The following is a 57,671-nucleotide window of genomic DNA, read 5'->3' on the forward strand; positions in this document are numbered from 1 at the left end:
TGGAAAACTTAGGCCCGACGAACACGCTGCTTGTAATAGGTCTGCTATTGGCGTTTATGACCTTGCTCAAAACAGCGGCTTATTTTCTTTCGTCGGCCTCGATTATCCCCATCCGAACGGGTGTGGTGCGCGACATCCGTAATCAATTGTATGAGAAAATCACCTCGCTCTCGCTGGGTTTCTTTTCAGAAGAACGTAAGGGCGACCTCATTGCGCGTATGAGTGGCGATGTACAGGAGATTGAAGGCTCGATCATGTCGTCGCTCGACATGCTGTTTAAGAATCCTATTCTCATCATCGCCTACTTTGTCACGTTGCTGATCGTGTCGTGGCAACTGACGCTTTTCACTATCGTTTTTGTGCCCATCTTCGGTTGGTTCATGGGGTATGTGGGGCGAAAGCTGAAACAAAACTCCATCAAGGCGCAGGCTTTATGGAGCGACACGATGAGCCAGGTGGAAGAAACACTGGGCGGACTGCGCATTATCAAGGCCTTTTGTGCCGAAGAGAAGATGAATGCACGGTTCGACAAGGTGAACAGTGCTTATCGGAATGATATTATGCGGGTGAACATTCGCCAACAGATGGCGCACCCGATGAGCGAGTTTCTCGGTACGGTGATGATTGTTATTGTGCTGTGGTTTGGCGGAACTTTGGTGCTGAACAGTCAGGTGATGCAGGGTCCCACCTTTATTTATTATCTCGTGATGCTCTATTCTATTATCAATCCGCTGAAAGAGTTTTCGAAAGCAGGCTATAATATCCCCAAAGGATTGGCCTCGATGGAACGCGTAGACAAAATTTTGAAGGCTGAGATAGACATCAAAGAGAAGGAGAACCCTCGACATATCAGTAGTTTCGAACGGGAGATTGAATTCAGAAACGTATCGTTCAGATATGGCGAACAATGGGTGTTGCGCCATATCAACCTGACGATTAAGAAGGGACAAAGCGTGGCGTTGGTGGGACAAAGCGGTTCGGGGAAGTCTACTTTGGTGGACTTGATACCACGTTACTACGATGTGCAGGAGGGCGAAGTGCTGATTGATGGCATTAACGTGAAAGATTTGGGCGTGCACGACTTGCGCCAACTCATCGGCAACGTCAATCAAGAGGCTATCTTGTTCAACGATTCGTTCTACAACAATATCACTTTCGGTGTGGACAATGCCTCCAAGCACGAGGTGGAAGAGGCGGCACGCATTGCCAATGCCTATGATTTCATTATGGAAACAGAACGTGGTTTTGACACCAACATTGGCGATAGAGGCGGCAGACTCTCGGGCGGACAACGTCAACGTGTAAGTATTGCTCGCGCCGTGTTGAAGAATCCCCCTATACTCATCCTCGATGAAGCAACGAGTGCCTTGGATACGGAGAGCGAACGACTGGTGCAAGATGCTCTGGAACGACTGATGAAGACTCGTACCACCGTGGCTATTGCTCATCGATTGTCGACCATCAAGAATGCCGACGAGATATGCGTGATACACGAAGGGCGCATCGTGGAACGCGGAACTCACGAGGAACTCTTGGCCGTGGATGGTTATTATCGTAAGCTGAACGACATGCAGTCGCTCTCATAACACACCTATATCATAAAGGTATATCCTATGAAGAAACGTCCTATAGGCATTTTGCAAAGTCCGTTGGCCCCGTTTGTGGCTCTGCTCCTCAATCTGCTGCTAGCCTTTGGCTTGTATATCGTGGCACGGATCGAGTTCTTGTTCGAGAACTATAATTACTTTTGTGCCGTTCTTTCGCCTGCGCGTCTTTGGCGATTGTTCTACGGCGGCTATATGTTCGACCGTTCTGCGATCACCTACACCAATGCGTTGTACATCGTGATGATGCTTTTCCCGCTGTGGTTGAAAGAAACACGGTTGTATCATCAGCTATGTAAATGGGTGTTCGTGGTGGTTAATTCCGCTACGTTGATCATCAATTTGAGCGATTCTGTTTACTTCCCTTACACGCTTAGACGGACAACGACGAGCGTTTTCAGTGAGTTTAAGAACGAGAACAACCTGGGCGATGTCTTTTGGGGCGAACTTTTGGAGCATTGGTACTTGGTGTTGTTGGCCGCAGGACTGATTTTCTTGATGTGGAAGTTATATGTCACGCCCCAGACAAAGGCTTCACAATATGTATCGGCTAAGCAACGGATCGCTTATGGTGGGTTGCAACTGTTGCTGTTGGCTGCCATTACACCCTTGGGCGTTGGGGCCTGCCGAGGCGGATTGGGTTCGGGTATTCGTCCGATTACCATTAGTAATGCCAACGAATACGTAGAACGCCCCACCGAATGCGCACTGGTGCTGAATACACCGTTTGCCCTGATCCGCACCATCGGTAAGAGTGTGTTTGTCGTTCCCGAGTATTTCAAGACGCAGGAGGAGGCTGAAAAGGTGTTTTCTCCTATACATCAATTTACATTTCCGTTTGGATCTGAGAAGAAAAATGTCGTGGTACTGATTGTGGAAAGTTTTGGCAGAGAATACATCGGCGCATTGAACGAAGATCTGGAAGGCGGCCATTACAAAGGCTATACACCCAATGTGGACAAGCTCATAGCACAAAGTGCTACCTACCGATACTCTTATTGCAACGGACGCAAAAGCATCGACGGCATGCCTTCGGTGCTTTGTGGCATCCCGATGTTCATCGAGCCTTTTGTGCTTTCCCCCCAATCTATGAATACTTACACAGGTATGGCGGGCATCTTAGACAAGGAAGGCTATCACACAGCGTTCTTTCACGGAGCCAATCGAGGCAGCATGGGTTTCTTGGCCTTTGCAAAGAAGACGGGATTTAAAGAGTATTACGGACGTGAAGACTATGCCTCCGACCCGCGATTTGGCGGCGATGCCGACTTCGATGGTCATTGGGGAATCTGGGATGAACCGTTCCTGCAATACTACTGCGCGAAGATGAGCGAGATGAAACAGCCCTTCATGACAGCTGTTTTTACCGTTTCTTCGCACACACCATACGTCATTCCCGACAAATATAAAAAGGTGTATCCCGAGGAAGGGTTGATCATGCACAAGTGTATTCGGTATACAGATATGGCTATCGGCAAGTTTTTTGCGAGTGCACGCAAGCAACCTTGGTTTAAAAATACGATCTTTGTACTCACAAGCGACCACACCAACCTGAGCGATCACGCTCAATATCAGACTGACATAGGTGGCTTTTGCTCACCCATCATTATCTATGACCCCAGCGGTGAGATAGAACCTGGCATGCGTGACGGCATTGCTCAACAGATAGATATTCTGCCAACGGTGCTCAGTATCTTGGGATACGACAAACCCTTCCTCTCTTTTGGTTGCGACTTGATGACCACACCGATGGAGGAAACCTACGCCGTGAACTATCTTAATGGCATCTATCAATATGTGAAATACGGCTATGTATTGCAGTTTGACGGCAAGCAGACTAAGGCTATCTACGCCTTAGACGATCTCCTTATGAAGCATAACCTCAAAGGAAAGGCGAAACAACAAGCGCAAATGGAACGCGAGGTGAAGGCCATCATTCAACAGTATATGTATCGAATGGTGAACGACCGATTGATGCCTCAACCTAAAGAGAAGATACTTTCAGTGCTGTCACAAAATCTCCGTCGATGAATCTTCTCTCTTTTCTTCTTCATTTCTTATGGAAGCTCCTATCGTTGCTGCCCTTCCGTCTGCTCTATCTCATCGCTGATGGGCTTTATCTTGTGGTCTGTTACGTGTTGCGTTATCGCCATCGGGTGATCTGGAATAACCTGCGGGAGGCGTTTCCCGAGAAAACCGAGCAGGAATTACGGCAGATTGAAAAAGGATTCTACCGCTGGTTCTGCGACTATCTCGTAGAAACCGTCAAACTAATGACCATGACTCGGACACAATTGATGAAACGTATGGTGTTTACCGGGACAGAACTCATCGACCATTACGTGGATCAAGGACAATCTTGTGGCGTGTATCTCGGACATTACGGACAGTGGGAATGGATTACTTCGCTGCCCTATTGGCTTCACAGTAAAGGACTTTGCACACAAATCTACCATCCGTTGGAGAACAAATGCTTCGACTTACTTTTCCGAGAGGTGCGCGAAAGGCAAGGAGCCGTTTGCATTCCTATGGCTGAGACGCTGCGACGTATTGTGATGTATCAACAGCAAGGGCAGCCCATCGTGATGGGATATATCTCAGATCAAGTGCCGTTTTGGAACAATATCCATCACTGGCTCCCTTTTCTGAACCACGACACTCCCGTATTAACAGGAACAGAAAAGGTAATGAAAGCCACCCACCAAGTGGTTTTCTATTGTGATGTCTCTCGAGTGAAGCGCGGATATTACCGCTGTGAGATGCGATTAATAACCGATGAGCCTCAGCAACACCCCGATTATGCACTCACCGACCTCTATTTTCGCGAACTCGAACGCACCATTCGTCGCGATCCTTGCCTCTATCTTTGGAGCCACAACCGATGGAAACGTACCCGCGAAGAATTCAATCTGCGCTACAATAAAGCCACTGGGCGTGTGGACTTGAGGAGCCTCGATGCCATCATCGCCGACAAACACCAAACACAAACCCCATGATTTTAGTAAAAGGTTACGGACAGATGTGCAACAACATTCTGCAATTTGCCCATCTCTATGCCTTCGGGCGAGAAAAGGGTGTAAAGGTAGTCTCGCTTCGTTTCGCTTATAAATACCGCTATTTTGCCCTTTGTCGTCGGTGGTATCACAACCCGCTCACCTATCTTATTGGCAAACTGCTCATCGCTACCCGGCTGATTCCCTGTCTTACAGACGAAGATATCGCACAGGCCGACGTTCGATTGCAGAGTACAAGACTGATTGCCAGCGGAGCATGGACGATTCGTTATCCGGAGCTATTCCTGAAATATCGCGAAGAAATCCGACAGCTTTTCGAGATAAAACCCTCCATTTGCCGAAAGGTAGACCGTTGGTTGGAAGCCCATCCGCAGACAGATATCCGACTCGGACTGCATATTCGTCGTGGCGATTACATCCGTTGGCAGGGCGGAAAATACTTTTTCGCCGACGAAGTGTACCATCGACTTGTGCAAGAGTTCGTTGCCCTGCATCCGGGACAGAGCGTTGGCGTCTACATCTGCACCAACGACCCCACACTTTGCCTCGAAAGTTTCCGCGCCATCCATCCTGCCACCTACCTTTCGCAAGGCAGCGGCATCGAAGACCTTCAGTTGCTGGCCTCGTGCGATTATATCATCGGTGTGAAAAGCACCTTTTCGCTCTGGGCCTCGTTCTATCGTCACGTGCCCTTCTTTTGGGTAATGGATGAAAACGAACGACTCACAGCCCAATCGTTTATGCGTTTCGAAGACGCCTACACCACCGTTTAATTCCACACTTCTTTAGAAAAAGTTCCAAAAAAGATGAAACCTAAAGTTTCCGTCATCGTTCCCAACTACAACTATCATCGGTTTCTGCCAGAGCGTTTGAAAAGCATTCTGAGTCAAACTTTTCAAGACATGGAAATTATTCTGCTTGACGATTGCTCCACCGACGGCAGTCAAGCCCTCCTGTCTGCCTACAAAACGCATCCTAAAGTGACCCACATCGTTTTCAACCAGCAGAACAGTGGCAGTCCCTTTGCGCAATGGCAGAAAGGCATCGACCTGGCAGAAGGCGAATATATCTGGATAGCCGAAAGCGATGACAGCTGTTCTTACACCCTGCTCTCCACGTTAGTCGACGCGCTCGACCAACATCCCACTGCTGCTTACGCTTTTTCCGGAGCCCTTCGAATAGACGAACAAGGTGCACCATTAAGCGAAGAGTTCGATTATTGGCATCAACAGGAAGACGGGTCGGTGCATTGTTACGACTCGCAGACCTACCTTCAGCGTGTGTTGTTCTGGCGTTGCTCGGTGTATAATGCCAGCGGCGTGCTCTTCCGACGTAGCGTAGCCCTGCGCATACCTCCTGTTTATGCGCAACTTCGATACTGTGCCGACTGGTTGTTCTGGGTTGAAATGACCCTCCAGGGCGATGTGGTGGAAGTGCGGCAAAAGCTCAATCGCTTTCGCAAACATGCCGCCAGCGTCACCGTCTGTTCCGATAAAACTGAAGCCCGTTTCAAGGAATACGTCATCATTCACCGTCGTCTCTTCTCGCTACCCTTCCTTTCCTGCTTCTCCCGACGGCTTGCTCGTGGTGCATTCTATAAAGAAGTGAGTCGGATGTTCCCCGATCCGGACAGTCGCCAAGCCCATCTTACGCGTCTGCGAGAAGAACTCGGCGTGCAACGTGCGGACTATCTGCTGGAACGTTGCGTCAAAACCCTCTGCCAACTCTTCGGCGCCATGTATCATCGCTAAAAAACATATTCCGTTATATGAAAACAACCCTTCTCGTTTCTACCTACAATTGGCCTGCAGCCTTGGAGCTTTCTTTGGCCAGCATGTTCAAGCAAACAGTGCTTCCCGATGAAATTGTCATTGCCGACGACGGATCTACAGACGCCACTCGACAAGCAATAGAGCGCATACAGAGTACCAGTCCCGTGCCTATCACCCATGTTTGGCACGAAGATCAGGGCTTTCGCAGAACCATCATTCTCAACAAGGCCATCGCCAAAGCCACAGGCGACTACATCCTGCAAGTAGACGGCGACGTCATCCTCTCAAAACATTTTGTGAGCGACCATCTCGAACTGGCCGAACCGAATTGTTTTGTTTGTGGCAGTAGGGTGAAACTCACCCCCGAGATGACTCAATCCATTCTCACAGCCCACGAGTTCAGACTCCAACGCAGAGACCTACCGCTCACCTTTGTGCTTAACAGTTTCCGTTCGCGCCTGTTGCGTCGTTTTCTGGCCGAGCGTTACGCCCGCAAGATCGACCATCTGCGTGGATGCAACATGGCCTTTTGGCGTGCCGACCTCATCAAGGTGAACGGCTATAACGAAGACCTGATGCAATGGGGACACGAAGATGGCGAGATAGCTTTCCGTCTACACTTTGCCGGTGTGAAGAAAAAGGCCTTGAAAATGGGAGGGAACGTATATCATTTGTACCACAAGGAGGCTTCGCGCAGCAACGAACAGACCCATCTCGACGAACTGGAACGGGTGAAACGCGAACATCTCAGTTGGTGTAGCAATGGTTTGGACAAGTATCTCGGCACTTCAAACTCTTCTGCCTTGTAGCTTCCGACGGGTCGAAACAGAACGTTTCAAACGCGACGCTAAGGCCTTGAAGAACAATGATTTGTCAGATGCTTTTCAAAAGCTTAGCTTTTACGCGCCAAAAGCTAAGAAAACGCAAGGTAAAAGCTAAGAGAATGCAAGGTAAAAGCTAAGAGAATGAGAACGCAGGAGTCCACTTCCGAGATGCAGGAGCTGGGCAGCGTGCGAGAATCAAAAAAATAATGCTAACTTTGCAAGGAAGAAAAATGCAAACACAAAACCTCCTTTTGTAGTGAGAATCAAGGCAACTTGATAGAAATATAAGAAAGCAATGGGTATAAAAATCGTTTTGATTGGAGCCGGAAACCTGGCCATCAATTTGGGACTGGCTTTGCATGAGGCCGGTCATGAGATCGTACAGGTGTACAGCCGGACGGTGAGATCGGCCAAGGATGCAGCAAAATTGTTTCGTACAGTGTCGACAAACAAGCTCAAAAAATTGGCCGATGCCGACCTTTATATCGTCGCGCTGAAAGACAGTGTCCTGCAAGACGTGATACCGGCATTGTGTGAAGGCCGTAAAGACAAGCTCTTTGTACACACGTCTGGTTGTCTGCCGATGGACATCTTCAAAGACTATGCCTACAATTATGGCGTGCTTTATCCGTTGCAAACCTTTTCCAAGGAGAAGCGGGTAGACTTTTCGCACATTCCCTGCCTGGTGGAGGGTTGCAATCGCTGGGCAACCAATCTGCTGAAAGCCCTATGCCGCAGCATTTCGGACGATGTAAGGCCCATCACTTCGGAAGACAGGAGGTATATACATCTGGCTGCTGTTTTCTGTTCTAATTTCTCCAATCTGTGTTATTCCATGGCCAACGAAGTGCTGCAGCAACGTCATCTGCGGTTCAACATGCTGTTGCCGCTCATCGATGAAACAGCAGCAAAGGTGCATGTGCTCCCTCCTCGGCAGGCACAGACAGGACCGGCGGTGCGGTTTGACGAGAACGTGATGGATATGCACTTGGACTTGCTGGACGAGAATACCGACTTTCAAGAGATCTATTTAAAGATGAGCGAACAGATTCAGCGGCTTTTGCCCGATTGAATCATCAAAAAGAATGGTAGGAATGATTAATTACGACTTACAGAAAATCCGTGCTATCGTGCTCGATGTGGATGGGGTGCTGTCGGCTCAAACCATTACCTTGGCATCAGACGGCGAGCCTCTTCGCACCGTTAACATCAAAGATGGTTATGCCATTCAGTTGGCCTGCAAACAAGAACTTCGCATCGGTATTATCACCGGTGGCGATACGCAGGCCGTCAGACTGAGATACGAACGTCTTGGTGTGAAAGACCTCTACATGAAGACGGCTGTGAAGCTGACGGCCTACGAAGATTTCATTGAGAAATACGGGCTGCGTGATGAGGAAGTGATGTATATGGGCGACGATGTGCCCGACTTCGAGGTGATGACCCGTTGCGGATGCCCCTGCTGTCCCGCAGATGCCTGTGCCGATATCAAGAACGTTAGTCTTTACGTGAGCCACTATCCTGGCGGGCAGGGCTGCGTTCGAGACATCATCGAACAAACAATGAGGGCACAGAATAAATGGATGAATACCGCCAAAGCCTTTGGTTGGTAAGCCGCGACATAAAAAGAAAGAAACATGAAAAGCTATCAACTGATATTGGCAAGCCAATCGCCCCGGCGAAAAGAGCTGCTCGAGGGTTTGGGAATCCCGTTTTGTGTACGTGTGATTGAGGGTATCGACGAGAGTTTTCCCGAGGATTTGCCCATCGAAGACATCCCCGTTTATATTTCCAAGCAGAAAGCATCGGTCTATGCCAAGTGCATAGCCGAAGACGAAGTGGTGCTCACGGCCGACACGGTAGTGGTGTGTCAAGGACAGGTATTGGGCAAACCGAAAGACGAAGACGATGCCCGCCGCATGCTTAATCTGCTCAGCGGGAGAACACATGAGGTGATCACCGGCGTCACTGTCAAGACACGGGAAGAAGAAAAAAGTTTTTCGGTCGTCACAGAGGTGCAATTCAAGTCCCTCACACCGCAGGAAATCGATTTTTATATCCGTCGTTTCAAACCCTTCGATAAGGCCGGAGCCTACGGCATACAAGAGTGGATAGGCTACATCGGCGTGATCTCCATCCATGGGAGCTACTTCAACGTCATGGGATTGCCCGTGCAACGCATTTACGAAGAACTGAAAACGTTTTTCCCGATTTCGTAAATCCCTTATCAACAACGTTCTGTTACTGTTTTTTGACTGAAGATGTAAAAAAGTATTGCAATATTGTTGTGTTAACAAAATAATGAGTACATTTGCATACATCAGTAGGCATTTAGTTTTTTTAGTATGGCAAATTCAGTAGAGACACAAGGCAAAAAGAAGGATTCCCCGATATTCATTAATCCCCATTTGATGGGTAAATTAGCGAGGAATATCAATCAGGAGATTTCTGTTAATCAGAAGTACAAAGACAAACATTACTCGGCGAAACAGCTGGCAAAAGACTTGGGCACCAACACGAGGTATGTATCCACGGTCATCAACCGACAGTTTGGAATGAACTACACCTCCTTTGTCAACAAATTTCGCATTGAGGAAGCGATGCGATTGTTGAAAGACGACAGAATGTCGCACCTCAATATTGAGGAAGTTTCGGATGCGGTGGGCTTCTCCACTCGTCAGTCTTTCTACACGTCGTTTAAGAGAATTGTAGGGATGACTCCGCGGGAGTACCGGATTTCTCAGTACGATGTAGTTGAATAAATGGTATCTCCACAGGACGAAAGTCGTGTGGAGATTTTTTGATCTCTGCCGGATGGCATGAGAAAAGGGCCTTTTCGGCTTCCCAAAATTGGGAAAGACAGAAAACGAAAGAAAATAGACTTCCCAAAGTTGGGAAAGCTCCAAAATGAGAAAAAGGAGGGTTCTCAAGGTTGGGAAAGGCCCAAAACGAGAAAAAGAAAGTTTCCCAAAGTTGGGAAAGACTGAAAACGGGAAAAACAAGATGTCCCAAACTTGGGACGCTTCCCCAGACTTAAGACTCGGATGTCAACGCCCTACAACCCTCCTCACGGAAGAACTCGAGGCGCGAAACACAAAACAATGAAATTGAAACCGATGACAGATACATTCCATTATTCCGACGAGAAATTCGCAGACATTCAGATGTTGCGCTATCGACTGCCCGGATTCGAGCAGTTGCCCCTTCAGAAGAAACTCTACATTTATTATCTCTCACAAGCAACATTGTGCGGACGCGACATCACTACCGATCAGTTCGGCCGTTACAATCTGCGTATCCGGCAATCGCTCGAAGCCATTTATCGATATTATCGGGCAGAGACAACGGATGTTGGGGGCAGCGAAGAGGCGACGAATCGACTCAACGGGCAGGCGAAAAAGAATCTCGAGGCCCTGCGGGTGTATCTTAAACGCGTATGGTTTTCGAATGGTATCTACCACCATTACGGTTGCGAGAAGATGGAACCTGGGTTCGATGAGACGTTTTTCCGGGCTGCCCTCCATGCGGTTCCTACTTCCGAGTTGCCCATGCAGGGGTATAACACGGTGGACGAACTCTGCAACGAACTTTGCAACGTCATCTTCCGCCCCGACTTTCAGCCCAAACGGGTAAACAAAACCGACGGCGAAGATCTTGTTCAAACCTCGGCTTGCAATTATTATGAGGGCGTGAGCCAAGCAGAGGCCGAAGCTTTTTATGCAGATAAGAAAAAGCGGAGCGGTAGTTATTCACCGTCGTGGGGACTGAACTCGAAGTTGGTGAAGCGCAACGGTCGGCTCGAAGAAATTGCATGGACAGCCACGGGACTCTATGGTTCCGCCATCCGCCAAATCGTCTTTTGGTTGGAAAAGGCCAAAGACGTAGCAGAGAATCATCAACAGGAAGAGGTCATCGGGTTGCTCATCGACTATTATCGCACCGGATGTCTCGAAACGTTCGACACTTACAGTATCGCTTGGCTCAAGGAACAAGAGGGGCAGGTGGATTTCATCAACGGATTCATTGAAGTCTACGGCGACCCGTTGGGCCTCAAAGCCTCTTGGGAGGGCATTGTGCACTACAAAGATCTCGAGGCTACTCGCCGTACGCAACTCATCAGCAGTCATGCGCAATGGTTTGAAGACCATTCGCCCGTCGCTCCTCCATTTCGTAAGCGCGAGGTGCGTGGCGTAACGGCCAACGTTGTCTGTGCAGCTATGCTCGGCGGTGACGAATATCCTTCTACCGCCATTGGTATCAATCTGCCCAATGCCGACTGGATTCGTGCCCAGCACGGATCTAAGAGCGTTACCATCGGTAATCTTACCGAGGCCTATAACCGGGCGGCGAAAGGCAATGGATTTAAGGAGGAATTTGTGGTGGACGAAGATACGCTTCGTCTCATCGAACGCTATGGCGACCTCTGCGATGATCTGCACACCGATTTGCACGAGTGTCTCGGTCATGGTAGCGGACAACTCCTGCCCGGTGTCAGTCCCGATGCCCTCAAAGCCTATGGCAACACGATAGAGGAGGCCCGCGCCGATCTCTTCGGACTTTACTATCTGGCCGACGAAAAACTCGTTCAACTCGGCCTCGTTCCCGATGCTGAGACCTACCGCGCCCAGTATTACACCTACTTGATGAACGGACTCCTCACCCAACTCACCCGCATCGAACCGGGTAAGCAAATCGAAGAGGCTCATATGCGTAACCGTGCACTTATTGCCCGCTGGGTAATCGATCAGGGCAACGGGGCCGCAGAACTCATCCGTCGAGACGGAAAGATCTTCGTCCGCATCAACGACTATCCCCGTCTGCGAGAACTCTTCGCCCGTCTGCTGGCTGAGATACAACGCATCAAGAGCGAAGGCGACTTCGAAGCGGCACGTCACCTCGTCGAATCTTACTCCGTGAAGGTGGATGCAGGTCTGCATCGCGAAGTGCTCGACCGTTATGCCCGCCTCTGCCTCGCACCCTACAAAGGCTTTATCAATCCTCGCCTTACACCTGTTACGGACGAAAACGGTGCGATTGTCGACATTGCCATCGACTATACCGAGGCTTACGACGAACAGATGCTCCGCTATTCGACTCACTATTCTTTTCTTTCAACGGAAAACCTCGAAACGAAATGACAGAAGCAACCCACCAACGCCTCATGGCTATCAAACAGTCGTTCCGCTTTGTGATGGACGGAACTACCTCACGGTTGATGGCCAGCAAAGGGGCTACCTATAAAATCAATTGGGGCGTACCTTTCCATGAACTTCGAAAAATGGCTCAGGACTATGGGAAAGACTACGACCTGGCTGTGGAACTCTGGAAAGAGGACATCCGCGAGTGTAAAATTCTCGCTACCCTCATCATGCCTCCCGAACGTATGTCGACCGATCTTGTAGACGTATGGATGGAACAACCTCTCTCACAGGAGATGGCCGAGATGCTGGCTTTCAATCTTTATCAGTATCTTTCTTTCGCCCCAGCGTTGGCCTATCGCTGGATGGCCGCCGAAGATGTTTCGCGGCAAATTTGCGCTTACCATATTCTTGCTCGTCTTTTCATGCGTGGACAGGAGCCCAACGAACGTGGGGCCGACGAATATCTCGACCAAGTGGATGCGGCTCTGCACCACGATCACCTCGGCGTAAGGCGCGCTGCATCGGCCAGTTTGCAAAAGTTTTCTCTCTTGGGTGAGGAATACGCTAAGCGAGTTACTCCTTGGCTCCAATCGATCTAATTCTCCGTTCTCTTGGATCGCCAGGACATTGGAGGTCCAGTGTGTAGGGATGTTTTATATAATAATGTGTCTGCCCTTTGAAGATTTTGTTGTAATTTTGTGCGGCTGACAAAGAAAGCTCGCAAATGAAGACAGACATCAACAATAAAGCGCGTCGGATTCTCGACGCCTATCTCGAAGCCAACGGTCATCGCAAAACAACCGAGCGATATACCATTCTCAATGCAGCATGTCACATCAATGGGCATTTCTCGTTAGAAGATTTGTCTGATGCTATCACGGTAGCGGGACTGAAAGTGAGTCGGGCCACGCTCTACAATACGATGCGGCTCTTCGCAAGACTGCAATTGGTGGTGCGGCACAGACTGGCCGACGGAACTAAATATGAGATGAACTTAGGCGACGATTGTCACTGTCATCAAGTGTGTACGCTGTGCGGTGCGGTCTCGGAAGTGAGAATCCCCGAGGTGAGTAGAGTGCTTGAGGCGGCAACGTTCAACAACTTCCGGCAAGACGGATTCACCCTCTACCTCTACGGTGTCTGCTCGGAATGCCAAAATAGATTGGAGAGAACAAAGAAATCCGAGAAGAAAAGAAAACTTGTAAAAGAAAAAACAATATGAGCAAAGGAAAAGTGGACGTCCTATTGGGATTACAGTGGGGCGACGAAGGCAAAGGAAAGGTGGTAGACGTGCTCACCCCCGAATATGACGTGATAGCACGTTTCCAGGGCGGACCCAATGCCGGGCATACGCTCGAGTTCAACGGTGAGAAATATGTTTTGCGCAGCATCCCATCGGGTATCTTCCAAGGCGGGAAGGTGAATGTCATTGGTAACGGAGTGGTGTTAGCTCCCGACCTGTTTATGGCTGAAGCCCAGGAGTTGGAACGAAGCGGGCACGACTTGAAAAGTCGACTGTATATCTCGAGAAAAGCCCATCTGATCATGCCTACTCATCGTTTGCTTGATGCGGCCTACGAGTCGGCGAAAGGAGCGAGCAAGGTGGGAACGACTGGTAAGGGAATCGGTCCGGCCTACACCGACAAAGTGTCGCGAAACGGACTGCGCGTGGGTGACATTTTCGACGGCTTCGAAGAGAAATACACCCAGCATAAGACACAACACGAAGCCATTCTGCGTAGCCTGAACTACACCCACTACGACTTATCTCAGACAGAGCAAGCCTGGATGAAGGGCGTGAACTATTTGCGCGGATTTAATATCGTAGACAGCGAACACGAACTCAACCATCTATTACAAAACGGGAAATCCATTCTTTGCGAGGGTGCGCAAGGTACGATGCTCGATGTCGACTTCGGCAGCTATCCCTTTGTCACTTCGTCTAACACCATCACCGCCGGAGCGTGCTCGGGACTGGGCATCGGGCCCAATAAAATCGGCAACGTCTATGGCATCATGAAAGCCTATTGCACCCGCGTAGGCTCGGGACCGTTCCCCACCGAACTCTTCGACAAGACGGGCAAACAGCTCCGTGATCTCGGACATGAATATGGGGCCGTGACCGGTCGCGAACGTCGCTGCGGATGGATCGACCTCGTGGCTCTTCGTTATGCCATCATGATCAACGGTGTGACGCACCTCATTATGATGAAGAGCGACGTGCTTGACGGTTTCAGCACCATCAAGGCCTGCATAGCCTATCAACGCGATGGCAAAATATTGGACGATTTCCCCTACGACATCGAGCACAACATTCAACCGGTATACAAAGAACTGCCGGGTTGGCAAACCGATATGACGGGCCTCACCAGCGAGGATCAATTTCCCGCAGCTTTCAAGGCCTATATCGATTTCTTGGAAGAAGAGCTTAAGACGCCCATCAAAATCGTCTCCATCGGTCCGGACCGTAAGCAGACTATCGTGAGAAAAGGATGACTGAAAAAGGAAAGCAAATGACGAATAAACCCTCTATCCCCAAAGGAACGCGCGACTTCTCGCCCATCGAAATGGCGAAGCGCAATTACATCTTCAACACCATCAAGAGCGTTTATGCCCTGTACGGATTCGAGCCCATCGAAACGCCGGCTATGGAAACGCTGCAAACACTACTGGGCAAGTATGGCGAAGAGGGCGACAAACTGCTCTTCAAGGTGCTCAACTCGGGCGACTTTATGAGCAAAGTCGCTACAGAAGAACTTGTCGATGGAAATTCGCTGCGACTCTCGACCTGCATCTGCGAAAAAGGTCTGCGATACGATCTCACCGTTCCTTTCGCCCGCTACGTTGTGATGCACCGCGATGAATTGCAATTACCTTTCAAACGCTACCAAATTCAGCCTGTGTGGCGTGCCGACCGGCCACAGAAAGGCCGTTACCGCGAGTTCTATCAGTGCGATGCAGACGTGGTAGGTTCCGACTCGTTGCTCAACGAGGTGGAACTCCTCCAAATCATCGACACCGTCTTCACCCGTTTCGGCATCCGCGTGCAAATCAAACTGAATAATCGGAAGATACTTGCCGGCATCGCCGAATACATTGGTGCACCCGATCAAATCGTCGACATCACCGTGGCCATTGATAAACTTGATAAAATCGGTCTTGATGCCGTGAACGCCGAATTGTTGTCCAGCGGTATCCCTGCCGATGCCATAGAAAAGCTTCAGCCCATTCTCACGCTTTCGGGCAGCAACGCAGACAAGCTCGATACCATTTATCGCACCATTGCCACGTCGGAAACAGGGAAGAAAGGCATTGAAGAAACGCGATTCATCCTTGACAAATTGGACATGGTGGGACTGAACAATGAGCTCGAACTCGACCTCACCCTGGCCCGTGGACTCAACTATTACACCGGAGCCATCTTCGAAGTAAAGGCCTGCGACGTAGCCATTGGCAGCATTACAGGCGGCGGACGCTACGACAACCTCACGGGTATCTTTGGAATGCCGGGGTTGAGCGGGGTAGGGTTCAGCTTTGGTGCAGACCGAATTTACGACGTTCTCAACACGCTCGACCTTTATCCACGAGAACTGGTGGGTACCACACGCCTGCTTTTCATCAATTTCGGCGAGGCGGAGGCTGACTATTGTCTTCCGCTCATCTCCCAGATTCGTTCCGCCGGCATCACGGCCGAAATTTATCCCGATTCCGTCAAGATGAAAAAACAGATGAGCTATGCCAACGCCAAACACATCCCCTTTGTGGCACTGGCAGGCGAAACGGAGATGAAAGCCGGCAAAATTACCCTCAAGAACATGGAGACGGGCGAGCAGACGCTCGTCACAATCGACGAACTCATCACTGCCATCGGCTGAAAAGTTGAAAATCATCCATAATCTTACTGATGGCTCTGAACATTTCAGAAAGCTTCCCTGGCACCCAGCGGTGATTCTGAACATTTCAGAAAGCTTCCCTGGCACCCAGCGGCCGTTCTGAACATTTCAGAAAGCTTCCCTGGCACTCAGCGGCCGTTCTGAACATTTCAGAAAGCTTCCCTGACATCCAGCGGTGGTTCTGAAAAGTTCAGAAGAGAAAAAACAAAACACCATGTTCAACCTCAAGAGAGAAAATCGACTTCGCATTTATATGGGGTTGTAAAAAGATTGTCGTATTTTTGCAGCCAAAACGATAAAAACAAAAAAGTGATGATAAAAATAACGTTTCCAGACGGCTCTGTCCGTGAATATAAAAAAGGTATTACAGGTATAGAAATTGCACAGAGCATCTCGCCCGCCTTGGCACGAGAGGTATTGGCTTGCGGTGTCAACGGAAAGACCGTCGAACTAAACCGACCCATTAACGAAGATGCCACTCTCGCCCTCTATAAATGGGAAGACGCAGAGGGAAAGCACACCTTTTGGCACTCCTCGGCCCACCTGCTGGCCGAAGCCCTCAAAGAACTTTATCCGGGTATACAATTTGGATTCGGACCTGCTCTGGAAAACGGGTTCTTCTATGACGTGATGACCAAAGACGGAACCGCCATCAGTGAAAACGATTTTACCAGAATAGAAGACAAAATGCGCGAACTTGCCAAACGCGACGAACCCATCGTTCGGCGCGACGTGGCAAAAGCCGATGCCTTAAAAGAATTTAAAGCCGACGGACAGGAATACAAATGCGAACATATCGATCTCGATCTCGAAGATGGTACCATCTCCACCTATACGCAGGGAGCCTTTACCGATCTCTGTCGCGGGCCTCACCTCATGTCTACCGGAGCGATCAAAGCCATCAAAATTCTCAGTACAGCTGGTGCCTTTTGGCGTGGCGATGCTAAACGCGACCAACTCACCCGCATCTACGGTATCACGTTCCCCAAGAAAAAAATGCTCGACGAATATCTCGTCATGCTCGAAGAAGCAAAAAAACGCGATCACCGAAAGATAGGCAAGGAAATGGAACTTTTCATGTTCTCCGAACGAGTGGGGAAGGGCCTGCCTATCTGGCTCCCCAAAGGCACAGAACTGCGTCTGCGTCTGCAAGATATGTTACGCAAAATTCAGAAACGCTATGGCTACCAGGAAGTCATTACACCGCACATCGGCAGTAAAAACCTCTACGTCACCTCCGGTCATTATGCACACTACGGCAAAGACTCATTCCAACCCATTCACACACCCGAGGAAGACGAAGAATACATGCTCAAACCCATGAACTGCCCTCACCACTGCGAAGTGTTTGCTTGGAAACCACGTTCGTACAAAGATCTGCCCCTGCGCATCGCAGAATTCGGTACCGTCTATCGATATGAAAAAAGTGGCGAACTACACGGACTCACTCGCGTTCGCTCATTCACTCAGGACGATGCCCATATCTTCTGCCATCCCGAACAAGTGAAGAACGAATTCCTTCGTGTGATGGACATCATTCAGGCCGTGTTCACCATCTTCCAATTCAACGACTTTGAAGCGCAAATCAGTCTGCGAGATCCCAAGAATACCGAGAAATATATCGGCTCAGACGAAGTGTGGGAGGAAAGCGAACAAGCCATTATCGACGCCTGTCGGGAAAAAGGACTCGATGCAAAGATAGAATACGGCGAGGCCGCATTCTATGGCCCGAAACTCGATTTTATGGTAAAAGATGCTATTGGTCGGCGTTGGCAACTCGGCACAATTCAAGTAGACTATAATCTGCCTGAACGTTTTAAGTTGGAATATACTGCTGAAGATAATACTAAAAAGACACCTGTGATGATCCACCGCGCTCCATTCGGATCGCTTGAACGCTTCTGTGCCGTTCTCATCGAACACACTGCGGGACACTTTCCTCTATGGCTCATCCCCGATCAAGTGGCCATCCTACCCATTTCCGAGAAATACAACGACTATGCCCAACGCGTAGCCAAATATCTCGACAGCGTAGGAGTGCGCGCCACACTCGATGCTCGCAATGAAAAAATAGGTCGAAAGATTCGTGACAACGAAATCAAACGCGTTCCCTATATGATTGTCGTCGGTGAAAAAGAAGCAGTCGAAGGACTCGTCTCCATGCGTAAACAAGGTGGTGGCGAGCAAGCGACCATGACGATGGAAGATTTTGCCAAACGCGTCAATGATGAAGTTGCTGCATTGCTTCAAGCCACCGATATTCATCCGGAAGATTGATGCCATCCATATTCTTACTCGTTGTAAACGCCTGTATCACTGCAAATAATCAAAGAATAATTTTGCATGTCGGTTGAAAAGTCGTACTTTTGCAGCCGCTTATCATATTATAGTTGAATGAAGAATGACAAAATAAAGAATCAGTATCGCGTGAATGAACAAATTCGTGTGAAAGAAGTGCGCATCGTTAGCGATGGTGGCTCCACCGTTGTTCCAACACGTCAGGCAATGGATATGGCACGTAGCCAAGGAGTGGATCTCGTGGAGATTTCTCCTAATGCCCAACCGCCCGTTTGTCGTCTCATTGACTATTCGAAATTCCTTTACCAGCAGAAAAAGCATGCAAAGGAAATGAAAGCAAAACAGGTGAAAGTTGACGTGAAAGAGATTCGTTTTGGACCACAGACGGATGAACACGATTATCAGTTCAAACTGAAGCATGCCAAAGAATTCTTAGACAACGGTAACAAGGTTCGTGCATATGTCTTCTTCCGAGGTCGCTCCATTCTTTTCAAAGAACAAGGAGAAGTCCTTTTACTTCGATTTGCCAACGATTTGGAAGAATACGGAAAAGTAGAACAGATGCCTGCCCTTGAAGGAAAGAAAATGTTTCTCTACCTTGCTCCGAAGAAAACTGGAGCTGTGAAAAAGAGCCAGCAAAAGTTGGATCGCGAGAAACGCGAGGCCGAAGCCAAAGATCCGGAGGAGGACGCAGAAAACACAAATAACGGTTTATTTGCAAATGCCAAGAACGGTGAAGACGTTTTGAAAAAGCTACAGACCGAATAATAACAACAAGAATAAAGAAAGAAGGTGCGTAACGCCCGGTATTATGCGTTACCACATAAATAATAACAATTTAAACAACAAAAAAATGCCAAAAGTAAAGACTAATTCCGGTGCAAAGAAGAGATTTCGTTTTACCGGTACAGGTAAGATTAAGAGACATCATGCTTACCACAGTCACATCCTGACAAAGAAAACAAAGAAGCAAAAGAGAAATTTGGTTCACCAAACTCTCGTAGATCGTTCCAACATGAAACAGGTTCGCGATTTGCTCTGCTTGCGTTAAAATTCAGTCAAACATTTAAAAGTTAAGAAAGAACTATGCCAAGATCAGTTAATCACGTTGCTTCAAGAGCAAAGAGAAAGAGAATTCTGAAACTCACGAAAGGTTACTTCGGAGCAAGAAAGAATGTTTGGACTGTAGCAAAAAATACCTGGGAGAAAGGTCTCACCTATGCCTATCGTGATCGTAGAAATAAGAAACGCACTTTCCGTGCTTTATGGATTCAGCGTATCAACGCTGCTGCGCGTTTGGAGAATATGACCTATTCTACTTTGATGGGTGCACTGCATAAGGCCGGTATCGAAATCAACCGCAAGGTATTGGCTGACCTGGCTGTGAACAATCCCCAGGCCTTTAAAGCCATTGTGGATAAGGTGAAATAAACCATTCTTCTGGTTTAGTAAGATAGAGGAGTTTTAACTTTAAAAGTGAAATGTAATTGGCAGCATTGCCAACTCTATAACAAACAAAGAGGATGTATCATTCATTTAATGATACATCCTCTTTGTTTGTATATACGCTATTATTTTGAGTCGCGCTCTTCATCTGATCGGACTATTTTCTCGCAAATAACATTCTATTGAACTGTTTGATACTGCCAAGGGGCGCAAGGAACGACATGTATTCCAAAAGAAAGGGTAAGACCGTAAATCAGCGGACCTTTTAATGTTGCACGATGTAAGTAGAGAGGAGGAGCACAAGCAAAATAGTGCATCCAATGTATGAAATGAAGGAGAGGTAACGAAAACGTTTCTCATCCGCAAAACGATAATAATAGGTACAGGCCTTGTAGCAGAGAAAGGAAATGGAGGTCCCCACGATGGCTCCAACAAGCAGATCACCAGGATAGTGCACACCGAGATAGATTCGACTATAGGAATGCAGCACGGCCCATGCATAGAGAAAGAGGGAGAGTCTCCAGTTTTTGAAAATCAACATGCAGAGCGTAGCCAGCATAAACGAATTGGAGGCATGGCAGGAGGGAAAACCGTAGTTACCGCCTCGATATCCGTCTACGATATGCACCAAATGACTGATACCGCTGTGGAGGTTTGACGGACGTGGGCGATTGAAGAGGGGACGAATAAGTTCCGCGCAGGTGAAGTCACTCAAGGCAAAGGCCACGCCGAAGACTGCCAAAATCACCAAGAGTCGAGGTTTCAGTCCCGCATGGATAATGCTTATGACAAAGATAGTAAAGTACATCGGCGTCCAAACCCATTTGTTGGAGATGAGCGACATAAAGTAGTCGAAAAAAGAATTGTGAAATCCGTTCAGCCAGAGCAGTGTGGCGGCATCCCAGTTGTTGAGCGTTTCTATCATAAAAAGGAGGAGACTTAGCGACTGGCGATATCGTCGTAGAGTTTTTGCAAATAGACCTTACCATAGGGTAGATTTCGACCAGGGCAGCGACCTGTGTCCGAAATCACCGTCTTAGTATCACAATTAAAGACCACAGCATTCTCCTTCGTGATCATTATTAGTGCATTCGGGACGGTAGCGAATCCAAAATGAGGAACCCTGGGATTGAGCAGATCTTTACTAAAGGTGAAAGCTTTGTAAGACAAACCAAGTTGTGAAAGCAGCGTTGCGGCGATGTCAACCTGCGATCCGTAAGTACCAATCTTACCACCACCTTTGAGAGCCCCGCCGAGAAGGATGAGTGGAATATGGTAGCGGTCGACCGAATAGTTGTCGATATTTTCAGGATAACAGCCCAAGTGGTCGGGAACGAGAATTACGAGCGTATTCTTCCATTCTGGGAGTCGCTTGGCTTGAGCAATGAAACGTCCCAAACAATCGTCGGTATAGGCAAAAGCATTGAGAATTTTGTTTTCGAGCCGATGATAAGGAACGTCGAACGGTTCATGACTACTACTGGTTTGTATCACCTTAAGGTAAGGCATAGCCGACGGCTTTCTGAGATCTTCTAAGGCCCGGTTGAAGACATACTCATCGGGCACGCCCCATTTGCTGAGTCGCAGGTGGAGTGGGAAGTCAGCATCGCAAACGATCTTTTCAAAGCCCGCCGTTGTGAGAAAGGAGCGCATGTTGGTAAAATCAGCGTCGCCCCCGTAGTAATAAGCCAAGTCATAGCCCGCACCTTTCATTACCTTGGGAAACATTGGCAACGATTCCGTTTTAGCGGGGAACTTCATGATACTCATGGTAGGCTGAGCGGGGAAACCAGCCAGGATGGCAGCCAGACCGCGGTCAGTGCGGAAACTGTTGGCATAAAAGTGAGTGAAGAGCACGCCCTCCTTAGCCAGCCGATCCATATTGACCGCCACATTAGGTTCGCCGCCAAGCGTCTGCATGATCTTTGCCGAAAAACTCTCGAGCACCACCAATATCACGTTCGGTCGACGGGTATGAAGAATGCTAATCCCCTGTCCGCCTATCGTAGTTGTGTCGCGCAGTCGGGCAAACAGTCTATTGGCCTCGTCATCCTTCATGAATCGGTATTGCCCTTTTACGTCGCCATCGCTCATGAGTGAAGACAGCAAACTAAAGCAGGGATTAATAGCCGCATGATTCAAGCGTTGATGATCGCTGTAGTACACGCGTCCGATATTCATCGTCGAGGTTGTCACGCTGCCACGGATAGGGATGATCAGCAAAGCCATCGAGACGAGTGCCACTCCCGTAGCCACCATTCGTTCGCTAAGGGAGCCCTTGCTTTCGGGTAGCATCGTCAACGCCTTTCTCAGAAGCAGGAAGAGCACAGTCACCAGTACGACCCACACGACAATGCCCACCACCACGAATGCCACCGACACACTGGCCAGTGCATCTTTGGGCGAACTCAGAAAGTAGAACACCGGCGTGGCATCGATACGGAAACCCCAATAGCCATAGAGCACGGCATCAAGCAGATAGACCCATCCCAGTAGCAGAGCTGCCACCAAGGCATACGTCTTTTGCAGTGCCTTGATCAAGCGTGCGTTCAGCCAGATCGAAGCCAAAGCGAGCAAAGCCGGAACAAGCGTCAGATAGCCTGTCATCGAAAGATCCATCGGCAGACCATGCCACATCACTTCCGCATAGTCTTTCGCCGAGCAACTGCTATACACACTATAGTTGTAAAGCATGAAGAGCGGTTTGAAAGCTACTTGAAGAACTGTGAAAACGAGCAGTGTAAGGAGTATACTCCCCACCACCCGGCATTTATAAAAACGATAAGGTTGTTTTCTTTTCATCAATCTGCTGGTATGTTTCAAGGTCGAACGATCGGCAGGGTCATCTCATCGGCAAGGCTCATCCCTGCAACTCTTTTAGGATTGCCGCCATCTTCTGCACGGTAGCCAGACGCGTAGGAACCAGTGGCAGTCGCAACTCATTCTCGATAAATCCCATTTCATGGAGCAGAGCCTTCACGCCGGCAGGATTCCCGTCGACGAAGAGCAAGCTATACAGTTCGGTGAATCGGTGGTGAATCCTTCGAGCCGGTTCGTATTCGCCATTGAATTCGAACCGAATCATCCGTGAGAACTCCTTAGGTAGAGCATTTCCGATGACCGAAATCACACCCGCGGCCCCACTGGCAATCATAGAGAACGTCAGCGCATCGTCGCCACTGAGCACATCGAATCCCTTGGGTTTGTTCTTAATAATCTCGTCCACCTGTTCCAAGCTTCCGCCCGCCTCTTTAATGGCCACGATGTTGCTGCACTCGTTGGCCAGTCTGACGGTAGTTTCGGCTTTGAGGTTCACCCCCGTTCTTCCCGGAACGTTATACAGCACCACGGGCAGCGCACTATTTTGGGCAATGTGTTTGAAGTGCTGAAATAGCCCCTCCTGCGAAGGTTTGTTGTAGTAGGGGCATACACTCAGAATGCCATCGATACCTTGAAGGTCGAGCCTTTGCAGTTCGTCCACCACGGCGCGAGTATCATTTCCTCCGCAACCCATGAGGATAGGAAGCCGTCCTTGGTTCACATCCACCACAAAGCGTTTGATGTCCTCTCGCTCTTCGCGGCTCAGGCAGGGTGTCTCGCCGGTAGTGGCAAGGATGCAGAGAAAGTCGGCTCCGTTCTCGGTTTGATATTCCACTAAGCGTCCCAGAGCCTTGTAGTCTATTGCGCCGTCTGCCTGAAAAGGAGTAACCAGGGCGATTCCCAATCCTTTGAATCGATTGCTTGCCATATCTTCTTGAATTAACTTTGTTGCAAAGTTAGTGCAATTTGGCTAAAATGCAAAATTGTCGGCAGAGTCTCTATTTCCGCTTCTTCTTTTTCTCGAACAAATAGAAATTGCCGACTTTATCGATGCGGAAAAACACCTTTTCTTCATTATCGACATTCTTCGCCTCGTAGGTGCTGAGTGTACCCTTACCGGTAACCTTTCCGGTGAGAGCGTAGAGCCCCTCACGCAGTGAATGAGAGGATTCGTAGTCGCGTAAGAGAGGGGTATAAGATTGACGAATCTCCTGCCGTCGGTTTTCGTCTCCGTTACGGCGTTGCGATATACCATTACGGTAGCTGGTGCGGATGGTAGATACGATTCCGTTCATGCCGTCTACGAGATGGACAATCGCCCGCTTATCGTCGTCGTTCTTGCTGAAGAGATAACTACCCTGGATGTATTGGCAAATCAGCATGAAGACATCGTCGGTTTCCAGACGGGCCTTTGAGGCGTTGGGAAGGTTCTCGGCAGATAGGTCTTGGGAACGCTGCATGTCGAGTTGGTCGAATTTCTCATTCTTTTCACGCAATTGATTCACCGTGCCATTGAGTCCGAACTTGACAAGCTCTGCCGTACATTTTTTGACGTCCTCTAAAAGTCCCTTGATGTGTCCGCTCTTCGATTCGATGCCCTCTCTCTGTATGCCCCTATAGGAGCCCAAGATGACATTGACGCGTTCGGCAGCCGCGCGCATATCGGCATCGGGAGAGTAGCATTGGGAGCGAATGATAGAAAAGAAATGGATGAGAATCTGATCGCGTTCGACGTTCAGTGTCTGCAGCTGCTTAGTATACTGCGACGCTGAGAGGGCATTGTTCTGTTCCACCTCCACAGCGATCTTATTTTGCCACTCCTTCAGAATTTTGTCTGTGAGATTCACCGTTTCCTTCGGTACGGCACTCACGACCTGATAAAGCATGTCGTTGAGCTGCATGTGCAACACGTTGGTCAACTTTTTGAGAGGGCCGGTGTCTATCAAGACATAGGCCGGAAGCTTTTTTCAATGTCCATGATTTTCGTTTTTAGTTACTATAGTTGATATTTTCAGCAAATATAGGTGAAAGATTTGTAAGCTGCAAGCTTTTTTCGCAAAAAGTAAAGAAATATGTTGTATAACATGTTCTTTTGTTGTTGCGATTAAGCCTTTTAAAGAAATAAACGTCTCCGACCTGGTCGGCGGAAGCCTTGCAGTCTGCAGAATATTCTCCGACCTGGTCGGCGGCTTTCAAACATTAATCGAATTCGTTTCCGACCTGGTCGGCGATAGCCTTTCGCGTTAATGTGTGTTTCCGACGCGGTCGGAGACAACAAAATAGCCGAAAAATGCGTCGCCGACCAGGTCGGAGACGTTTTGCAGCCTGCATGAATGCCGCCGACCACGTCGGAGACACACTTGCAAAGTGCACGATTGTTGCCGACCGCGTCGGAAATACACTTGCAGCCTGCATGCCTTCCGCCGACCGCGTCGGAGGCATACTTGCAAAGTGCACGATTGTTACCGACTGCGTCGGAGACGTTCTTTAGCTAACAAAGCCATCTTTCGATGGCTTTGGAGAGAAGTCTATGGAGCATAAGAATCTGCTGGATGCCGTTTTGGGATAGGATCAAAAGGAAAAGACCGCTTCCCATGTGGCGGGAAGCGGTCTTTTGTACGGTTCGACTGTAGGCAACCGGGGTGGTGAGAGAGAATGATTCTGCTGGGATGCTAATGATCGGGTTGGGAAGAATGAATCATTCGGATTGACTGCGAACAACTAAAATGGGAGGTAGCTTGTGCAGAGAGTGATGGTTGTCAGGAGAGATTTAGAAAATGAGATCGACAACGCAATCTATTTCCGTCGGCACTTTTCCAAGGTGCAAGGTGATGCCATCGGCATGACGGGTGAATTTGACTTCTCTACCGGTGGCGTAATGGAGCGCGCGCAGAGGTTTTCGCTTGCCCAAGGGGAGGAAAAGACTCGCGTCGGGCGCGTCGAGCAGGTGGACATAAAGATGGTTGCCTTTCTGCGTGGTGACACCCCAGGCGTGCGGGGCGACCCATCCTCCGCGTGTGCCATAGAGGGTGGGACCGTACTGGGCCAGCCATTCGCCCATCTCTTTCAGGCGTGTGAGGGCTGCGGCTGGGAGACGGCCGCCGGGCTCGGGACCGATGTTGAGCAGGAGGTTGGCGTTTTTGCCGGCGGCGCGAACGAGCATGCCGATGAGTTCGCGGGTGCTTTTATAGTTGCTATCGGTGAGGTTGTAGCCCCAGTGGTCGTTGATGGTTTGGCAAGACTCTAAGGGTAGCCGACTGATGTCTTGACCGGAGAGTCCGGCGGTGTTCTCTCCGGGAAGGTCGCGCTCGAAGATTTGGACGTCTTCGCCCTCGAAGGGCGTTTGATGGTGGTTGTTGGCCACGAGGCAGCGGGGTTGCAGACTGTGGATGAGGGCGTATTGGGCGGGGAGCTGCCAGTTGAAGGGCTGCGGGTCGGCATCGTGGTCCCACCATCCGTCGAACCAGATGGCTCCGATGGGGCCGTAGTGGGTGAGGAGCTCGGTGAGCTGCGTGTTCATAAAGTGGTAATAGCTCTCCCAGTTGGCTTGATGGGCGGTGCGGCCCGTCCCGAGTCCGGTGCGACCCAGAGGATAGTCGGTGCGATACCAGTCCAGATGCGAGTAGTAGAGATGCAACCGGATGCCGTGGTGGGCGCAGGCCTTGGCGAGCTCGCCGATGATGTCGCGCTGGAAGGGTGTGGCTTCTACTACGTTATACGGACTGACTGCTGAGTTGAACAGCGAGAAGCCGTCGTGATGACGGGTGGTGATGGTGATGTATCGGGCTCCTGCGGCCTTGATGGCTGCCACCCACTCGTCGGCATCGAAGTGGGCGGGGTAGAAGGCTTGCGCGAGCTTGGCGTATTCGTCGCGGTGGATGTTGCGATTGGTCATAACCCATTCGCCGGCTCCTACCATGGAGTAGAGTCCCCAATGGAGAAAGATGCCGAATTTGGCGTCTTGAAATTCGGTGCGTGCGGACAGGTTGTCGGCAGTGGGCACATAGGGTGTCTCTTGCGGGCGGGGTTGGCCCGTGGCGTGGCCCAGGCAGAGGAGGGTCAGCGCGAGTAACAGGATTGGTTTCATTTGAAAAGGTTTTTGTTGTTGTTGTTTTTTGATCAGTTCTGATTCGGTGGAATTGGAGAGTGTTTTTTGTTGAGAATTCCATACGCTGAGGGAGAAGAGGGGAGAACGTTTTTTGCGGGGCCGCTGCAAGGGGGACGGGAGGCGTCTCGGTGGTTGCAGGGCCCCGCAAGGGATGGGATGAGAAAATGGAGTGGGGAGGCGGGCAAACAATGAAAGGGGATGGGTGGAAGTTATCGTTTGTGCCTTCCGGGTGCGGAGGGTTTGCCGCGGCCGCCGCCTTTGCCTCTCTTGCCGGCGGGACGATGGGAGGAGGGGCGATGGGAGGTTTTGGTGGGGATGGCGTAGGGGGGAGCGGTGCCGAGGGAGTCGGGGAGGGGAAGCTTGTCGATGGTTTTTTCGAGGAATTTCTCGATCTGGAGGAAGTAATACACGTCCTGGTCGCTGATGAGGGTGATGGCGCGGCCGTCGCGCTCGGCTCGGGCGGTGCGGCCGATACGGTGGACGTAGTCTTCTACGTCGTGGGGCACGTCGTAGTTGATGACCAAAGCGATGTCGTCGATGTCGATGCCGCGGGAGAGGATGTCGGTGGCGACGAGCACGTCGGTGGCTCCGCTTTTGAAACGAAACATGACTTCGTCTCGCTCTTCCTGAGAGAGGTCGGAGTGCATCTCGCCGCTGTTGACTTTCATACGCAGAAGGGCGCGGTGGATCTCTTTTACTTTCTGCTTCTTACCCGAGAAGATGATGACGCGCTGCAGGTGGCCTTCTTGGAAAATGTGCTGTAGAAGGGGAAGTTTCTGCGGCTCGTAGCAGAGGTAGGCTTGCTGGGCGATTTTCTCGGCGGGCTTGCTGACGGCGAGTTTGATTTCGATGGGATGCTTGAGCAGGGTCTTGGCGAGCTGCTCGATCTTGGGGGGCATGGTGGCCGAGAACATGATGGTCTGGCAGGTGGGGGGGAGGTGCTTGGCGATGGCGAGAATGTCTTCGGAGAAACCCATGTCGAGCATGCGATCGGCTTCGTCGAGGACGAAGAAAGAGACGCGGCTGAGGTCGACGTTGCCGATGTTCATGTGGGAGATGAAGCGGCCGGGGGTGGCGATGATGATGTCGGCTCCGAGACGAAGGGACTTGAGTTCTTGGTCGTATCGGTTGCCGTCGTTGCCGCCGTAGATGGCCAGACTGCTGACGGTGCTGAGGTAGTAGCCGAAGCCTTGCATGGCTTGATCGATTTGCTGGGCCAGCTCGCGGGTGGGCGACATGATGACGGCGTTGATGGCGTCGTGGGGAAAACCGCCGTCGTCGAGGAGGGAGAGGATGGGCAGGAGGTAGGCGGCGGTCTTTCCTGTTCCGGTCTGTGCTACGCCGAGGATGTCTTTGCGACGGAGAATCTGCGGGATGCAGGCTTCTTGTATGGGGGTGCACTGCTCGAAGTGCATGTCGTAGAGGGCGTCGAGGACGTTGTCGTTGAGATCTAATTCTTCAAATGTCATGTTGTTGTCTTAGTTGGGGGCGTTCCTATAACAGAAATACGCCACGATGGAAAATAGGATGTTGGGAATCCATGCTGCGAGCATGGGGGGAGTGTCGGCGTTGATGGCAAAGGTGGCTGAGACGGTCTGCAACATGATGTAACCGAAGCTTAGAGCCATTCCGATACCGAGGTAGAGGCCCATTCCGCCCTTGCGCTTGCGGGAGGAGAGGGAGAGACCTATGGTGGTGAGAATGAAGGAGGCAAAGGAGGAGGCAATGCGCTTGTGATACTCTACTTTGTATTGTACGACGTTGCCGCTGCCTCGGCCGATCTGCTTGGAGATGTAGGCGCGGAGCTCGGGGTTGGTGAAGGTTTCTTGCTGACCTTTGGAGTAGACGAGGTCGGTGGGCTCCATGAGGATGAGGGTGTCTTTTTGTTCGCCGTAGGTGATCTGCTCGCGTAGACCGTGGATGGCACGAATGCGCCAGTTGGTGGCACGCCAGTGGAATTTGGAATCGCTGATGGTGTCGTATTGCAACTCGGCGGCGGTCATGTGGCTGACGAGTTTTTTGTTTTCAAACTTGTCGAGCGAGAAACCGTAACCGCGTTTCATGTTGTTGTCGTAGTGTTGGATGTAGGCAATCACGCCGCGATCGACTTGTAACTGTACGTTCTCGGCCGAGGTGTTTTTCTTTTTGTTCTTGTACATTGATTCGAAGTTCTGGCGGATGACGGTGCCGTGGGGGATGACGTAACCGCTGAGATAGAACGAGAGTCCGGAGAGCAGAATGCATGAGAACATGTAAGGACGCATGAGGCGACGAAAGGAGACGCCGGCGGCTAACATAGAGATGATTTCGGAATTGCCGGCGAGCTTCGAGGTGAAGAAGATGACGGCGATGAAGACAAAGAGGGGACTGAAGAGATTGGCAAAGTAGGGGATGAAGTTGGCGTAGTAGTCGAAGACGATAGCGCGGAGCGGGGCGTGGAATTGGGTGAACTTGGCGAGGTTTTCGTTGACATCGAAAACAATGGAGATGGAGATGATCAGAGCGATGGAAAAAAAGTAGGTACCAATGAACTGGCGAATGATGTAACGATCGAGTGTCTTGAGATGTCGGGTAGGAGAGAGGATTCTCAAATAGGGCACGATGGGCGTGAACCACGCCGTTCTCTTTCTCAATGAGCGGGAAATGCTCAATAACCAGTGATAACGTTTGATTTGTTTTCGTTCCATTTCTTCTCTTACGTCCTTACTTCTCTACGCCTTTTTGTTACTGTACGCCTTGTGTATTTTTTGTTTTTTACTGTCTTTACTACTTCCTACCTGGTAGTTCTTACGGCTTTACTATCTTTATTAACTTTGCTCTTTTATATTCGTCTTCCGAGATTGTCGATAACGCTAGATTTCCATTGCACGAAGTCGCCTTGCTCGATGTGCATGCGGGCATCGGCCGTCAGTCGCAGGTAGAAAGCCAAGTTGTGAATGCTTGCTATTTGCATGGCGAGCAGTTCTTGCGCCTTAAACAGGTGGTGCAAGTAGGCTTTCGAGTGGATGCGATCTATCTCACAGCCGTCTGGATCAATGGGCGAAAAGTCGTCTTCCCACTTCTTATTGCGCATATTCATTGTGCCTTGGTAGGTGAAGAGCATGGCATTGCGCCCGTTTCGGGTAGGCATCACGCAGTCGAACATGTCTACACCACGCTCGATAGCTTCGAGAATGTTCTGCGGTGTACCAACGCCCATGAGGTAACGAGGCTTATCTTTGGGCAGAATCTCGTTTACAACCTCTATCATCTCATACATCACCTCGGTTGGTTCACCAACTGCCAGCCCACCGATAGCGTTTCCGTCGGCACCTTTATCGGCTACATGCTTGGCCGCCTCTTGTCGAAGGTCTTTGTAAGTACAACCTTGCACAATGGGAAAGAGGCTTTGCTGATAGCCATAAAGTGGCTCCGTTTCGTTAAAACGCTTGAAACAGCGATCCAACCAATGCTGTGTTAGCCCCAAACTTTTCTTTGCGTATGCGTAATCGCTGTTGCCCGGCGGGCACTCGTCGAATGCCATCATGATGTCGGCACCTATGATTCGTTCGGTGTCCATCACGCTTTCGGGCGTAAACACGTGCTTGCTGCCGTCGATATGCGAACGAAACTCGCAGCCATTCTCGGTTAATCGGCGTATGCCTGTGAGCGAAAACACTTGAAAACCGCCCGAATCGGTAAGTATAGGCCTATCCCAGGTGTTGAACTTATGCAGTCCGCCTGCCTTTTTCAGCACGTCTAATCCCGGACGAAGGTAAAGGTGATAGGTGTTGCCGAGTATGATTTGCGCCTTCACCTGCTGGCGCAGCTCGCTGAAATGCACACCTTTCACCGACCCGCATGTGCCTACGGGCATAAATACGGGTGTCTTTATTTGTCCGTGGTCGGTGGTGATGATGCCCGTCCGAGCGTCCGACGCCGTGTCGGTGTGTTGCAATTCGAATTTCATCTAACTATCAATCCTTTTTCTTCTCTTCCTCAATGTCGAACTTGATGGCATTTTCCACCACTTCGTTGGTCAGTGCGAAGTCCCAAACGTCTTGCACATTCTCCACGTAATGGAACTTAACGCCCGTGAGATATTTCTCTGGAATTTCTTCTATATCTTTCTTATTGGCGCGACACATCATAATATCTGTAATGCCTGCGCGCTTTGCTGCCAATATTTTTTCTTTTATTCCACCCACGGGCAGCACCTTTCCGCGAAGCGTTATCTCGCCAGTCATGGCCGTATTTTTGCGTACCTTGCGCTGGGTTAGTGCCGAGGCGATAGACGTGGCGATGGTGATGCCGGCCGACGGACCATCTTTCGGGGTGGCTCCTTCGGGTACGTGGATGTGGATATTCCATTGGTCGAACAGGCGATAATCAACGCCAAGCTTGTCTACATGGGCCTTAACGTACTCCAAAGCAATCACTGCCGACTCTTTCATCACGTCGCCGAGGTTACCCGTAAGCGTCAGTTTCGCCCCACGACCTTTGCTCAACGAGGTTTCGATGAACAGAATTTCGCCGCCAACGCTTGTCCAAGCCAAGCCCGTAACCACGCCGGCATAGTCGTTGCCCTGATAGATGTCGCGGTAATAAGGCGGTTTGCCCAACAGTCCTTCTATCTCGGCAGGCGTTATTTTGGCAAAAGGCAACTCGCCGTTAAGTGCCCGCAGGTAGGCCATCTTGCGCAAAGCCTTGTCTATTTGCTTTTCAAGCTGCCTCACACCACTCTCTCGGGTGTATTGTTCAATCATCTTTTCAAGAGCCGCTTTGTTGAAGTTGGGTTTCTCTGTGGCGTTTTTAGCCAAGCCCGTGTTCTGCAATTCGCGCGGCACAAGGTGGCGTTTGGCAATCTCGATCTTCTCTTCGGTGATGTAACCACTCACCTCGATAAGCTCCATACGGTCGAGCAGGGGGCGCGGAATGGTGTTGAGGTCGTTGGCGGTGGCGATAAACAGCACACGCGAGAGGTCGAAATCAACATCGAGATAGTTGTCGTGGAAGGCATTGTTCTGCTCAGGATCGAGCACTTCGAGCAACGCCGACGAGGGGTCGCCGTGCAAAGTGTTCTGCGTTACCTTGTCTATCTCGTCGAGAATAAACACAGGATTGGACGAACCTGCTTTCTGAATGCTCTTAATGATACGGCCCGGCATGGCACCAACGTAGGTTCGGCGGTGTCCGCGAATTTCCGATTCGTCGTGCAATCCGCCCAACGACATACGCACGTACTTACGATTCATGGCCGTGGCGATGCTCTTTCCAAGACTGGTTTTACCTACTCCGGGAGGTCCGTAAAGGCAAATGATGGGCGATTTCAGGTCTCCGCTAAGCTGTAACACGGCTAAATGCTCCAAGATACGGTCCTTCACCTTTTCCATTCCATAGTGGTCGTGGTCCAATACCTTTTGGGCACGCTTAATGCTAAGGTCGTCTTTGGTGTATTCGTTCCAAGGCAAACCCACCATCGTTTGCAGATAGGTGAGCTGTATGCTGTAATCAGGACTTTGCGGATTAAGCGTATCGAGCTTATCCAGCTCCTTATAGAAGATCTTGCTCACCTCTTCCGACCACTTCTTACCCTTCGCTTTCTCCTCCAACTCGCGGTGTTCGGGCGAACCTTCGCCGTTGCCCAGTTCCTCCTTGATGTTCTTGATCTGTTGCTGCAAGAAATATTCGCGTTGCTGTTCGTCGATGTCTTCGCGTGTTTTGGAGCGAATGTTTTGCTTGATTTGCAGCAGTTGCATTTCTTTATTGAGGGTGCGCAGAGCGATGTAGACACGTTCGAGCGAATTGTCGGCCTCCAACATACGCATTTTATCGTTCAGATCGAAAGGCATGTTCGAGCAGATGAAATTGGTGGCGATGACATCGTGGTGGATATTGGCGATGGCAAACTGTGCCTCGTCGGGCATTTCCTCATTTTGTTTAATGAACTCGACGGTTTGGTTGCGCAGATCTTCCATGGCAGTGGTGTATTCGCTGCTACTGGCATCGGCAAAAGTCTCGGGAGCCTTCGACACGAGTGCAGTGAGGAAAGGCTTTCTTTTGACGATGTCTTCCAACTGGCATCGGCCTAATCCTTGGACGATGACAGTAAGATTTCCTCCAGGTCCCGACATCTCGAGCACCCTGACGAGTTTGGCGTAGACGCCAAAAGTGAAGAGGTCTCGTTTGCCGGGTTCTTCGATGTCGCTATTTTTCTGACAGAAGACGGCAAAAATGCGGTCGGGGTTGGATTTGAGTTTGTCGATGAGGTGCATACTCGCCGTCCGTCCCACGAGAATGGGTGTCACTACGCCAGGAAACAGCACGAGATTGCGTGTGGCCAAGACGGGCACCACATCGGGTGCGGGTGCATCGAAAAGTGTGCTGATGTCGCCTTCGTAGTCGGCAATCATTTGTATTGAGGTGTTGCTTTTTCTGTCCATTTAATCTTTTTGCTCTTTTTTCGGGTGGCAAAGTTACAAATATTTCCCGATAAATCCGCCGCGCCCTTTCCTTATATATATAAAAGGTGTTACTGTACCCTACAGTAACGTCGCGGAGACGAAAATGGTGTTACTGTACCCTACAAAACCGCCACGGAGGCCAAAATGATGTGATTGTACCCTACAGTAACGCCGCGGAGACGAAAATGGTGCTACTGTACCCTACAAAACCGCCATCAGAGGCAAAAATGATGTGATTGTACCCTACAATGACGCCACGGAGACCAAAATGGTGCTAATGTACCCTACAGTAACGCTGCGGAGGCAAAAATGGTGCTACTGAGCGGCTCAAAACCGCCGCGGAGACCAAAATGGTGCTACTGAGCGGCTCAAAACCGCCGCGGAGAGAAAAATGATGCTACTGAGCCGCTCAAAACCATCGCGGAGACCAAAATGGTGCTACTGAGCGGCTCAAAACCACCGCGGAGAGAAAAATGGTGCTACTGAGCGGCTCAAAACCATCGCGGAGACCAAAATGGTGCTACTGAGCGGCTCAAAACCATCGCGGAGAGAAAAATGGTGCTACTGAGCGGCTCAGAGCGAGTGCGGAGACGCTCCATGAGTAATAAACCGTGTGCTTCTGCGTTATGATGGATATGAAGAATGAGTTTCGATTCAAACAGTTTGCCGTGCAACAAGACTTGTGTGGCATGAAGGTGGGCACAGACGGTGTTCTGCTGGGAGCATGGGCGCAGGGCGGTTGGCAGGTGTTGGACGTGGGCACGGGAACCGGACTCATCGCCCTGATGATGGCTCAGCGTTTCAATCGGGCACAGATTCTGGCAATCGACCTCGAGAGTGGCGCTTGCCAGCAGGCGCGCATCAATGTCGACGCTTCGGCGTTTCGACATCGAGTGCAGGTAGAAGAGGTGTCGGTGCAGCATCTCTCGCAACGCAGGGAGATGCAGGGGACGTTCGATGCGGTTGTTTCTAATCCACCGTTCTTCGTCCGCTCGCTCAAGAGTCAAAGTGCAGCGCGAATGCTGGCACGGCATACCGACACCTTGAGTTATGCCGACCTCTTCCGATCGGTCTCTCTACTACTCACAGCACGGGGAGAGTTCAGCGCGGTGATTCCTACCGATTCGCTCGACGATTTCCTCTCGGAGAGTTGCATCCATGGACTTTTCCTCCATCGTCGATGTCTGGTAAAAACTACCGAAGGAAAAATGCCCAAACGCTGCCTCGTGGCCTTCGGCAAGGAACCGGCGACCACCGTCGAGGAGAACGAGGGCTGCCTGCTGGCTGCGGATGGAGAAAAAACAGAGTGGTATCGCTCACTTACGAATGATTTTTATCTCAAATAAAAAAATGCCGGTCTTCTCTTTTGTCAAGGAGAAGACCGGTGAACTTTTTGCAAGGTCGAGACAGACCTTTTAGATGTTGAGCTTTCTTTGCAGCACCTTTCCCAGAATCTGAATCCGATGACTGCGGCGGTTGAACACGCGGCGCATCTCATTGAGGTCGTTGAAAAGTTCGGCCGCCGCAGTCTGTAGAACATTGGGCTGCCGCTCGGATCGGTCGGCATCGGGGTTGATCACCATCTTGATGCCTTGCTCGCGCAGAGTGACGGTGATGTCGGCTCCGGTCATCACGGGGTCGCCGTCATAGTGAATCAACCCCTCGCTACGGCGGTGGATACGAAGTTCCTTGCAGTGGAAAGTCTTGATTTTCGAGTTCTTGTCGAGCGTTTTGTTGAACATCTCAATGCTGATTTGCGGAGCCTCAAGTATGTCGAACGGCTCCATGATGATGATGTCCATCAGTCCGTCGCTCATCGATGCCTGCGGAGCGATATAAGCATTGTTGCCATATTGCGAGGCGTTGGCGCAGGAGATGAGGAAAGCCTTGTGGCGGTGCGTGCCTGTTTCATCCTCAATCTCGTACGTCTCGGGCTGGTAGTTCAATCCTTCGCGCAAGATGTTTTCGGCGTAGGTGATAGGCCCGCGCTTGCCGGCTTGAGCAAATTTCTGACTGACAAAAGCGTCGAATCCCATTCCGCAGGTGCAGAAAAAAGGATGCCCGTTGATAATGCCGTAGTCGAAGTCGTGAATCTCGCATTTGTTGAGCACCTGGATGCTTTTCTTCGCACTCATGGGCAGGAGCAGATGCCGCGCCAGTCCGTTGCCCGATCCGCAAGGGATAATTCCCAGTGCCGTTTGAGAATGGACGATGGCACGCGCCACCTCGTTCACCGTTCCGTCTCCACCCACAGCCACGACAACGTCTGCCCCGGCATCTTTGGCCTCGGTCGCAATGACAGTGGCATGCCCCGCATATTGAGTCATGCGCAATTCGTAATCGAAAAGATCCTTGTTCAGCGTCTTTTCAATCAAATCCGGAATAGCGGCCTTGCTGGCCGTTCCCGAAATCGGATTCATGATGAAGACCATTTTCTTTTTCATATCACCTGATTTTTCTTTAACGTCTGCCGACTTCTTCCGCTGCAAAAATACGCCTCGGATTCAGTCTCTTTGCAAATTTACGAAAAAGCCCCTGAATACGCAGATAGCAGGACTCGAAAAATCTGACCGCCTTGAAATCTTTGGAAAAAAGAAAGGGATTCCTGTTATTTTTGCTACCTTTGCAGCCTAATAAAACAAGAATGGTTCTTTTAAAAATGGGACAATTACAAGAAAGATACAAGCTGTACCGCGATCCGCAGAAGTTTATGGAAGCAGGAGTTTATCCCTATTTCCGCGAGATAACCAGTAAGCAGGGAACGGAAGTGGAAATGGATGGACATCGGGTTTTGATGTTCGGTTCAAATGCCTATACAGGTCTTACGGGCGACTCACGCGTCATCGAGGCGGCTAAAGCAGCACTGGATAAATACGGATCAGGATGTGCCGGTAGCCGATTCTTAAACGGAACACTGGATTTACATGTACAGCTGGAGAAAGAACTGGCCGACTTTGTTCATAAAGACGAGACACTGTGCTTCTCCACCGGTTTTTCGGTCAATCAAGGCGTTTTGGCAATGGTTGTCGGACGAGGCGATTACATTATCTGCGACGACCGCGACCATGCCAGTATCGTAGACGGACGACGTCTGTCTTTCGCTCGTCAGTTACACTACAAGCACAACGACATGGAAGACCTTGAAAATCTTCTCAAGTCTTTGCCTCACGAGGCCGTAAAGCTTATTGTTGTTGACGGTGTCTTTTCCATGGAAGGCGATTTGGCCAAACTCCCCGAAATCGTAGCCCTGAAACGAAAGTATAACTGCTCGGTAATGGTTGACGAAGCACACGGACTGGGCGTATTCGGGAAAGAAGGTCGAGGTGTTTGCGACCATTTTGGACTCACCGACGAAGTGGATCTTATTATGGGCACATTCTCGAAAAGTCTCGCCTCCATCGGCGGTTTCATCGCCGCAGACTCCGATACGATCAACTTCCTTCGTCATACCTGCCGCTCCTACATCTTCAGTGCCTCCAACACACCCGCAGCCACAGCCGCGGCGTTGGAAACTCTGCACATTCTAAAACAGGAACCCGAACGCATGGAAAAGCTGTGGGATGTGACACGCTATGCACTCCGTCGATTCCGCGAAGAGGGATTTGAGATTGGCGAGACCGAAAGTCCCATCATTCCGCTCTATGTTCACGATGTAGACAAAACATTCCTCGTTACGAAATTGGCTTTCGAAGCTGGTGTCTTCATCAATCCGGTAATTCCGCCCGCTTGTGCTCCTCAAGACACGTTGGTACGTTTGGCTCTAATGGCTACCCATACCGAAGAGCAGGTGGAACGCGGCGTGCAGATTTTGAAGAGGATTTTTACCGAGTTGGGCCTCATAAAAAGTTGAGGAAACGCTTGTGGTACTAAATTTTAATAGTATCTTTGCACGCGAAAGGCACGGCGTATGTGTCTCGGGGTGTAGCGCAGTCCGGTAGCGCTCCTGGTTTGGGACCAGGAGGTCGCAGGTTCGAATCCTGTCGCCCCGACACAAAAAGGAGGATGCATCATCATTCATTTGATGGTGCATCCTTTTTGCAAGTAAGTAAAGGGGTAAAAGGATAGGGAAGTAAATAAGGAACTTTACAATAAACTGTCAATAATCTTAATGCCTTTCTGTGTGCAAAAACCACGGAGAAGCAGAGCTGCGATATTTTTAAAAAGATAATCTGCGTCGTATCCATGGAACTCCAGTTCGTCCATCATCGTCTTGGAAGAGAGTCGAATGAATTTCAACACCACCTCATAGTCAAGCGAAGGTAGGAAGTAACCTTCAGAAATGCCGCGATAAATAAAAGCCATTCCCTCTTTCTTTTGTTCCTCGGTGCGTGTAGTAAGATATTTCATTACACGTGGATATTTGCACAGACCGGCAAAGAATAAGGGATTGGTGTTGGTGATTTCAGTTAAATCGTTGTTATAGATCGTTATCAGAATATCCATCACCGTATTTTTCCCGTCTGCCGACAAAGCCTGTAGCTTCTCGTGTTTGGCAAGGTCTTCCTCATGGAGGCCGGCCAAGAGAAGTTCCTCCTTGTTTTCATAAATCTCGTAGAGTGTACGTTTGGAAATACCTAGTATGCCAGCAATATCATCCATACGTACATCTCTGATTCCCTTTTGTTTGAACTCACGCATTGCGGTTTGCAAGATGCGCACTTTCAGTTCTTGACGATACGTTGAAAGAGAGACTTGTGTTGGCATAATGGAGCTTTGTTTGTGGCACAAAGATACAAAAAAACGGTCAACAAACTTTTCGTTTAAGCGTTTTTTACTACCTTTGCGTGGCTTTCAGAGAATAACATTTCACGATCATATAAGGTAAAAATTATTATGGCAAAGATTACAAAAGAGGCTGCTTTAGAATATCACAGTAACGGACATCCAGGAAAGATTGAAGTTCGACCCACCAAGCCCTACCATACTCAGACCGACCTTAGTCTGGCTTACTCGCCGGGCGTGGCTTATCCCTGTCTGGAAATTCAGCAGATACCTGACGAGGTCTACAAATACACCGATAAGGGTAATCTCGTGGCTGTCATCAGCAACGGAACGGCAGTGTTGGGACTGGGTGACATCGGGGCGATGAGCGGTAAACCGGTAATGGAGGGTAAAGGACTACTCTTCAAAATCTACGGCGGCATTGATGTTTTTGATATCGAACTCGCCGAGAAAGACCCTGAAAAGTTTTGTGAGACTGTAGAGCGGATTGCACCCACCTTTGGAGGTATTAACCTCGAAGACATCAAAGCTCCCGAATGTTTTTACATTGAAGAACGACTCAAACGCACACTTGACATCCCCGTGATGCACGATGATCAGCACGGAACGGCTATCATCTCGGCTGCCGGACTGAAAAATGCGCTCGAAGTGGCCGGCAAAGACATTCGTAAGGTGAAAATTGTTGTCAATGGAGCCGGAGCCGCAGCAATCAGTTGCACCCAGCTCTACATGGCTCTAGGTGCACAACGTGAGAATATTGTGATGATCGACTCGAAAGGTGTTATCACCTCAGATCGGATCGACCTCACTCCTCAGAAAGCTCTCTTCGCTACAGACCGCCGCGATGTCCGCACCTTGGAAGAAGCTATCCGTGGAGCTGACGTCTTCGTGGGACTTTCGAAAGGCAACATTCTCTCGCAGAAGATGATACAATCAATGAACGAACGTCCCATTGTTTTTGCGTTAGCCAATCCTGTTCCAGAAATTTCTTATGAAGATGCCATGGCCAGTAGACCCGACGTACTAATGTCTACCGGTCGGTCCGACTATCCCAACCAAATCAACAACGTTATCGGCTTCCCCTACATTTTCCGCGGAGCCCTCGACGTACACGCTACTGCCATCAACGAAGAAATGAAGATGGCCGCGGTACATGCCATCGCCCAACTGGCCAAAGAGCCTGTACCCGACATTGTGAACGACATCTACCGCGTGAACGACCTCAGTTTCGGTCCTACCTACTTCATTCCTAAACCTGTCGACCCACGGCTCATCACCGAGGTCTCCTCTGCTGTGGCTAAAGCCGCCATCGAAAGCGGTGTGGCCCGAAAGGAAATCACCGACTGGGAAGGATATAAAAAAAGCCTCATGCAACTTCTGGGGCAAGAAACTGTCTTCACGCGTAAGCTCCATGATACCGCCCGGTTGCATCCGCAACGCGTGGTCTACGCCGAGGGCGGGCACCCTTCGATGATGAAAGCAGCCGTACAGGCCAAAGTCGAAGGTATCTGTTCACCTATTCTCTTGGGCAATCCAGACCGTATCCGTCGCCAAGCACAACGCCTTAAGCTCGATCTAACCGATATCGAAATTATCGATATGCGGGCTGACCGTGAACAACGTCGCCGCGCTACCTATGCCAAGTACCTGGCCGAGAAATTGGCTCGCAAAGGTTACACTTTCCAGGAAGCTTACGATAAAATGTACGAACGCAACTACTTCGGTATGATGATGGTTGAGAAAGGTGATGCCGATGCCTTCATCACCGGACTTTATACCAAATATTCCAACACCATCAAAGTGGCGAAAGAGGTAGTTGGTATTCGCGAGGGCTACGAAACCTTCGGCACGATGCACATCGTCAACTCACAACGAGGCACCTATTACATTGCCGACACCCTCATCAACCGCCATCCTGACAACCGCTACCTTCTGGATATCGCTCGATTGAGTGCACATACCGTCGAATTCTTCAACGAGAAACCCGTGATGGCCATGATCAGTTATTCCAATTTCGGAACTGATGAAACGGGCAGTCCTCAGAAAGTGCACGAGGCCGTCGAGGAACTCCACAAGCATTACCCCAACCTGATTGTTGACGGCGAGATGCAAGTCAACTTCGCCCTCGACCGCCGTCTTCGCGACGATAAATATCCCTTCTCCCGCCTCAAAGACAAAGATGTCAACACTCTCATCTTTCCCAATCTCAGCAGTGCCAACGCATGCTATAAATTCTTACAAGCTCTCAGTCCCGAGACCGAAATCATCGGTCCCATACAAATGGGATTGAACCGTCCGATCCACTTCACCGATTTCGAGTCCTCCGTGCGTGACATCGTCAATATCACCGCCGTAGCTGTAGTCGATGCCTATGTAGACCAGCTCAAAAGAGGCGGCAAGATCTGACCGTAGAGTTTCTGTTCATGACTGAACCATCTGCGACATTCGCGGAAGGATTTTGTCAATGACAGAAGAGCAATTGAGAATAAAAAAGAGAACGGATAGCGCACCTTGCCTATCCGTTCTCTTTTTGTTGACTCTCCATCAACCCGATTGCCAATTTTTGATGGTCTTATAGTAATCTTCTTCTTTTTCAAGGCCATCACTTCCCAATGCAGAAATGTTTAAAGATATTCTCTAAAACCTCGCCAGAAGTGATGGCACCTCCTGTAATTTCGGCCAAATGGTGAAGACACAGACGCAGTTCTTCAGAAAGAAGATCGGCACTGAGTCCGATTTCAATGCCTTCGATCACCCGTTCGATACTTTTCTGAGCATGAAGAAGAGCCTCATAATGTCGGATATTGGTAATGATCATCTCGTTTTCGTGTATTTCCGGCAGATGAGCAGCCTGATAAATAGCCGCTTCCAAGCGATCAATATTTTGATGATATTTTGCCGAGATGGCAACAAATACAGGAGGATTTGCCCAAGTTCGGTCGGCAAAAACAATCTGTTTCTCATCCATCTTGTTGGTAACGACAATCAATTGTTTTCCCTCCGTCAGCGTTTCCATCTCATTCGCTTCGGGTAGGGTAGGGATTGCATCCACCACCCAAAGAATAATGGCAGCCTCTGACAGTTTTTTGTACGTGCGTCCTATTCCCAGACTCTCGATTTCATCCTGTGTTTGCCGCATGCCGGCCGTATCGATAAAGCGAAAAGCGACACCATTGATTTCAATCGTGTCTTCAATCACATCACGAGTCGTACCCGGTATTTCGCTCACAATGGCTCGATCTTCCTTCAACAGACAGTTCAGCAGGGTGCTTTTCCCCACATTCGGTTTTCCCACAATGGCCACAGAGATACCCGATTTGAGGGCACGTCCCGTTTCAAAAGACTGGGTAAGACCTGCTATCTTCTTATAGATGCTTCGTGAAAGCGTAGAGAGCTCATCACGGTCGGCGAATGTGACATCCTGATCGCTAAAGTCCAACTCCAGTTCTACAAGCGATGTCATCTGGAGAAGTTGGTTTCGCAGATCGGCCAATTCATGGGAATAGTGTCCCCTCAACTGACTTAAAGCCAATTGGTGAGTAGCTTTGTTGGTAGAAGCAATCAGGTCTGCCACAGCTTCCGCCTGGCTTAAGTCCATCTTACCATTTAAGAATGCTCGCTGAGTGAATTCTCCCGGCCGGGCTTGTCGGCAACCTAAATCGATCAGTCGTCGCAGAACCTCCTTCAAAATATATTCCGAACCGTGACAAGACACCTCAACAACGTCCTCGCCCGTGTAGGAATGCGGCGAACAAAACACAGTAACCAGCACCTCGTCAATAACACTTCGGTCTTCGGCAATAATATTTCCATAACTCACCGCCTGCCCTTTGACAGCCTGCAAAGACCGTCCGGAGACTGCCACAAAGGCTTTGTCGACAAGAGCGATTGCTTCCGGACCTGAAATCCGAATTACACCAATAGCTCCGCCCGAAGCTGTGGCCAAGGCACAAATGGTGTGATGGTCATTCAAAAGATGGAACATCTAAATCCTATCCAAAACAAGTTGAATCAATCCGTCGATTGAATTCTTGTAGTTTGCATTTACATTCTTGGCCCGACGGTTGGCAATCACCATACAACAAGTCAGAGCTTTGTGTCCCATCAGTCGCGCAAGTCCTGCAAGCGCACTGCTTTCCATCTCGAAGTTGGTAATTCTATGCCCCTGATATTCGAAGTTTTCCACCTTCTCATTTTGATATGGGTCGGCCAAAGGGATGCGCAACTCACGCCCTTGCGGTCCAAAGAAACCGCCACAAGCGATGGTAACACCTCTCACCATATCCTTACCGGAAACACGCTCCAGCGTTTCCGCATCTGCATCAATCACGTAGGGAGCTCCCAATTGCGGATTCCAGTTCATGTGTGCTTTGAAATTCTCTTCAAAATCAAGGTCGCAAACATCGTTTCTCCCTCCGTAGAAGTTGAGAAGTCCGTCAAAACCGATGCTCTTCTCGCTGGCAATATAAGTACCAACAGGCGTATCTTTTTGCAATCCCCCGCAGGTTCCGATCCTGACAAGCGTCAATTGTGTGAGCTGGGGCTTCTCCGTCCTGGTGTTGAAATCGATATTCACCAAGGCATCCAGTTCGTTAAGCACGATATCGATATTGTCGCACCCGATACCCGTACTGACAGCAGAGATTCTTTTACCCTTGTAACTACCGGTCACGGTATGAAATTCCCTACTCTGAACCTCGCATTCGATTCCCTTGAAGTGTGAAGCCACCAGCGAAACCCTACCGGGATCTCCCACCAAAATAACTTTCTGAGCCAATTGTTCGGGCAAAAGATGAAGATGAAAAATGCTTCCATCCTGATTGATGATGAGTTCTGATTCTGCAAAATACTTAGCCATGATATGATTCTTTTTATCAGTCGTATTCATCTTTCCAGGCAAGCGATGGGCCAACTTCGCCATTGCTCTGCGCACAAGAAAGTCTTTTATTTTTTTATCTCGCTATTTCGAATCGACTTTTCCAGGGTTTGCCGCGTCGTTTGCAGCTGCTCGAGCTTGGTCTCCAACGCCAGGATGGCGGAGGCCTCATTGCGTTTACCCTGGTGGTAAAGCAACCGTTTGGTTTCAAGTATGCGTTCTGTTTCTTCTAAAACTCGAACCATCTCGGACAACTGCTTGTATTTCAGCCGTCCATCGTTTGTCTTAAAGTCGTCTACACTGGTATAAACCGTCTGGTCGTCAATCGGGAAATAAATCCTATTCGAGTTGGTTTTCCGCATGGCCCGCTGCTCTTTTTCCCTAATATGGTTGAGAGCTTGCGAACGATTGCCAAACTTCCAGGTGTCAGCTATCCTTTCCAAGCGGGCATACGACTCCAGTTGCTGGGACGAAACCTCTTTTTCTTTGAAAGCAACACGCTGCATTGTCGGAACAAAGGTATAGATACACACCTTCCCCTCGGGCTGAAACCGGTCTGTTACGAGCCATCCGAGATTGTCCAGCTCGTCGAATGCCAGCAGATAGTCATTTGCCGTAGAGTTGAACGGCAAGCCATAGTTCTCTGCTTGATAGAATTTCCCACTTTCAGCGTCTTTTCTTGTCATGAAAATATCATATCCTCCAAGACTGTTTTCACCTTTTGCGGCGAACAAAAGCGTGATGCCATCTGCCATCAAGAAAGGATAATTCTGCTCTTTAAACTCTGCTCCGATTTCACTCAACCGTCGAGGCGTGTCCCATTTTTGCCCCAGTTTGTCGCAGGTATAGATGCCATTATCGGTCAACGAGTCTCCATCTGCATAATAGATACAATTCTGAAACTCGTTCATATAGACCGAACCGTTTTCTCCTTTTTCCGTTTTAAAGAACGAACGATAGGGAATGAGACTTCCAGATTCAGCATTGAGCGGAACCCGAGATAGAAAATCATCTTTGTCTACCACCATACTGTCTACAAACATCACTTTTGCCGTCGCTCCTAACATACTTTGATAGAGCAATTCTGCAGCAGTTGGCTCTACCATTTGCACCTTTGGCTTTTTTACTTTGGGTTGTATCTTTCGTTTCTGTGCAAAAGAGAATAGCCCGAATGCTGAAAAAGATAGAAGTAAGACGATATGGATTTTTCTCATTTCTCTTATTGATTGATCTAACAAAGGTAACAATTAAAAGGAGGAGGCAGGAGGAAGAGTCTTCTTTTTTAGTTTTTTTTAGAATGAAGCCGTATCTTTCCTGTTTATTTTTATGGAGAGAAGTATCGCCAATCATTCTACTTTTTATTTAAATAAAAATAGAAATATATTGATAATCAAGCATGAATAAGGTTTTATAACCTATCATTCCTATCACGTAGACATCAGAGATTTCTATTCTGTTTCTCCTCAAAATAAGCCCTAAAAAGAAGACTCCACATCATGCTTTTTCTTATTTTTAGATCTCCCTATAACCATTTAAAAATCAATGTCTTATACAAGCACATCGCAAAAGCTAAGAGATCGCACCTCAAAAGCTAAGAAAACGCATTGCAAAAGCTAAGAGATTGAAGACCAAAAGCTAAGCTTTTATAAACATACCTATTATATATTGATGATCAATAAGTTACAGATACCTTTCTCTTACTAAAAACAAAGATAGTGAGATGTATCCTTTGACGTTCGACAAAGCGTGAGAATGAGATGCGAAGATGAAGATCATGCTTGTTGAATTGTATCATATAAATAAGGTAGAAATAGAGCGAGAGGCCTATTAAAAAAGTAGAAAATGGGGGGTATGCTTGCATATTCATAAGAAAATTCCTACATTTGCAATGTTAATATATAAAGAAAAACAGAACGATGATTAATAGAGAATTGATACGGATCAAAATTGTCCAGTTAACCTATGCTTACTATCAGAATGGGAATAGAAATATGGATAACGCTGAAAAAGAACTTCTTTTCAGTCTCTCTAAAGCCTATGACCTGTACAATTACCTGCTTGCGTTGATTGTAGCGATAACGCGCGAGGAGAGACATCGTATCGATATCGCCACACAACAGGCTGAACGAGAGGGGACGGAAGCTCCTTCTCAGAAGTTTGCGTTCAACCAATTCGCAACGCAACTTGAAGAAAACAAGATGCTGGCCGACTTTATGGAGACGCAAAAACAAAGATGGGAAGACGATATTGAGGCCATCCGGAAACTCTGCAACCAAATAGAACTGTCGGAAACCTACCAAGAATATATGGCAAACGACGAAAATTCGTATGAGGAAGACCGGGAGTTGTGGCGCAAATTGTATAAACAGCTGATTCAGAATAATGTGGATTTGGATGCTCTCTTGGAAGAAAAGAGCCTATATTGGAACGATGACAAAGAGATTGTAGACACGTTCGTGCTAAAAACCATCAAGCGTTTCGATCCTATTAACAAATCGAAGCAAGAGCTATTGCCCGAATATAAGGACGAGGAGGATAAAGACTTCGCCCGAAAACTCTTTCGGGCCACGATCCTCAATGCTGACCAGTATCAACGATATATGAGCGAAAACTCGCGTAATTGGGATTTCTCGCGGCTGGCTTATATGGATGTGGTGATTATGCAGATAGCTATCGCCGAGATGTTGACCTTTCCTAATATCCCAGTAAGCGTTACTATCAACGAGTATGTCGATCTGGCGAAACTCTATAGTACACATCGTAGTGGCGGATATGTCAATGGTATGCTCGATACAATTGCTCGTGGACTGATTATGAGCGGGAAAATGATGAAGGCTATGCCCGAACCGCGTGTAAGAAAATTTATCACTGATACCGAAAAGAAAGAGGATGTGAAAGGCGAACAGAGGGAAGAACAGGTATTGAACGATGTTGAAGAGACGCTTCAAAAGCCTGTAACACAAGGCGAAGAGCCCTTGTCGATAGTCGAAACACCGAGGAGTTCGGAGGAATAAAAAGAAAGTGATGAGAAGATTTTCTTCTCGTTATCTCTTTCTTTCTCCATTTTCTCATCCTATTAACAGAGAAAAAACAAACGAAAGAACCGGAAAACCCAGTGGTTTCTTAGTTCATAAATGAAGAAAATCATTAACTTATCAACTAAAAATGACGACAACAACAATGTTAGCCGCACAAGCTGCCGGCGGTAGTTCAGCAATGCCCATCTTGATGATGGTTGCTATTTTTGTGATTATGTATTTCTTTATGATACGCCCTCAGCAAAAGAAGCAGAAAGAGATACGCAACTTTCAGAATGCTTTGGAAGAGGGTACAAAGATTATTACCGGCGGTGGCATCTATGGAGTGGTGAAACGTATTGACCTCACTTCAAATCTTGTAGAGGTGGAAATAGCAAAGGGCGTTATCATTAGCGTAGATAAAGGCTCGGTGTTTGCTAATGCCATGGCTTCCCAAACCTCGGGCACAAAGGCATAATTAATGAAAAGACCCCGTCTCTTAAAAGTGTATGCTTTCGTCAGGAACTTCATGTTCAGTTCTGTGAACAAAGAGTTTCTGATTTTTTTGTTCTTTCTTGCATTGAGCGGAGGCTTTTGGCTGCTCGCAGCTCTAAACGAAACCTACGAGAAAGAATTCCTTTTGCCCGTTCGTTTCGCAAATGTGCCGAAGAATGTAGTCATCACTTCGAATGAAGACGACGTGGTTCGGGTGACGTTAAGAGACAAAGGGTTCACCATGATGGCCTATCTCTACTCCCAACAGCTGCGCCCTGTGTTGCTCAACTACAGCAATTACGCCAACAAAAAGACAGGACGGGGCATCATTCCAACAGCCGACATTCAGAAACAGCTCTATACTCAGCTCTACGGGTCTACCAAAATCGTGTCTGTAAAGCCCGATAGGGTGGAGTTCTCTTTCAATTACGGCGAGAGCAAACGGGTGCCGATACGCATGGCTGGAGTGGTAAGTCCAGGTGAAAGGCGTTATCTTTCCGACTTGAAGTTTATGCCAAGCTTTGTTACCATCTATGCCAACAGACGGCTATTAGATAGCATCAAAGCCGTATATACGGAAGATTTGCACATCGTCAACTTCAGCGATACCATCTCTCGGCTCGTCTCTCTGCGCCGCATAGAAGGGGTTAAGGTCATTCCGAACAAGGTAAAGCTCATGCTTTACCCGGATGTGCTGACTGAAGAGAGCATCGAAGTACCGGTAATGGCCATCCATCTACCTGCCGATAAGGTGTTACGTACTTTTCCATCGCGTGTGAAAGTGCACTTCACCATTGGGGTAAGCAGTGTACGTTCCATCCGTTCCGATGCCTTTAGCGTAGTGGTCGACTATGCCGAATTGGCCGCTCATCCTTCGGAAAAGTGCATTTTGTATCTGAAAACCATCCCTCAAGGTGTTCGCAATGCCCGATTGGAGATTGAACAGGTAGACTATCTCATCGAGCAGAAGTAGATTTTTAACAATCAAGACCAAGACACGGATGGAACTACGCATCGCCCTTACAGGTGGAATCGGTAGCGGAAAGTCGTTTGTTTGCAGTTTGTTGCGAACGAAAGGCATTGAAGTGTTCGACTGTGACGCGTCGGCCAAGAGACTGATGCGCACCTCAGAACCTCTGCAGCAAGAGCTTCGACAAGTGGTAGGGCAGACATTATATGTCGAAGGACGATTGCAGAAACAGGTGTTAGCTAAATTTCTCCTGACAGGAGAGGACAACCAGGCACGCATCAACAGCATTATTCACCCGGCTGTGGCGCAAGACTTTGAACTGTCGGGCTGTCGATGGCTTGAGAGTGCCATCTTTTTCGATAGCGGTTTTCACCGTCGTGTACATATAGACAAGGTGATATGTGTCACCGCTCCGATAGAGACACGCATCTTGCGGGTGATGAAACGAGACGGTATCACGCGCGAGAAAACGCTCGAATGGATAGAATGTCAACTCCCGCAGGAAGAGGTTTTACGACAGTCCGACTATGAAATCGTGAACGATGGTATAGAGAATGTGAGCAAACAAATAGACGAATTATTAACAACCCTAACAAAACTATAAACGTAGTAGAATATGTTACAGACAATTCTTTCAATTGCAGGAAAGCCTGGACTTTACAAACTGGTGTCAAGAGCCAAAGTAACGCTTATTGTAGAAGCTCTCGACGAGACGCATCGACGTATGCCTGTATTCGCAACCGACCGTGTTACGAGTCTTTCAGACATCTCGATGTTTACCACTTCTGAAGATGTGCCCTTGTGGCAGGTACTGAAAAACTTAGGCGAAAAAGAGCAATCGAAGCCCTGCTCGTTGAACTACAAGAAGGCAACGGGAAAAGAACTGCGTGCGTTTTTCAGTGAAGTGCTGCCTGATTTCGACCAAGATCGGGTGCACGACAGCGATATCAAAAAGTTGATCCAGTGGTATAACATCCTCGTCAACAATGGTATCACCGACTTCGAAAGCATGTTGAATCCCACAGAGGGTGGGGAAGTAGAACCCCAACAAGAAGTATAATCGAGAGAAGTGGAGGGCTCTGTGCCTTCCACTTTTTAGTCATAGACGTGTTATGTGGTTACATCTCCTTTTCGTTCTTATTGGCATTATGCTCGTGTTATGGGGTGCCGACCGTCTGACAGACGGTGCCGTGGGACTTGCCGAGCGGATGAACATTCCTCAAATCGTCATAGGACTCACCATCGTTGCCATGGGAACATCCATGCCCGAGTTCTGTGTTAGCTTTGTTTCAGCCTTGAAGGGTACACCCGATCTGGCCGTGGGCAACATCATCGGCAGCAACATCTTCAACACGATGCTCATTGTGGGCATGGCAGCAATGGTGACTCCCATAGCCATCCCCAAAATCACCGTACGCAAAGACATCCCTTTCGCCTTGCTATCTTCTGCCACACTTCTTCTTTTTTGTCTCGACGGCCATCTCAGCAGAGTAGATACAGGCATTCTGCTCATTCTCTTTTTCTTCTTCATGGCCTTCACTCTGCGCACAGCAAAGCAGATGAACGACACGCAGTCGCAGACGAAAAAGAAGATGAAACCCCTTGTAGCCACAGTTTGGCTCTTAGTGGGTTTAGGCTGTCTGATTGCAGGTAGCAATCTGTTTGTAGACGGAGCCACGCAAGTGGCCGCAGCAATTGGTGTGAGCGATGCGGTGATCGGCCTGACCATCGTTGCCGGAGGAACATCTCTTCCCGAACTAGCCACCAGCGTATTAGCGGCCCGTAAGGGCAATAGCGGAATTGCAATAGGCAATGTTCTCGGTTCGAATGTCTTCAATATTTTGGCCATTCTGGGTGTGACGGGTATGATTTCGCCCATGCAGATACAAGGAATTGGTCTAACAGACCTGGCTATGCTGGTGGGTAGCATGGTATTATTATGGCTGTTCTCATTCACCAAGTATACCGTTTCCCGTTGGGAAGGAACCATTCTCACCGTTCTTTATATAGGCTATATCGGCTTTTTGATTGCAGCCATCCGATAGAGATGAATTGCATTCAAAACAACTGCTTTCCCAACTCTTAGCTTTTGCACTCCATTTTCTTAGCTTTTGCACTCCATTTTCTTAGCTATTGGAGTGCAAAAGCTAAGAGATGAAAAAGCGAACCTTTTTTATTTTTTATTTGTCTGCTTCTTAACATCTCAAGTTTTATTCGTACTTTTGCGCTAAATATTGAATATTGACACGCCGAGTGATGAGCAACGAAGAATTGACCCACACACTTACCCAAGCCGTGGCAGAGCTTTCTGAAGCCAGTGCACTGAAAGAACTGTTCCATCGGCATAAAGACGGAAATCCGTTGCCCTCGGGACAGGTGCTCGAAGAGATCGTACAGCTGCTTCGCACCATTCTTTTTCCCGGATATTACGGTCAATCATCGGTGAATACGAGAAGTATCGAATATCACATCGGGGTTCATGTAGAAAAATTACACCAACTTCTTTCCGACCAAATTCTGGCAGGACTGTGCTTTGCACATTGCGATGAAGACGACACAGCACCTCAATTAGAAGAGAGACGCTCTGAAGCCGAACGCATGGCAGCTGAGCTCATCGCCCGTTTACCGCAAATACGTTGCGTGTTAGCAACCGACGTGACGGCAGCTTACAACGGAGACCCCGCTGCAGAAAGCTATGGCGAAATCATTTCATGTTATCCTGTGATCAAAGCACTGGTCAATTATCGCGTAGCACACGAACTCTTGAAGATGGGTGTTCCACTGATCCCTCGCATCTTGACAGAGATGGCACACTCGGAGACGGGTATCGACATTCATCCGGCGGCTTCTATCGGCGAATATTTCACCATCGACCACGGAACAGGTGTCGTTGTAGGGGCCACTTGCATCATTGGACGCAACGTAAAGCTATATCAAGGCGTTACGCTCGGTGCACGCAGCTTCCCTCTTGACGAAGACGGGCATCCTATCAGAGACATTTTGCGTCACCCTGTCTTGGAAGACAATGTGATAGTCTACTCGAACGCCACTATTCTGGGGCGTGTCACTATCGGTGAAGGTTGTGTCGTAGGAGCCAATATCTGGGTGACAGAAGACATGGCACCCAACACTAAGATTTATAAGAAAACGAAATAAACAGACGTAAAGACAATGGAATTCGAACTCATCGCCAAAACCTTTATGGGTTTGGAGCCGGTTTTGGCCAAGGAACTCATCCAAATGGGAGCTAACAACGTACAGATAGGCCGGAGAATGGTGTCGTTCACGGGCGACAAAGAAATGATGTACCGCGCCAACTTCCAACTGCATACGGCCATTCGCATCCTGAAACCGATTGCAAAGTTCAAAGCACGATCGGCAGACGATGTGTACGAAGAGATTCAGAAAATAGACTGGAGTCGACATATCGAAGAGGGCAAAACGTTTTCGGTAGACTCTGTGGTGTATTCTGAGGAATTTCGCAACTCGCGCTTTGTCACTTATAAAGTGAAAGATGCCATTGTAGACCAATTCCGCGAACGCACCGGTAGACGTCCGAATATCTCTGTAAGTAATCCCGACATCCGATTGAACATCCATGTAGCTGAATACGACTGCACACTCTCGCTCGATTCGAGCGGAGAAAGTCTGCATCGCCGCGGCTATCGACAGGAGTCGGTAGAGGCTCCGCTGAACGAAGTGCTGGCTGCTGGTATGATTCTGATGACTGGTTGGCAGGGCGATTGCGACTTTATCGACCCCATGTGCGGATCGGGAACACTCGTTGTTGAAGCGGCTCTCATTGCCCGCAATATCTCGCCGGGCGTGTTTCGCAAGAACTACGCTTTTGAAAAGTGGCCCGATTTCGACCAGGAACTCTTTGATAACATCTATAACGACGACTCGCAAGAGCGGGAGTTTGCACATCACATCTACGGCTATGACGTGGATATGAAAGCTGTGAACACGGCTCGGCTCAATGTTCGTGCATCGGGACTGACGAAAGATATTACCATTGAACAAGCTGATTTTAAGGATTTTAAAAGACCTGAAAACAAAAGCATCCTGGTTACGAATCCGCCTTATGGCGAACGTATCTCTACTCCCAATCTCCTTGGCACGTATAAGATGATAGGCGAACGACTGAAACATCAATTCATGGGTAATGAGGCATGGGTGCTGAGTTATCGTGAGGAGTGTTTCGACCAAATAGGCCTTAAACCTTCCATCAAGATACCAGTGTATAACGGGTCGCTGGAGTGTGAGTTTCGCAAGTATACCATCTTCGACGGATCGTTCAAAGACTTCCGCGAAGAGGGCGGCGTGGTGAAAACCGACGACGAAAAGAAACAAATGGCAGAGAAACACCGCTTTAAGAAGAATCGAGAGTTTAAAAAACGACTCGACGAAGAACTGCAAGATCAGGGCGACGACATCCGTTCGTACACCTTTAAGAATCATTTTGCCAAAACAGAAGAACGAAATGCCGACCGCAAACGTCGTTTCGCAGGGGCTTACAGCGAGAGAGAGCATCGCGACGGAAGACGCTTCGACCGTGATACAAAAGGCTCCGAACGAAAGGACTTTGGCAGAAAGAGCGGAGATTTCGGCAGAAAAGGTAAAGACTTCGACCGAAATAGGGGATTCGACCGAAAAGGCAAGAATTTCGATTACAAGGAGAGAGCCTTTGGAAAAGACGCTAAACGCGGCGAGAAAAGATCGAACAGAGAATTTACTAACTTGATAGACCATGACGATTAGACAACTGATCGTGGGGATATTGCTGTCTCCACTCGCATTATTCCTACAAGGCATGCAGGCACAAAAGCTGTTTACGCTGGAAGATCTCAACTTCGGAGGTAACAATTACCACAAGATGATACCGGAAAATCGGTACACCAAGTGGTGGGGAGAGGAACTGATGCGCGCCGATACGGAGTTTTGCGCGTTGATCAATAAGAAAACGGGTAAGGAAACGACGCTCTTCACCCTCGAGGACATGAACCGCTGGACAGGAAACGATGAGGAAAACAAGATGAAGTCTCTCTCACACGTGGAGTTTCCTTATGCGGGTGAGCCGCTGGTGTTGCTGAACAACGCGAAGAAACGCATGCTGGTGAATTGGAAAACCGGGAAAATGGTATGGCAGCAGACGGCAAAAGACGAGACCTCGGCCGACTGGAACGCACGCTCACGAGCCGTGGCTTTTGTGAAAAACGACAACCTATATATCACAGATGCTGAAGGAAAGACTCGGCAACTCACAACCGATGGCAGTCGGAACGTGGTTTACGGGCAGAGTGTGCACAGAGATGAGTTTGGTATCTACAAGGGTACGTTTTGGAGCAACGACGGACAGAAGTTGGCTTTCTACCGGATGGATCAGTCGATGGTGACCGACTATCCGCTCGTAGATATCAATACACGCATTGCAACAGAGACTCCGACGAAATATCCGATGGCCGGCGAGACTTCACACAAAGTGACGGTAGGCATCTACGACCTCAAAACGCAAAATGTCATCTATCTCAATACGGGCGATCCGACCAACCGTTATTTCACCAACATTGCCTGGTCGCCCGATGATAAGAAGCTCTATCTCATAGAACTCAATCGGGCGCAGACCAATTGCTCACTCGATGCCTACGATACAACGACGGGCAACCAACTAAAAACGCTCTACACCGAGCACAACGACAAGTATGTGCATCCCATGCACCCCATTACGTTCTTACCGTGGGACGAGAATCTCTTTCTGTTGCAGAGCGAGAAAGATGGCTTTAACCATCTCTACCTCTTCGATACGAAAGGTCGGGAAAGAAAACAGCTCACCTCCGGTCGGTGGGTGGTGCTCAACTTACTGGGATTCAACCCTAAAACGAAAGAGGTTATCATCCTTTCGACAGAGTGTAGTGCAATACAAAATAATATCTATGCTGTAAATCTACTGACGGGCAGACGTCGACTCTTGGACAACGGTAGAGGTTGCCATGCCAATACAGTAGGTGATGGTGGCAGTAGGAGGGGAGCTCTGAGTGCGTCGGGCGGATGGTTGATCGACAATTATACCGAACCCACTGTTCCACGAAACATCTCTATTGTGAATGTAGCTACGGCAAAGGCCATCGATTACTTCACTGCAGACGACCCCTGGACGGGCTACACCGTTCCCGAATACACCTGCGGAACGATAAAAGCAGCCGACGGCATTACCGATCTATACTATCGGATGGTGAAACCCACCCATTTTAATCCTCAAAAGAAATATCCCACCATCGTCTATGTATACGGAGGACCGGGTGTTCGCAATGTGGAGGCGCGCTGGCATTTTTGGTCGCGCGGATGGGAAACCTACATGGCGCAGAAAGGTTACTTGCTCTTTATCCTTGATAACCGTGGCAGCTGCAACCGCGGACTGGCTTTCGAACAAGCGACGTTCCATCATTTGGGTATCGAAGAGATGAAAGATCAGATGATGGGCGTAGACTTCTTACGCTCGCTGCCCTATGTCGATGCTGCACGGATGGGTGTACATGGTTGGAGTTTCGGCGGATTTATGACTACAAATCTCATGACGACTCACCCCGAAACATTCAAGGTGGGTGTAGCCGGCGGTCCGGTTATTGACTGGAAATGGTACGAGGCGATGTATGGCGAACGCTATATGGGCATGCCGCAAAACAATCCCGAGGGATATGCAGAAAGCAGTTTGCTGTCCAAGGCCAAGAATCTGAAGGGCAAACTACAAATCATCACGGGCATGAACGATCCTGTTGTCGTTCCGCAGCACTGTCTTAACTTCCTACAAGCTTGTATCAAGGCCGGCACGCAGCCCGATTTCTTTGTCTATCCAGGTGAACCTCACAACATGCGCGGCCGGCAGAGCACCCATCTGCACGAGCGCATCTCACAATATTTTGACGACTATTTAAAGTAACAAAGCATGAAGATATTACTCTTAGGCAGTGGCGGTCGAGAGCATGCCCTGGCTTGGAAGATAGCCCAAAGTCCGAAAGTAGACAAGCTGTTCATCGCTCCAGGAAACCCAGGAACAGCGGAAGTGGGCGAAAACATTGCCATCAGCGTGAATGATTTTGAAGCCTTAAAACGTTTTGCACTCGACAACGACGTGCAAATGGTGGTGGTAGGTCCGGAAGATCCGTTGGTGAATGGTATTTACGATGCGTTCAAAAACGATCCGCAAACGGTCCATATCCCCGTCATCGGTCCTTCACACAAGGGGGCAATGCTCGAGGGGAGCAAAGACTTTGCTAAGGCTTTCATGGCCCGTCACAACATCCCCACGGCACGTTATCTCACCGTTACAGCACAAAATATCGACGAGGGAGAGGCTTTTCTCGAAAAACTCAAGGCACCCTACGTATTGAAAGCTGACGGACTTTGCGCTGGAAAGGGTGTTCTCATCCTGTCGACTCTCGAGCAGGCCAAGAGCGAACTGCACAAGATGCTCGGCGGAATGTTCGGCAATGCCTCGGCCTCAGTCGTGGTAGAAGAGTTTCTCTGCGGAACGGAATGTTCTGTTTTTATACTCACCGATGGTAAAGACTATCGCATTCTGCCCGAAGCAAAAGACTATAAACGCATCGGCGAGCACGACACCGGCCTGAACACAGGCGGTATGGGCAGCGTGAGTCCCGTTCCGTTTGCTACCCCGGAATGGATGCAAAAAGTAGAAAACCAGATTATCCGCCCTACAGTAGAGGGATTGGCAGCTGAAGGCATTGATTACAAAGGATTTATTTTCTTCGGACTTATCAACGTGTCCGGCGAGCCGATGGTGATCGAATACAATTGTCGCATGGGCGACCCGGAAACCGAAAGCGTGATGTTGCGTCTGAAGAGTGATCTGGTGGATCTCTTCGAAGGAGTTGCTCAGGGCAATCTTTCCTCTCGGGAGATTGTCTTTGACCCTCGTGCAGCAGTTTCTGTGATGCTCGTGAGCGGTGGTTATCCGCAGGAATACCAAAAAGGTTATCCTATCTCGGGCCTTGAGGCCATCGAGGGTAGCATTCTTTTTCACAGCGGAACGACTCTCAACGGTCGGCAGCTTGTGACAAATGGTGGTCGGGTGTTGGCTGTGAGCTCTTATGGAGAAAACCGGAGTAAGGCTCTACAAAGGAGCTTTGAGACAGCTAATGCCATCCAATTCAGCGGAAAATATTTCCGTCGCGACATCGGACAAGACCTCTAAAGCATCGATAGAATATTCTACCCGGGCCAATGGCCTCGTCTTATGAAAGTAGAATATATCCTGCTGCATTAAAATAAGGATGAGCACAAAAAGATTACAGAACAGGATAGCAGAAAGCCGAATAGCCCTACCTATAACCGCCGTTTATGTCTTGACGGTGTACATGGCGGCAGGACTATTCAGGAACGATCTTTGGTTGCCGTTTATCAGTTTGGGTTTCTCGACTTATCTCATGGTCGAACTCAACAACCAAAACGCTCTGTTGCGGGTTTACAGCCGGATGGTGTCGTGTGTGTTCCTCGTGTTTGTCTCGCTGGCAGGTCGTCAACTCCTCTCCACCGAAGCCTCGGTGGTACTGGTGAGTCTAGCGGCCTACTATCTCATTGTATTCAATGCCTACCAAAACCGCTCGGCCACGGCTATTACCTTTTATGCATTCCTGTGCATCGGCATCGCTTCTACGGTATTTGTACAGATACTCTTTCTTGTACCCGTGCTTTGGATTCTCCATGCCAGTAAAGTTTTGGCAATGAGCTATCGAACGTTTTGGGCATCGGTCCTGGGTCTTGTGGCACCCTATTGGTTCACTGTAGGCTATTACATTTACGAAGATCGGATGGTCGATTTCATCACGCACTTTACAGCCCTTGCTCGGTTCCAACCGCCGTTTGAATATCCGACTGTGAGTTGTGAGCAATGGCTCACTGTAGGCTATCTTGCGATCGTTTCGCTCATTGGGATAGGACATTACCTGCGCAGTAGTCGTAACGATAAGATTCGCACTCGCATGATTTACGAAATGTTCATAGTAATCAACCTCTCCATCTTGCTCTTCATGGCCCTGCAACCGCAACATGTGAATCATCTGTTGCCCGCACTCATCGTTACCTCCTCACCTATTGTGGCCCATTTCATCACTCTTACCCGAACCGCTTTCACCAACATCGTCTTTTCTTTGATATGGATGTCGGCTATTATTCTCACCGTTTACAATCTATGGATGCAATCATAGCCCTACTCATTCAATACGGATATGGAGGAATGTTTCTTTCGGCCGTACTTGCCGGCAGCGTCATTCCCTTCAGTAGCGAAGCCGTAATGCTAGGCTTGCAGGCTGCTGGACTCTCGCCATGGCCGCTCATCCTCTATGGAACAGTAGGTAATGTCATGGGCGGAATGATTAATTACGGCGTAGGTCGATTGGGCCGAACCGACTGGATAGAACGCTATCTCCACGTTAAACCCGAGAAACTACATCGTGCCGAACGATTCATGGCCGGTCGTGGAGCCTGGATGGGTTTCTTTGCCTTCCTGCCTATTCTCGGCAGTGCCATCACAGTAGTATTGGGACTGATGCGTGCCAACGTCGGTATTACCCTCGTGAGTATGACCTTCGGTAAATTCATCCGTTTTGCTTTGTTGGTATTCGGAGCCAGTTTATTTTTTTAGAATTTATGAAGAAAAACAATATATCTCTCCTGTTCGTTCTTGTAGTGATGTTGTTCAGTGCCTGTACCCCACAAAAGAAAGGATTGAATCGCACGCTCACCGTCACCATCGAGCCTCTGCGCTACTTCACCGAAGCGATTGCCGGCAATCGCTTCCGGGTTCAAACGATGGTTCCCAAGGGAGGTAATCCCGAGACCTACGAACCCACCGTGCAGCAGATGATGCAACTCTCACACAGCGACCTCTACATCAAGGTAGGCAGTATCGGATTCGAACAGACCTGGATGAAAAAGCTTGAAGCGAACGCACCGCACACCATCATCGTCGACTCTTCCGAGGGTATCATCCCACAGGAGAGTGCTCACGGCATCGTTGATCCACACACCTGGATGAGTTGTCAGAACGCTCTACTCATGGCACAGAACATCTACAAAGCTCTTGTCCGAATCGACAAGGAAGACAGCCTCTATTTCAAGACCAACTTAGAGCAACTCACAGCCCAAATCAGAGCCACCAACACGCGTATCTGCGAGAGTTTGACGAAAGACAAGTGCCGGTCCTTTCTCA

General features: G+C 49.1%; 50 protein-coding genes and 1 tRNA gene (2 of these 51 cut by a window edge). 37 read left to right on the forward strand and 14 right to left on the reverse strand.

Annotated features, from left to right (window positions below; genetic code table 11):
• The 19 genes from J5A66_RS05295 to rplT form a co-directional block, all read left to right on the forward strand.
• Positions 1–1,586, forward strand: the 3' portion of a protein-coding gene (locus tag J5A66_RS05295; protein WP_211789643.1) for an ABC transporter ATP-binding protein. 259 nt of this gene lie to the left of the window's left edge; 1,586 of the gene's 1,845 nt are visible here — the last part of the coding sequence; its start codon lies beyond the left edge, outside the window; its stop codon occupies positions 1,584–1,586.
• Between the two features lie 27 nt (positions 1,587–1,613).
• Positions 1,614–3,635 carry an LTA synthase family protein gene (locus J5A66_RS05300; RefSeq protein WP_211789644.1) on the forward strand — a complete coding sequence of 674 codons (2,022 nt, stop codon included), beginning with the start codon at positions 1,614–1,616 and terminating at the stop codon, positions 3,633–3,635.
• Complete coding sequence (locus tag J5A66_RS05305) at positions 3,632–4,600, forward strand: lysophospholipid acyltransferase family protein (RefSeq protein ID WP_211789645.1); 969 nt, start codon at positions 3,632–3,634, stop codon at positions 4,598–4,600. The genes J5A66_RS05300 and J5A66_RS05305 overlap by 4 nt, the downstream gene beginning before the upstream one ends.
• Positions 4,597–5,391, forward strand: coding sequence for an alpha-1,2-fucosyltransferase (locus J5A66_RS05310; protein WP_211789646.1), 795 nt, complete (start codon positions 4,597–4,599; stop codon positions 5,389–5,391). Before J5A66_RS05305 ends, J5A66_RS05310 begins: the two co-directional genes overlap by 4 nt.
• 33 nt (positions 5,392–5,424) lie before the next feature.
• On the forward strand, positions 5,425–6,369 hold the full coding sequence (locus J5A66_RS05315; protein WP_211789647.1) for a glycosyltransferase family 2 protein: 945 nt from the start codon (positions 5,425–5,427) through the stop codon (positions 6,367–6,369).
• Between the two features lie 17 nt (positions 6,370–6,386).
• Positions 6,387–7,199 (forward strand): glycosyltransferase family 2 protein, encoded by an 813-nt coding sequence (locus J5A66_RS05320; RefSeq protein WP_211789648.1) that lies wholly within the window; start codon positions 6,387–6,389, stop codon positions 7,197–7,199.
• Positions 7,200–7,509: 310 nt separating this feature from the next.
• Positions 7,510–8,286 carry a Rossmann-like and DUF2520 domain-containing protein gene (locus J5A66_RS05325; RefSeq protein ID WP_211789649.1) on the forward strand — a complete coding sequence of 259 codons (777 nt, stop codon included), beginning with the start codon at positions 7,510–7,512 and terminating at the stop codon, positions 8,284–8,286.
• Positions 8,287–8,308: 22 nt separating this feature from the next.
• On the forward strand, positions 8,309–8,827 hold the full coding sequence (locus tag J5A66_RS05330) for an HAD family hydrolase (RefSeq protein WP_211791439.1): 519 nt from the start codon (positions 8,309–8,311) through the stop codon (positions 8,825–8,827).
• Between the two features lie 24 nt (positions 8,828–8,851).
• A complete protein-coding gene (locus tag J5A66_RS05335; RefSeq protein ID WP_211789650.1) occupies positions 8,852–9,433 on the forward strand; it encodes a Maf-like protein in 582 nt (193 codons plus the stop codon).
• A gap of 126 nt (positions 9,434–9,559) precedes the next feature.
• Positions 9,560–9,976, forward strand: a complete 417-nt coding sequence (locus J5A66_RS05340) for an AraC family transcriptional regulator (RefSeq protein ID WP_211789651.1) — start codon at positions 9,560–9,562, stop codon at positions 9,974–9,976.
• Positions 9,977–10,330: 354 nt separating this feature from the next.
• Entirely contained in the window at positions 10,331–12,352 is a 2,022-nt protein-coding gene (locus J5A66_RS05345; protein ID WP_211789652.1) for a dihydrofolate reductase, read from the forward strand.
• Positions 12,349–12,954, forward strand: coding sequence for a DNA alkylation repair protein (locus J5A66_RS05350; protein ID WP_211789653.1), 606 nt, complete (start codon positions 12,349–12,351; stop codon positions 12,952–12,954). The genes J5A66_RS05345 and J5A66_RS05350 overlap by 4 nt, the downstream gene beginning before the upstream one ends.
• 125 nt (positions 12,955–13,079) lie before the next feature.
• Complete coding sequence (locus J5A66_RS05355; protein WP_211789654.1) at positions 13,080–13,577, forward strand: Fur family transcriptional regulator; 498 nt, start codon at positions 13,080–13,082, stop codon at positions 13,575–13,577.
• Positions 13,574–14,851, forward strand: a complete 1,278-nt coding sequence (locus tag J5A66_RS05360) for an adenylosuccinate synthase (RefSeq protein ID WP_211789655.1) — start codon at positions 13,574–13,576, stop codon at positions 14,849–14,851. Before J5A66_RS05355 ends, J5A66_RS05360 begins: the two co-directional genes overlap by 4 nt.
• 17 nt (positions 14,852–14,868) lie before the next feature.
• Positions 14,869–16,230 carry a histidine--tRNA ligase gene (hisS, locus tag J5A66_RS05365; RefSeq protein ID WP_211789656.1) on the forward strand — a complete coding sequence of 454 codons (1,362 nt, stop codon included), beginning with the start codon at positions 14,869–14,871 and terminating at the stop codon, positions 16,228–16,230.
• Positions 16,231–16,560: 330 nt separating this feature from the next.
• The gene (thrS, locus tag J5A66_RS05370) at positions 16,561–18,525 is read left to right on the forward strand and encodes a threonine--tRNA ligase (RefSeq protein WP_211789657.1); all 1,965 of its coding nucleotides are present in this window, start codon (positions 16,561–16,563) and stop codon (positions 18,523–18,525) included.
• Between the two features lie 117 nt (positions 18,526–18,642).
• The gene (gene infC / locus J5A66_RS05375) at positions 18,643–19,314 is read left to right on the forward strand and encodes a translation initiation factor IF-3 (protein ID WP_211789658.1); all 672 of its coding nucleotides are present in this window, start codon (positions 18,643–18,645) and stop codon (positions 19,312–19,314) included.
• Positions 19,315–19,399: 85 nt separating this feature from the next.
• Complete coding sequence (rpmI, locus tag J5A66_RS05380) at positions 19,400–19,597, forward strand: 50S ribosomal protein L35 (RefSeq protein ID WP_021583308.1); 198 nt, start codon at positions 19,400–19,402, stop codon at positions 19,595–19,597.
• A 35-nt stretch (positions 19,598–19,632) separates the two neighbouring features.
• Complete coding sequence (gene rplT, locus J5A66_RS05385) at positions 19,633–19,977, forward strand: 50S ribosomal protein L20 (RefSeq protein WP_211789659.1); 345 nt, start codon at positions 19,633–19,635, stop codon at positions 19,975–19,977.
• Between the two features lie 280 nt (positions 19,978–20,257).
• Here the strand turns inward: rplT and J5A66_RS05390 are convergent, their stop codons facing one another.
• The 4 genes from J5A66_RS05390 to J5A66_RS05405 form a co-directional block, all read right to left on the reverse strand.
• On the reverse strand, positions 20,258–20,917 hold the full coding sequence (locus J5A66_RS05390; RefSeq protein ID WP_211789660.1) for a phosphatase PAP2 family protein: 660 nt from the start codon (positions 20,915–20,917) through the stop codon (positions 20,258–20,260).
• 14 nt (positions 20,918–20,931) lie between these two features.
• Positions 20,932–22,794 (reverse strand): LTA synthase family protein, encoded by a 1,863-nt coding sequence (locus J5A66_RS05395; RefSeq protein ID WP_371742847.1) that lies wholly within the window; start codon positions 22,792–22,794, stop codon positions 20,932–20,934.
• Positions 22,795–22,852: 58 nt separating this feature from the next.
• A complete protein-coding gene (gene dapA, locus J5A66_RS05400; protein WP_211789661.1) occupies positions 22,853–23,740 on the reverse strand; it encodes a 4-hydroxy-tetrahydrodipicolinate synthase in 888 nt (295 codons plus the stop codon).
• Between the two features lie 70 nt (positions 23,741–23,810).
• Positions 23,811–24,722 carry a DUF6261 family protein gene (locus J5A66_RS05405; RefSeq protein ID WP_249110048.1) on the reverse strand — a complete coding sequence of 304 codons (912 nt, stop codon included), beginning with the start codon at positions 24,720–24,722 and terminating at the stop codon, positions 23,811–23,813.
• A gap of 380 nt (positions 24,723–25,102) precedes the next feature.
• Between J5A66_RS05405 and J5A66_RS05410 the strand changes: the two genes are divergently transcribed.
• Positions 25,103–25,303 (forward strand): hypothetical protein, encoded by a 201-nt coding sequence (locus tag J5A66_RS05410; protein ID WP_211789663.1) that lies wholly within the window; start codon positions 25,103–25,105, stop codon positions 25,301–25,303.
• A 279-nt stretch (positions 25,304–25,582) separates the two neighbouring features.
• Here J5A66_RS05410 and J5A66_RS05415 read toward each other — a convergent pair whose 3' ends face one another.
• The 5 genes from J5A66_RS05415 to lon form a co-directional block, all read right to left on the reverse strand.
• The gene (locus tag J5A66_RS05415) at positions 25,583–26,899 is read right to left on the reverse strand and encodes an alpha-L-fucosidase (RefSeq protein ID WP_211789664.1); all 1,317 of its coding nucleotides are present in this window, start codon (positions 26,897–26,899) and stop codon (positions 25,583–25,585) included.
• A gap of 230 nt (positions 26,900–27,129) precedes the next feature.
• Positions 27,130–28,389, reverse strand: coding sequence for a DEAD/DEAH box helicase (locus tag J5A66_RS05420; protein ID WP_211789665.1), 1,260 nt, complete (start codon positions 28,387–28,389; stop codon positions 27,130–27,132).
• Between the two features lie 9 nt (positions 28,390–28,398).
• On the reverse strand, positions 28,399–29,607 hold the full coding sequence (locus tag J5A66_RS05425; protein WP_211789666.1) for an LptF/LptG family permease: 1,209 nt from the start codon (positions 29,605–29,607) through the stop codon (positions 28,399–28,401).
• Between the two features lie 134 nt (positions 29,608–29,741).
• Positions 29,742–30,869, reverse strand: a complete 1,128-nt coding sequence (gene tgt / locus J5A66_RS05430) for a tRNA guanosine(34) transglycosylase Tgt (protein WP_211789667.1) — start codon at positions 30,867–30,869, stop codon at positions 29,742–29,744.
• Between the two features lie 7 nt (positions 30,870–30,876).
• Complete coding sequence (gene lon / locus J5A66_RS05435; protein WP_211789668.1) at positions 30,877–33,342, reverse strand: endopeptidase La; 2,466 nt, start codon at positions 33,340–33,342, stop codon at positions 30,877–30,879.
• 656 nt (positions 33,343–33,998) lie between these two features.
• Here lon and J5A66_RS05440 point away from each other — a divergent pair.
• Positions 33,999–34,709, forward strand: a complete 711-nt coding sequence (locus J5A66_RS05440) for a tRNA1(Val) (adenine(37)-N6)-methyltransferase (RefSeq protein WP_211791441.1) — start codon at positions 33,999–34,001, stop codon at positions 34,707–34,709.
• A 69-nt stretch (positions 34,710–34,778) separates the two neighbouring features.
• Here J5A66_RS05440 and J5A66_RS05445 read toward each other — a convergent pair whose 3' ends face one another.
• Positions 34,779–35,807 (reverse strand): diacylglycerol kinase family protein, encoded by a 1,029-nt coding sequence (locus J5A66_RS05445; protein ID WP_211789669.1) that lies wholly within the window; start codon positions 35,805–35,807, stop codon positions 34,779–34,781.
• 215 nt (positions 35,808–36,022) lie between these two features.
• Here J5A66_RS05445 and J5A66_RS05450 point away from each other — a divergent pair, with 215 nt between their 5' ends.
• Entirely contained in the window at positions 36,023–37,213 is a 1,191-nt protein-coding gene (locus tag J5A66_RS05450; protein ID WP_211791442.1) for an aminotransferase class I/II-fold pyridoxal phosphate-dependent enzyme, read from the forward strand.
• 65 nt (positions 37,214–37,278) lie between these two features.
• Positions 37,279–37,352: transfer RNA gene (locus tag J5A66_RS05455), tRNA-Pro, on the forward strand.
• A gap of 94 nt (positions 37,353–37,446) precedes the next feature.
• On the opposite strand, the gene J5A66_RS05460 is transcribed toward J5A66_RS05455, so the two are convergent.
• On the reverse strand, positions 37,447–38,067 hold the full coding sequence (locus J5A66_RS05460) for a TetR/AcrR family transcriptional regulator (RefSeq protein ID WP_249109914.1): 621 nt from the start codon (positions 38,065–38,067) through the stop codon (positions 37,447–37,449).
• A 129-nt stretch (positions 38,068–38,196) separates the two neighbouring features.
• On the opposite strand from J5A66_RS05460, the gene J5A66_RS05465 reads away from it, so the two are divergent.
• A complete protein-coding gene (locus J5A66_RS05465) occupies positions 38,197–40,491 on the forward strand; it encodes an NADP-dependent malic enzyme (RefSeq protein ID WP_211789670.1) in 2,295 nt (764 codons plus the stop codon).
• A 196-nt stretch (positions 40,492–40,687) separates the two neighbouring features.
• Here the strand turns inward: J5A66_RS05465 and mnmE are convergent, their stop codons facing one another.
• The 3 genes from mnmE to J5A66_RS05480 form a co-directional block, all read right to left on the reverse strand.
• A complete protein-coding gene (gene mnmE / locus J5A66_RS05470) occupies positions 40,688–42,070 on the reverse strand; it encodes a tRNA uridine-5-carboxymethylaminomethyl(34) synthesis GTPase MnmE (protein WP_211789671.1) in 1,383 nt (460 codons plus the stop codon).
• Positions 42,071–42,943, reverse strand: coding sequence for a nucleoside phosphorylase (locus J5A66_RS05475; protein ID WP_211791444.1), 873 nt, complete (start codon positions 42,941–42,943; stop codon positions 42,071–42,073).
• Positions 42,944–43,029: 86 nt separating this feature from the next.
• A complete protein-coding gene (locus tag J5A66_RS05480) occupies positions 43,030–44,067 on the reverse strand; it encodes a hypothetical protein (RefSeq protein ID WP_249109915.1) in 1,038 nt (345 codons plus the stop codon).
• A gap of 810 nt (positions 44,068–44,877) precedes the next feature.
• Between J5A66_RS05480 and nusB the strand changes: the two genes are divergently transcribed.
• The 13 genes from nusB to J5A66_RS10185 form a co-directional block, all read left to right on the forward strand.
• Positions 44,878–45,975: a transcription antitermination factor NusB gene (gene nusB / locus J5A66_RS05485; protein ID WP_249109916.1), complete on the forward strand. Its 1,098-nt coding sequence runs from the start codon at positions 44,878–44,880 to the stop codon at positions 45,973–45,975.
• A gap of 151 nt (positions 45,976–46,126) precedes the next feature.
• A complete protein-coding gene (yajC, locus tag J5A66_RS05490) occupies positions 46,127–46,456 on the forward strand; it encodes a preprotein translocase subunit YajC (RefSeq protein WP_211789673.1) in 330 nt (109 codons plus the stop codon).
• Positions 46,457–46,459: 3 nt separating this feature from the next.
• Positions 46,460–47,446 (forward strand): YbbR-like domain-containing protein, encoded by a 987-nt coding sequence (locus J5A66_RS05495; RefSeq protein WP_211789674.1) that lies wholly within the window; start codon positions 46,460–46,462, stop codon positions 47,444–47,446.
• Positions 47,447–47,474: 28 nt separating this feature from the next.
• Positions 47,475–48,047, forward strand: a complete 573-nt coding sequence (gene coaE / locus J5A66_RS05500; RefSeq protein ID WP_211789675.1) for a dephospho-CoA kinase — start codon at positions 47,475–47,477, stop codon at positions 48,045–48,047.
• Positions 48,048–48,059: 12 nt separating this feature from the next.
• The gene (locus tag J5A66_RS05505; RefSeq protein ID WP_211789676.1) at positions 48,060–48,503 is read left to right on the forward strand and encodes a DUF5606 domain-containing protein; all 444 of its coding nucleotides are present in this window, start codon (positions 48,060–48,062) and stop codon (positions 48,501–48,503) included.
• Between the two features lie 52 nt (positions 48,504–48,555).
• A complete protein-coding gene (locus tag J5A66_RS05510) occupies positions 48,556–49,488 on the forward strand; it encodes a calcium/sodium antiporter (protein ID WP_211789677.1) in 933 nt (310 codons plus the stop codon).
• 211 nt (positions 49,489–49,699) lie between these two features.
• Entirely contained in the window at positions 49,700–50,599 is a 900-nt protein-coding gene (locus tag J5A66_RS05515) for a serine O-acetyltransferase (RefSeq protein WP_211789678.1), read from the forward strand.
• 15 nt (positions 50,600–50,614) lie between these two features.
• On the forward strand, positions 50,615–52,204 hold the full coding sequence (locus J5A66_RS05520) for a class I SAM-dependent RNA methyltransferase (protein WP_211789679.1): 1,590 nt from the start codon (positions 50,615–50,617) through the stop codon (positions 52,202–52,204).
• Positions 52,194–54,380 (forward strand): DPP IV N-terminal domain-containing protein, encoded by a 2,187-nt coding sequence (locus J5A66_RS05525; protein ID WP_211789680.1) that lies wholly within the window; start codon positions 52,194–52,196, stop codon positions 54,378–54,380. The genes J5A66_RS05520 and J5A66_RS05525 overlap by 11 nt, the downstream gene beginning before the upstream one ends.
• Before the next feature lie 6 nt (positions 54,381–54,386).
• Entirely contained in the window at positions 54,387–55,655 is a 1,269-nt protein-coding gene (purD, locus tag J5A66_RS05530) for a phosphoribosylamine--glycine ligase (protein WP_211789681.1), read from the forward strand.
• A 79-nt stretch (positions 55,656–55,734) separates the two neighbouring features.
• On the forward strand, positions 55,735–56,667 hold the full coding sequence (locus tag J5A66_RS05535; protein ID WP_211789682.1) for a hypothetical protein: 933 nt from the start codon (positions 55,735–55,737) through the stop codon (positions 56,665–56,667).
• Positions 56,652–57,104, forward strand: coding sequence for a YqaA family protein (locus J5A66_RS10180; protein ID WP_249109917.1), 453 nt, complete (start codon positions 56,652–56,654; stop codon positions 57,102–57,104). Before J5A66_RS05535 ends, J5A66_RS10180 begins: the two co-directional genes overlap by 16 nt.
• A gap of 5 nt (positions 57,105–57,109) precedes the next feature.
• On the forward strand, positions 57,110–57,671 hold the 5' portion of the coding sequence (locus J5A66_RS10185) for a metal ABC transporter solute-binding protein, Zn/Mn family (protein WP_249109918.1). The gene runs 275 nt beyond the window's last position; only the first 562 of its 837 coding nucleotides appear in the window; its start codon is at positions 57,110–57,112; the stop codon falls past the right edge of the window.

It is taken from the genome of Prevotella sp. oral taxon 475 (assembly GCF_018127805.1).
Taxonomy (GTDB): domain Bacteria; phylum Bacteroidota; class Bacteroidia; order Bacteroidales; family Bacteroidaceae; genus Prevotella.

Coding starts and splice junctions, on each gene's coding strand:
- J5A66_RS05425 (WP_211789666.1), bottom strand. CDS start 29,607: ATGGAACGAAAACAAATCAAACGTTATCACTGGTTATTGAGCATTTCC.
- J5A66_RS05450 (WP_211791442.1), top strand. CDS start 36,023: ATGGGACAATTACAAGAAAGATACAAGCTGTACCGCGATCCGCAGAAG.
- tgt (WP_211789667.1), bottom strand. CDS start 30,869: ATGAAATTCGAATTGCAACACACCGACACGGCGTCGGACGCTCGGACG.
- J5A66_RS05360 (WP_211789655.1), top strand. CDS start 13,574: ATGAGCAAAGGAAAAGTGGACGTCCTATTGGGATTACAGTGGGGCGAC.
- J5A66_RS05480 (WP_249109915.1), bottom strand. CDS start 44,067: ATGGTAGAGCCAACTGCTGCAGAATTGCTCTATCAAAGTATGTTAGGA.
- infC (WP_211789658.1), top strand. CDS start 18,643: ATGAAGAATGACAAAATAAAGAATCAGTATCGCGTGAATGAACAAATT.
- J5A66_RS10180 (WP_249109917.1), top strand. CDS start 56,652: ATGGATGCAATCATAGCCCTACTCATTCAATACGGATATGGAGGAATG.
- hisS (WP_211789656.1), top strand. CDS start 14,869: ATGACGAATAAACCCTCTATCCCCAAAGGAACGCGCGACTTCTCGCCC.
- J5A66_RS05510 (WP_211789677.1), top strand. CDS start 48,556: ATGTGGTTACATCTCCTTTTCGTTCTTATTGGCATTATGCTCGTGTTA.
- J5A66_RS05440 (WP_211791441.1), top strand. CDS start 33,999: ATGAAGAATGAGTTTCGATTCAAACAGTTTGCCGTGCAACAAGACTTG.
- J5A66_RS05315 (WP_211789647.1), top strand. CDS start 5,425: ATGAAACCTAAAGTTTCCGTCATCGTTCCCAACTACAACTATCATCGG.
- J5A66_RS05420 (WP_211789665.1), bottom strand. CDS start 28,389: ATGACATTTGAAGAATTAGATCTCAACGACAACGTCCTCGACGCCCTC.
- J5A66_RS05505 (WP_211789676.1), top strand. CDS start 48,060: ATGTTACAGACAATTCTTTCAATTGCAGGAAAGCCTGGACTTTACAAA.
- J5A66_RS05340 (WP_211789651.1), top strand. CDS start 9,560: ATGGCAAATTCAGTAGAGACACAAGGCAAAAAGAAGGATTCCCCGATA.
- rplT (WP_211789659.1), top strand. CDS start 19,633: ATGCCAAGATCAGTTAATCACGTTGCTTCAAGAGCAAAGAGAAAGAGA.
- mnmE (WP_211789671.1), bottom strand. CDS start 42,070: ATGTTCCATCTTTTGAATGACCATCACACCATTTGTGCCTTGGCCACA.
- J5A66_RS05390 (WP_211789660.1), bottom strand. CDS start 20,917: ATGATAGAAACGCTCAACAACTGGGATGCCGCCACACTGCTCTGGCTG.
- J5A66_RS05330 (WP_211791439.1), top strand. CDS start 8,309: ATGATTAATTACGACTTACAGAAAATCCGTGCTATCGTGCTCGATGTG.
- J5A66_RS05305 (WP_211789645.1), top strand. CDS start 3,632: ATGAATCTTCTCTCTTTTCTTCTTCATTTCTTATGGAAGCTCCTATCG.
- J5A66_RS05345 (WP_211789652.1), top strand. CDS start 10,331: ATGACAGATACATTCCATTATTCCGACGAGAAATTCGCAGACATTCAG.
- thrS (WP_211789657.1), top strand. CDS start 16,561: ATGATAAAAATAACGTTTCCAGACGGCTCTGTCCGTGAATATAAAAAA.
- J5A66_RS05475 (WP_211791444.1), bottom strand. CDS start 42,943: ATGGCTAAGTATTTTGCAGAATCAGAACTCATCATCAATCAGGATGGA.
- J5A66_RS05520 (WP_211789679.1), top strand. CDS start 50,615: ATGGAATTCGAACTCATCGCCAAAACCTTTATGGGTTTGGAGCCGGTT.
- J5A66_RS05465 (WP_211789670.1), top strand. CDS start 38,197: ATGGCAAAGATTACAAAAGAGGCTGCTTTAGAATATCACAGTAACGGA.
- J5A66_RS05350 (WP_211789653.1), top strand. CDS start 12,349: ATGACAGAAGCAACCCACCAACGCCTCATGGCTATCAAACAGTCGTTC.
- yajC (WP_211789673.1), top strand. CDS start 46,127: ATGACGACAACAACAATGTTAGCCGCACAAGCTGCCGGCGGTAGTTCA.
- J5A66_RS05355 (WP_211789654.1), top strand. CDS start 13,080: ATGAAGACAGACATCAACAATAAAGCGCGTCGGATTCTCGACGCCTAT.
- coaE (WP_211789675.1), top strand. CDS start 47,475: ATGGAACTACGCATCGCCCTTACAGGTGGAATCGGTAGCGGAAAGTCG.
- J5A66_RS05525 (WP_211789680.1), top strand. CDS start 52,194: ATGACGATTAGACAACTGATCGTGGGGATATTGCTGTCTCCACTCGCA.
- J5A66_RS05300 (WP_211789644.1), top strand. CDS start 1,614: ATGAAGAAACGTCCTATAGGCATTTTGCAAAGTCCGTTGGCCCCGTTT.
- J5A66_RS05310 (WP_211789646.1), top strand. CDS start 4,597: ATGATTTTAGTAAAAGGTTACGGACAGATGTGCAACAACATTCTGCAA.
- J5A66_RS05335 (WP_211789650.1), top strand. CDS start 8,852: ATGAAAAGCTATCAACTGATATTGGCAAGCCAATCGCCCCGGCGAAAA.
- J5A66_RS05395 (WP_371742847.1), bottom strand. CDS start 22,794: ATGAAAAGAAAACAACCTTATCGTTTTTATAAATGCCGGGTGGTGGGG.
- dapA (WP_211789661.1), bottom strand. CDS start 23,740: ATGGCAAGCAATCGATTCAAAGGATTGGGAATCGCCCTGGTTACTCCT.
- purD (WP_211789681.1), top strand. CDS start 54,387: ATGAAGATATTACTCTTAGGCAGTGGCGGTCGAGAGCATGCCCTGGCT.
- nusB (WP_249109916.1), top strand. CDS start 44,878: ATGATTAATAGAGAATTGATACGGATCAAAATTGTCCAGTTAACCTAT.
- J5A66_RS05415 (WP_211789664.1), bottom strand. CDS start 26,899: ATGAAACCAATCCTGTTACTCGCGCTGACCCTCCTCTGCCTGGGCCAC.
- lon (WP_211789668.1), bottom strand. CDS start 33,342: ATGGACAGAAAAAGCAACACCTCAATACAAATGATTGCCGACTACGAA.
- J5A66_RS05515 (WP_211789678.1), top strand. CDS start 49,700: ATGAGCAACGAAGAATTGACCCACACACTTACCCAAGCCGTGGCAGAG.
- J5A66_RS05495 (WP_211789674.1), top strand. CDS start 46,460: ATGAAAAGACCCCGTCTCTTAAAAGTGTATGCTTTCGTCAGGAACTTC.
- J5A66_RS05535 (WP_211789682.1), top strand. CDS start 55,735: ATGAGCACAAAAAGATTACAGAACAGGATAGCAGAAAGCCGAATAGCC.
- J5A66_RS05320 (WP_211789648.1), top strand. CDS start 6,387: ATGAAAACAACCCTTCTCGTTTCTACCTACAATTGGCCTGCAGCCTTG.
- J5A66_RS05445 (WP_211789669.1), bottom strand. CDS start 35,807: ATGAAAAAGAAAATGGTCTTCATCATGAATCCGATTTCGGGAACGGCC.
- J5A66_RS05460 (WP_249109914.1), bottom strand. CDS start 38,067: ATGCCAACACAAGTCTCTCTTTCAACGTATCGTCAAGAACTGAAAGTG.
- J5A66_RS05325 (WP_211789649.1), top strand. CDS start 7,510: ATGGGTATAAAAATCGTTTTGATTGGAGCCGGAAACCTGGCCATCAAT.
- J5A66_RS05410 (WP_211789663.1), top strand. CDS start 25,103: ATGCGTCGCCGACCAGGTCGGAGACGTTTTGCAGCCTGCATGAATGCC.
- rpmI (WP_021583308.1), top strand. CDS start 19,400: ATGCCAAAAGTAAAGACTAATTCCGGTGCAAAGAAGAGATTTCGTTTT.